Consider the following 56788-nt stretch of genomic DNA (forward strand, 5'->3'; position numbering starts at 1 on the left):
ACCGCACGCCCTCGGGCGGCGGGGTCACGGCGACCCCGGGCACCACCGCCACGGCCAACCCGGCCCGGACCAGTGCGAGCTGGGTGGCGAAGTCCGCGAACAGGTACCGGATCTCGGGTTCGACGTCGTTCGCCCGCAGCAGCTGGACCAACGCCTCGTAGGGCTCGGTCCCGGCCGGGCTGGAGGCCCACACCTCACCGGCCAGCTCTCCCAGCGGCGCCGGGTCCCGGTCGGCGACCCGGTGCCCCTGCGGCACCGCGAGCAGCACCGGTTCGGTGACCAGGGTCGTCACCCGCACCCCCGGGGGGAGCCGGGCGGGGCGGTGCGTCCAGCTCTCCAGCAGCACCGCGTCGAGGTCGCGCGCGCGCAGTGCGGGCAGCAGGTCGACGACCTCGCCGTCGTGCACGGTCGGGACCAGCCGCGGATGCTCGACCGCCAGCGCACCCAGCACCTCGGGGAACAACGCCCGCAGCGCCGAGGCCACGGAGCCGATCCGCAGCGGGCCGGCCACCTCGTCGTGCAGCGCGGCCAGGTCGCGCTCGGCGTCGGCCACCGCTGCGGCGATCGTGGCGGCGTACCCGGCGAGGACGTGTCCGGCAGCGGTCAGCCGGATGCCCCGGCCGTCCGGCTCGACCAGACGGACACCCGCCTCGCGTTCGAGCCGGCGAAGCTGCTGCGTGACGGCCGGGCCGGTGACGTGCAGCGCCGCCGCGGCCCCACCGACCGAACCGTGTTCGGCGACCACGGCGAACACCCGCAGCCGGTCCCACTCGATCACATGGCGATTCTAATCAGTTCATCTCAAGAACAGTCATTAGATCTTTGTGAATGTGCTGGGGACGCTGGACGGGTGACCGCTCCCGCCGCTCCCCGCCCCGTCTCACCCCGGCTCACCGACCCGCGTGCGGCGGCATCGCTGCTCGCCGGGGCGTCGGTGCTCGCATGGACCGGGATCCTGGTCTCGCTGACCGGCACCGACCCGGCGACCGCGTCGTTCTGGCGGTGCGTGCTCGCGCTGGCCGTGCTGGTGCCGTGGGCGCTCGCCGAGTACCGCCGTCACGGCCCGGTGTCCGCGGCCGCGGCCGGCTGGGCGCTGCTGTCCGGGGTGCTCCTCGGCGCCGACTTCCTGCTCTGGACCCGCTCCGTGCTCGACGCCGGATCCGGCATCGCCAACGTCGTGCTGAACATCCAGGTGCTGGCGCTGCCGCTGATCGCCTTCCTGGTCGCGGGGGAGCGGATGTCGCGCACCCAGCTGCTCGCCGCGCCGGTGCTGCTTCTCGGGATCCTGCTCGCCGGCGGTGTGCTCGGTGCAGGCGTCGGCGGCCCGGCCCCGGTCCGTGGCGCCGTGCTCGGCACGCTCGCCGGTATCGCCTACGCCGGGTTCCTCCACCTGAACCGCCAGGTGTCCCGTCGCAGTCCTCGGCACCTGGTCACCCCGGTCGCGCTGGCGACCGGGGGCGCGGCGGTGACCTGCGGGCTCGTCGGCGTCGGCGGTGGCGGGATCGCGTTCGACCTGCCCGCCGCGAGCTGGGCCTGGCTGATCCTGCTGGCCCTGGCCGGGCAGGTGGTGGCCTGGGTGCTCATCGGGCGCGGGACCGCCGGGATGGCGCCGGGCACGGCCGGCGCGCTGCTCCTGGTGCACCCGATCCTGTCGGTGCTGCTGGGCATGCTGGTGCTCGACGAGCGGCCGACGGCCTGGCAGCTCGCGGGCTGCGCGCTGGTCGTCGTGACGGTCGCGGCGGTGGCCCGCCGGGCCGGGGACCCGGTGCTCCGGCGACCGGACGCGCCGATCACAACACGATGCGCTCGGCCCCGGTGTAGACGTTGCCCGTCTGCCCCCGCAGGAACCCGACCAGGGTGATACCGGCCTCGTCCGCCAGCTCGACGGCCAGCGAGGACGGCGCGGACACCGCGGCCAGCGCGGGCACCCCGGCCATCACCGCCTTCTGCACCAACTCGAACGACGCCCGTCCGGACACCATCAGGACCGTGCCGGCGGCGGGCACCCGGCCGTCCATCAGCATCCGGCCGAGCACCTTGTCGACGGCGTTGTGCCTGCCGACGTCCTCCCGGGCCACCAGGAGCTCACCGGTGGCGTCGAACAGTGCGGCGGCGTGCAGTCCGCCGGTGGAGCCGAACACCTTCTGCCGCTCGCGCAGCCGGTCCGGCAGCTCCAGGAGCACCGTGCGGGGCAGCCGCAGCGGGTCACCGGCGGGGGAGTAGCGGGTCTTGAGCTTCACCGCGTCCAGCGACGCCTTCCCGCACACCCCGCACGACGACGTCGTGTAGAAGTTCCGTTCGAGCGAGACGTCCGGGGGCTCGACGCCGGCGGCGAGGCCGACGTCGAGCACGTTGTAGGTGTTGCGGCCCTGCTCGTCGAGGGAGTCGCAGTAGCGCGCGGTCGACAGGTCGTCGCCGGACCCGATCACACCCTCGGTGAGCAGGAAGCCGTGCGCGAGCTCGACGTCGTGGCCGGGGGTCCGCATGGTGACGGTCAGCGGCGCACCGTCCACCCGGATCTCCAGCGGTTCCTCGGCCACGAGCGTGTCCGGACGCTGCCGGGTGCTGCCGTCGGCGTTGAGCCGCAGTACCGGGCGGCGGACCGTCAACCGTCCCATCTCGTCCTCTCCCTCCGGCGGCGACGGTCGGTCGGTCGGGTCGCAGCCGGACCTCCAGGGTAGGAGCCCGCTCGTAGGATCGCCCGCGTGCGTGGCTACGGAGTACGCCGCAGGGCGGCCGGAATCGTCCTGGCCGGCGGCCGGTCGTCCCGGATGGGCGTGCCGAAGGCCGATCTCGACTGGCACGGCGCCGCGCTGCTGACCCGGACCGTCGCGGCGCTCGCCCGGGCGGTCGACGGCCCGCTGATGGTGGTCCGCGCGGCGGGCCAGCCGCTGCCCGAGCTGCCCGCAGGCACCGAGGTGCTCGACGACCCGGTCCCCGGCCTGGGCCCGCTCCCGGCGATCGGGGTCGGGCTGGCCGCGGTGGCGGACCGGACGCCCGTCGCGTTCGTCGCCTCGACCGACCTGCCGCTGCTGCATCCGGCGTTCGCCGCACGCGTGGTGGATCTGCTGGGCAGCCACGACGTCGCGCTGCCGGTGGCGCACGGCCACCACCAGCCCCTGGCGGCCGCCTACCGGGCCGCACTGTCCCCGGTGATCGCGGAGCTGACCGCCGCCGGGGAGGGACGGCCGCCCTCGCTGTTCGACCGGGTCGACGTGCGACGCATCGACGAGCAGGCGCTGCGCTCCGATCCGCTGCTCGCCCGGCTCGATCCGGCCCTGGACTCCCTGGTCAACGTGAACACGCCCGAGGAGTACGCGGCCGCGCTGCGCCGTCCGCACCCGGCGGTGAAGCTGCATCGTGACGGTCGCACGACGACGGCACGGGCCTCGACGGTGGGCATGCTGGCCGGGCCCCTCGTCGCGGCGGGGGAGACGGTCGCCCCCGACGGACCGCTCCCGGCCTGGTTCCCGCTGGTCACCGGGGACGAGCTCCGGGCGGGGTGAGAGACACGGGCGACGCGGAGTCCCGATCCGGGCCCGCCGGTCGGGCTGGATCCACCGGTGCCGGGTCGGTGGTGGCCGCAGGCAGCTCCAACACGGCCGTCAGGAACCCGGTGAGCGCCCGCCCGACGTGGTCGACCACCGCCTCCTGCGGATCGAAGCCCCACCACAGGAGCGTCCCCTGCCAGTAGGTCGCCACGATCTCCCCGATGCCCGGGGGAGCCCCCGGGGCCCCGGCCAGGCAGCGGTCCAGCTCCGTGGTGAGCAGGCCGCGCCACGCCGCGCCCCGCTTGCGGACCTCGGGATCGAGCAGGTCCTCGCGCAGCACCAGCAGGGCCTCGGCGTAGCTGTCGATCCCGCCGTACTGCTCGGAGAGCCCGGACAGGAAGGCGACCGCGCCCGCGGGGGTCGGCTCGGCCGCGGCGCCGAGCTCGCGGGTGCGTCGCTCGAGCCGGTCCCAGGCGTGCAGCAACGCGCTGCGCAGCAGGTCCGCCTTGGTGCCGAAACGTTGCACCAGGGTCGCCGGGGCGAGCCCGCTCGCCGCCGCCAGTGCGGCGAAGGTGAGTGCTTGCGGTCCGCGCGCATGCATCAGGGCCAGCGCGTGGTCCAGCACCTCGGAATCGGGCAACAGCTTGTGGCGGGGCACCGCGGTACCGTATATAAACGAGCATTCAGTTATCAAGGTGGGCGCCGAGGAGGACCGATGACACTCACCGGGCGGATCGCGCTGGTCGCCGGGGCCACCCGCGGAGCGGGCCGTGGCATCGCCGTCGAGCTGGGTGCGCTGGGGGCGACCGTGTACTGCACCGGCCGGACCACCAGTGACCACCGCTCCGAGTACGGCCGCCCGGAGACGATCGAGGACACCGCCGATCGCGTCACCGCGGCCGGCGGCACCGGCATCGCGGCCCCCACCGACCATCTGGACCCGGACGCGGTCGCCGCGCTGGTGGGCCGGATCGAAGCCGAACACGGTCGGCTCGACATCCTGGTCAACGACATCTGGGGCGGCGAGCTGATGGTCGAGTGGGACGTCCCGGTCTGGCAGCACGACCTGGCGAACGGGCTGCACACCCTGCGGCTGGCGATCGACACCCACCTGATCACCGCACACCATGCGCTGCGGCTCCTCTCGCGCACCCCGGGCGGGCTGGTCGTCGAGGTGACCGACGGCACGGCGGACTACAACGCCGCGAACTACCGGCTCAACGTGTACTACGACCTGGCCAAGGTCACCCCGATCCGGCTCGCCCGCTCCTGGGCGCACGAGCTGCGCGACTACGGCGGCACCGCCGTCGCCGTCACCCCGGGCTGGCTACGGTCGGAGATCATGCTGGAGCACTTCGGCGTCACCGAGGAGACCTGGCGGGACGCCCTGGACCGGATCCCGCACTTCGCGATCTCGGAGACGCCGCGGTTCGTTGGCCGGGGCATCGCCGCGCTGGCCGCCGATCCCGACCGGCACCGGTGGAACGCTCGCTCCACCTCCTCCGGCGAGCTGGGGCGCGAGTACCGGGTGGACGACCTCGACGGGTCCCGCCCGGACGCATGGCGTTACGTGGTGGAGGTGCAGGACGCGGGCCGGCCTGCCGACACGACCGGGTACCGCTGACATCTCCGACTGATACCTCCGGCCGGCACCCGAGGTTGCCGGCCCCGCTGCGCGCGGGCCCCGCTGCACGCAGGCCGCGGGGCCGGGGTGCGGCCGCATGGTGCCGTGCTGCTCAGAACGGCGCCTCCGCGGTGTTCGTCGCGAGCCGGGTGGCGAGCCCCGGATCACGCATCAACTCCAGCACGCCCGGCCCCCGGCGGCCCTGTGCGTTCGTCGGGCGGACCGGACCGACCGGGGACGGCCCGGCGACGTGGACGTGCCCGGACGGGGTGCTCCACTCGACGCCCCCGTCCGCTCGCAGGACGACCTTCCACCCCGGCGAGTGTTTGAGCCGGTGATGGCTCCGGCACAGCGGTCGCAGGTTCCCGGCGCTGGTCGGCCCGGTCCCGGACGTGGCGTCGAACGGGACGACGTGGTCGAGGTCGCAGCGGTGGGCAGGCATCCGGCATCCGGGGTGTACACACGTTCCGTGCTCGGAGCGGACGAGCTCGGTCAGGGCGGCCCCCGGGCGGTATGCGGTGGTGCTGCGCTCGACGACCCGCCCGGTCGCCGGATCGGTCAGCAGCCGGAACCACACGCTGCCCGGCAGGAACGCGAGTGCCCGCGCGTCCGCGATCGGGATCGGACCGTGTCCGGCCAGCTCGGCGGTGGCACCGGCCTCGCCGCCGGCCCCGGTGTCCCCGACGCCGAGCAGGGAGTCCGCCGGGACCGTCACGTTGATCCGCACCGAGACCGAGTTGCGGGTGAAGGGGCTGCCGCCGGGAGGGGCGGGAGCCACACCGGGGACGGCCGGCCGGTCGGTGCGGGCGGCCCCGGCATCACCGTTGCCGGCCGCGCCGGACTCGGTCGCCACCACGGTGCCCTCGCTCGCCAGGCAGGTGCCGTGCAGGACCAGGTCGGTGAGCGCGTCGCCCGCCGCTGGTCCATCGTGCGGACGTCGCTGCGCGGGCACTGACGGGCATGCTCGTCGACGACCGCGAGGATCCCGGTGGCAGCCGCAGCCGGTAGGAACGCCCGCAGGGTCGCCATACCGTCCGGTTCCGCCTGGACCACCACCGCTCGGGTGCGGGCCGCCCGGCCCCGGCGCCGGACGGGCACCTCCCGGTCCTCGAGCCCCACGAGGAACCGCTGGATCGCGGCACCGAGCTGAGCGGTGGTCTGGGTGGGCGCCTGCGGCAGCACCGCCCGCTGCAGGCCGCTCACCTGCTCCGGGGTCAGCCCGGACGTGCCGTCCAGAATTTTCCTGATCTTGGGGACGGTGAGCTGCCCGGTACGGGCGAGTGTGGCGGTCGGGACCATCTGCGGATCGTCGTGCAGCAGTCGGGCCCGTTCGAGCCTGGTGAGCATTCCGGCACCGGTCAGGTGCAGCATGAGCTGGATCTCGGCCGCCGCGGCCCGGCCGGCGTGACCGACGGTGTCGAAGACCCCGGGCGGGCCCGACCGCGGGTCGTGATCGGCCAGCCGGGCCGCCATCGCGGCCTCGGCACCGGTCACGAAGGCGGCGATCTCGGCCTCCTGCAGGACCTGCAGCCGGTTGATGATCCGCTCGAACGCGCCGATCCGCTCGACCCGACCGGCGCCGCCCGCACCGGGGTCGGGAGGCTGCTCCAGGGCCGCCATCAGCGAGCTGTCGGGTTCGTGCTCGGACCACCGTATCGATACCGGACCACCGGTCACCCCCGCAGCAGGATCTGCGTCGGGCCCGGTCACCGCATCACGTTCGAACATGTGGTCGATGATGACGGAGGGGGCCGACAGTTCGGGGAGCGATCTGGCCCCCTGTGGACAACTCTCCGGAGGACCACCCGGTCGGACCAGCCGCGGGTGGTGGCGCGGTGGCCTGGCCGGGTCGGTGACCGAGGTACCCGGGCCGGTGGGAGAGCACGGCACCGTCCCCGGACAGTGCCGTGGGGCGACGGTGTGTTCACGGACGGCGGTGTGCCCCTGGGCCGGCGGTGTCCACGGGCTGTGCTGGTCAGGGCCGGCGCCGGTCGAGGTGGTGCCGATCGGGGGTGGCACCGGTCAGGGCGGTGCCGGTCGGGGTGGTGCTGATCAGGGACAGTGCCGATCAGGGGCGGTGCCGATCAGGGGCGGCGGCGGAGCACGTGCAGATCCACCCCGTCCGGCAGCGGCCGGGTCCGCACGGTCCACCGGTCCCTGTTCCCGGCCAGCCAGCGTGGTGTCTCCGGGCGACCCGGATCGGTCAGCCACACCGCGGCCCGCCTGCTGGTCACCCGGGGCAGCAACGCGGTGAGGGCGTCGGCCGCGGCCACGCCGTAGAGCACGTCCGAGGCGAGCACCAGGTCCCAGCGCGCTGCGTCGAGCAGCGGGTCCCGCCCGTCGAACGAGGCCGCGATCGCCTCGACCCGCAATCCGCAGCGTCGCGCGTTCGCCGCGGCCCACGCGACCGCGGACGGGGACCGGTCGGTCGCGACCACCGGCGCCGCCCCGGCCCGGGCGGCGGTCAGCGACGGCAGCCCCAGCCCGCAGCCCAGCTCCAACACCCGGCGTCCGGCCAGCCGGGCCGGGCCGGCCCGGTCGACGACGGCGGCAAGGGCCCGGCCGGAGGGCCACAGCCGGGCCCAGTGCGGCGGGCACAGCTCCTCGACGCCCTCGGCGAGGGTGAGCGACTCGAAGGCGACCGCGTCCGGGTCGGCGGGGCGCAGGATCGTCAGCGGACCCCGCGGCAGCTCGATCCGTTCCAGCACCGCGGGGCCGGTCGGCCCACGCGGACCGTCGTGGGAGCGGGACACTCCCTCGGCACCCGGCCCGTCCTCCGAGTCCGGCCCGTTGTCCGAGTCCGGCCCGCTGGCGGAATCCGGCACGGTCAGATCCCCGACCGGTGCGTCCACCGGCCCCCTACGAGCGTGCCGGCGACTGGCATCGCACGAAGCGTCGACGGGTCGCACGACGTCGGGTCCGCGTCGGCGAGCACCAGGTCACCGCGGGCGCCCTCGGCGACGGCCGCGACCGAACCGGGCACCACACCGAACGACGCGCCCAGTGCGGTCGCCCGGCCGATCTCCTGCTCGGGATGCCAGCGCTCCCGCTCGTCGGCCGACCGGTGCACCGCCGCAGCCAGCGCGACCCACGGGTCGAGCGGGGCGACCGGGGCGTCCGATCCGAGGGCGAGCCGGGCACCGGCCCGGTGCAGCGAGGCGAACGCGAACGCCCGCCCGGTACGGCCGGCCCACAACCGGTCGGCGACGTCCCGGTCGTCCAGCGCGTGCTCGGGCTGCACGCTCGCGACCAGGCCGAGCGCGGCGAAGCGGGGCACGTCGTCACCGGTGAGCAGCTGCGCGTGCTCGACCCGGCCGCGGGCGCCGGTGCCGGCGAACGCATCCAGCACCAGCGTGTTCGCGTGGTCGCCGATGGCGTGCAGGGCCGCGGTGAGACCCGCCGCGTGCGCCCTGCTGAGCAGCGGGTGCAACTGTTCGGGCGGCACCACCAGCAGGCCGCAGGGATGGTCGGGGACGACGCCCGACGGCGCGGGATAGGGGTCGTAGCAGTAGGCGGTGCGGGTGTTCAGCGAGCCGTCGGTGATCACCTTCAGCGGGCCGGCGGTCAGCAACCCACCCGAGCCGTCGACCACGTCACCGGAGCGCAGCCCGGTCGCGATCATCTCCTCCAGCCGGTCCGGCCACACCGACGCCTCGATACGCAGCCCGGTCGTCCCGGCGTCGATCCGGCGCCGCCAGTCCGGCAGCGACCACGGGGCCTCGAAGTCGACGATCCCGACCACCCCGCGGGCGGACGCGGCCCGTGCGGCCTCGGCGACGAACCCGTCGAGCACGTCGGCCGGGACGTCCTGCAGGGCGACCGCGACCGCGAAGAACTCCGACTCCCGGATCCGCCCGGTCGGGTGCCCCGGGTGCCCGAACCGGGCCGCCGCGGCCCCGTTGAGCCATCCCTGGTGCAGGTCGCCGGAGATCAGCACCACCGGGACGTCACCGGTCGCGGACACCGACACCGCATCGAGCAGCGAGCGGTGTGCCTGGTCGGGCCACAGGGCGTCCCGGAACCCGAAACCGACCAGCACCTCGCCGGGTGCCGGCGGCGCCTCGGCGATCCGCTGCGCGACGAGCGCGGCGCAGCCCGCCGCCGACCGGGCCGCGGACAGGTCGAGCCTGCGCCGGGCGAGCGACCACTGGGCCATGTGCACGTGGTGGTCCCACAGCCCGGGCAGCAGCGCGCGGCCGGCGCACTCGACGACCTCCGCCGGGGCCCCGTCACCGGACGGGTCGAGTCCGTGGCCGATCGCGGCGATCCGGTGCCCGGACAGCAGCACGTCCACCGGTTCGCCGAGCGCGTCGCAGCACGGCCGCAGCGGGCGGACCGAGCGCAGCAGCACCTCCGTCACCCCTGGTAGGGCCGGACGCGACCGGTCCAGCGGTCCTCGTCGCGCCGGTAGACCGGGATCGGCCGCTCGGCGACCCGGAAGGTGTAGCGGCCGGCCTCCTCGACCACCTCGCCGTCGGTCGCCAGCATGCTCGGCTCCAGCAGCTCCACGTCGAGCCGCGGCACCTCACGCTGGTGGTACACGCGGCTGTGCCCGAGCGCGCCGAGGATCAGCGCCAGCACCACCCGCAGCCGGGAGAACCGCACGTCGGCCCGCAACCAGCGGATGTCCAGCAGACCCGAGTCGAGCGTCGGCCGCCAGGCCGGCACCGCTCCGCGCGGGTGGTAGGGGCCGTTGCCGACGAACAGGAACCACACCTTGTACCAGCGGTCCTCGATCTTGACACTGATCTTCTCGGAGCGCCGCAGCACCGTGATCAGCGCGGCCGCGAACGCCGGCCACTTCCCGTAGCGCGGCTGCCACTGCTCGCGCAGCCGCACCAGCTCCGGGTACGAGCCGATCGACGCGGTGTTGATGAAGTACCGGGTACGGGTGACCGAGATGTCCTCCGGGTCGTCGAGGCGGCCCGGGTGCGCCTCCACCAGCGCCAGGTCGACGGCGACGGCCTCACCGGCCTGGGTCGCGTCCACCGCCTCCTGGGTGTCGTAGACACCGACGTCGCGGGCGAAGTGGTTCAGCGTGCCGCCGGGCACCACGACCAGCGGCAGCCCGTGCCGGTCGGCGACGGCTGCCGCGGTCGCCACGGTGCCGTCGCCGCCGGCCACACCGACCGCGCGCACCCACTGCCCGCGCTGGGCGATCGCGTCCTCCAGCATGTCCTCGACCTTGATCCCGTCGCCGACGACGAGATGGTGTGCGGCCGGCAGCCGCTCCCGCACCTCGTCGGAGACGTCGTGGTCGGGCGGCCCGGAGAACGGGTTCGACACGATGACCAGACCGTCGCCGTTGGGCAGCACCGGCACCGAGTCGATCGGGCGGGCCCTGGCCTCGTCGCTCGGCCGGACCGGCCACCAGCGCCGGGTCAGGTGCGCGAGGCCCGTCCCGACCGCGGCGCCGACGAGCACGTCCGAGGTCCAGTGCACGCCCACATGCACCCGCGACCAGCCCACCAGCACGGCCAGCGGCACCACCACCGGTGCGGCCCGGCGGTGCTCCAGCACGACGGCGGTGGCGAACGCGGCGGCCGACGCCGCGTGCCCGGAGGGGAACGACGACGACGACGGCGGGTCGCTCACCGTCCGGAACGCCGGGAGCTCGGCGGCCGCCGGGCGACGCCGGGGCAGCAGCGGTTTGAGGATCGCGTTCGCCGTCAGGCTGGTGAGCGCGATCGAGGCGACCCCGCGCATGGCGGCCTTGCGGCTCGCGCCCCGCCGCGCGGCGAGGAGTCCGGCGACCGCGAACCAGAGCAGGCTGTGGTCGGCCGAGCGGGTGAGTCCGCGCAGTGTCGCGTCCACCCGGCTCGGCGGTCGGGTCGAGATGAAATCGGTGATGGCCCGGTCGACCTGCGAGACGGTCGTGACGCCGTCGTCCACCCGACGGGACCGGCGTGCGACGCGCTCGAACCATCCGCTCACAGCACTGACAGTAGAGGGGGTCCGGCGCATACCCTGAAGGGCATGCAGCGTCGGATCTTCGGGATCGAGACGGAGTTCGGTGTCACGTGCACCTTCCACGGGCAGCGTCGCCTGTCCCCGGACGAGGTGGCCCGCTACCTGTTCCGGCGGGTGGTGTCGTGGGGCCGTTCCTCCAACGTCTTCCTCCGCAACGGTGCCCGTCTCTACCTCGACGTCGGTTCCCATCCCGAGTACGCCACCGCCGAGTGCGACTCGCTGACCCAGCTCGTCGCGCACGACAAGGCCGGCGAACGCATCCTCGAGGACCTCCTGGTCGACGCCGAGCGGCGGCTGGTCGACGAGGGCATCGGCGGTGACATCTACCTGTTCAAGAACAACACCGACTCCGCGGGCAACTCCTACGGCTGCCACGAGAACTACCTGGTCGCCCGGCAGGGCGAGTTCTCCCGGATCGCCGACGTGCTGCTGCCGTTCCTGGTCACCCGCCAGCTGATCTGCGGCGCCGGCAAGGTGCTGCAGACCCCGCGCGGTGCGGTGTACTGCCTGTCGCAGCGGGCCGAGCACATCTGGGAGGGCGTCTCCTCGGCGACCACCCGGTCCCGGCCGATCATCAACACCCGCGACGAGCCGCACGCCGACGCCGAGCGCTACCGCAGGCTGCACGTCATCGTCGGCGACTCGAACATGTCCGAGGTGACGACCCTGCTCAAGGTGGGATCGGCGACCCTGGTACTGGAGATGATCGAGGCGGGCGTCCAGTTCCGGGACTTCACGCTGGACAACCCGATCCGCGCCATCCGGGAGATCAGCCACGACCTCACCGGCCGGCGCCCGGTCCGGATGGCGGGCGGGCGGGAGGCCAGCGCGCTGGACATCCAGCGCGAGTACCACGCCCGCGCCGTCGAGTACCTGCAGACCCGCGGGCACGAGGACGCGGTGATGGACCGGGTCGTCGAGCTGTGGGGCCGCACGCTCGACGCCGTCGAGCGGCAGGACCTCACGCTGATCGACCGGGAGATCGACTGGGCGATCAAGCACCGGCTCGTCGAGCGGTACCGGGACAAGCACGGCCTGGAGCTGTCCAGCGCCCGGATCGCCCAGCTCGACCTGGCCTACCACGACGTCCGGCGGGGGCGCGGGATCTTCGACATGCTCCAGCGCAAGGACCTGGTGGACCGGGTGACCGACGACGGTGAGATCGAGGCCGCCAAGGACACCCCGCCGGAGTCCACGCGGGCCAAGCTGCGCGGTGACTTCATCGCCGCCGCCCAGGCCGCCGGCCGCGACTTCACCGTCGACTGGGTGCACCTGAAGCTGAACGACCAGGCCCAGCGGACCGTGCTGTGCAAGGACCCGTTCCGCGCCGTCGACGAGCGGGTGGACCGGCTGATCGCCTCGTTGTAGCCCGCGGTGGGTCGGGACCGCACGGGGCCCGACCCACCGGCGCTCAGGACTGCAGTGCGTCCGGCTGCGCGACCCGCCCGAAGCGGGACTCCGAGGGGTCGGCGAACACGTGCAGGCCGAACCTGCGGGACAGCTCCCGGCAGACGGCGACCCCGCGCACCGAGTTGCCGTGCCGGTCCAGGCCGGGGGAGTACACGCCGAGGCCGAAGTACTTGGGCAGTACCCCCATGATGCCGCCGGACACCCCGCTCTTCGCCGGGATCCCCACGTCGTGCGCCCATTCACCGGCGGCGTCGTACATGCCGCACATGCTCATCACGCTGATCACCGTGCGCAGGTGCTCGCGGGGCAGCGCCGTCTCCCCGGTCAGCGGGTTGACACCGCCGTTGGCCAGGGTCGCCGCCATCACCGACAGTTCCGGCGTGGTGACCGTGATGGAGCAGGCGGAGAGGTAGACGAACAGGTTGTCGTCGATGTCGCCGTGCAGCATCCCCAGGCTGCGCATGAGGTAGGACAGGCCGAGGTTGCGGTCGTTGGAGACCAGCTGCTGGTCGAGGATCTCCTGGTCGACGACCAGATCCGGGTTGCCCGTGTAGGCGCGGTAGCGCTGCAGGAGCCGGTCGACCCGCTCCTCCTTGGACGAGCCGTGCACGAGATTCGCCGCGACCAGCGCGCCTGCGTTGATCATGGGGTTGAACGGGCGGTTGTGCACGTCGTCGAAGGTGATCGAGTTGAACGGGTCACCGGAGGGCTCCACCCCGACCGCCTCCAGGGTGGCGTCCAGCCCGTTGTCCTCCAGGGCCAGGCCGTAGGTGAACACCTTCGAGATCGAGTGCAGCGGGAACCGGACGTCGCAGTCGCCGACCTGCCACTGGGTGCCGTCGATGTTGGTCCCGGCGAGCCCGAACTCGTCCGCTCGCGCCTCCATCTCCGCGGGGTAGTAGCTGACCACCTCCTCACCGGGCAGCAGGATCCCCCGGCCCGCGGTGCAGGTGTTGCGCAGGTCCTCGAGCTGTTCCTGGACGAGCTCGCGTTCCTTCTGGGCGACCATGTCGTCCCTCCCCGTCGACGATGTGGACCATCGCAACGTAGAGGTGCGCCCGCCGGCGCGCCCTACAGACCCTCCGGCAGCCAGCCGTCCCCGGAGGGGTACATCTCGGTGGCGTCCTCGCGCCGGGCGGGGCGCACGATCCGCCCCAGCCGGGACTCCGACGGATCGGCGAACACGTGCAGCCCGAAGCGGTCCGACAGCGCCCGGCAGACCGCGACCCCGCGGGCGGAGTTGCCGTGCCGGTCCAGGCCGGGGGAGTGCACACCGACCCCGATCGCGTCCGGGATGACGGCCAGGATCGCGCCGGACACGCTGGACTTGGCCGGGATGCCGACGTCGTAGTGCCACTGCCCGGCGGCGTCGTACATTCCGCACATGCTCATCACGCTGAGCACGTCGCGGGTGTAGGTCCTGGGCAGGGCCGGGACGCCGGTGAACGGGTTCGCGCCGCCGCGGGCGATCGTGGCGGCCATCGTCGAGAGCTCGACGCTGGTGACGCACACCGAGCAGGCCGCCAGGTAGACGAAGAGGTTGTCCTCGATGTTGCCGTGCAGCATGCCGAGGCTGCGCATCAGGTAGGACAGCGCGACGTTGCGGTCGTTGGACACGAGCTGCTCGGCGAGGACGTCCTCGTCGACGGTCAGGTCGGGGTTGCCGGCGTAGATCCGCAACCGGGTGAGCAGCCGCTCGACCTTCTCCTCCTTGGACGAGCCGTGCACGAGGTTCACCGCGACCAGCGCTCCCGCGTTGATCATGGGGTTGAACGGCCGGTTGTTGACCTCGTCGAAGCTGATCGAGTTGAACGGGTCCCCGGAGGGCTCCACCCCGACCCGGAGCAGGACCTCCTCGCGCCCGTTGTCCTCCAGCGCGAGACCGTAGGTGAACACCTTCGAGATCGAGTGCAGCGGGAACCGGAAGTCCGCGTCACCGACCTGCCACTGCATGCCGTCGATGTCCGTGGCGGCCAGGCCGAACACGTCGGCGTGCGCCGCCATCGACGGCGGGTAGTAGGCGACGACCCGGCCGTCCGGGATGCCACCCGGACGGCCGACGACCTGGTGCAGCTCCTCGAGCTGCTGCTGGACGATCTCGCGCTCGGTCTGCTCCATCCCGCACCCTCCGCCGTACTCGGTGCGGGGGGCTCGTCCCACCGCGACCGGTGCGCAGCGGAACCTAGATCACGCGGACGGCTCACTCGATCCCGGGCATGATCTTCCGCCGGAGCTCGGCCAGCTCGTCCTGCACCTCCGGGTCCGCCGGGCCCGCCTTCTCCGGCGCGGGCGCGATCCCCATCGAGCGCAGCAGCCCGGTGGCCGCGGCCGCCGGGTCCCCGGTCTCCCCCAGGACCGGATGCAGGCCCTGCTCGGCGAGGTGGTGGAACACCAGGTTCACCACGGTCCACGGGTTGTAGGTCTCCTGGTCCGGGGTCATGCGGCCACCTCCACGTCCGGCGTCGTCGCCGCCTGCGAGCCTTTCCCCAACGGACGGGGCCGTCAACAGCCCTGTCGCAGGATGAGACACCTGCTCACCGGTCGTCCGGGGACGCGGTGCGGTCGGCGGCGAGCCGGTGCCCGCGGATACCATGCCGTCGTGTCCTCCGCCCGCGCCGAGCGACTGGTCAACCTGGTGCTCTGCCTGATGTCGACGCGGCAGTTCCTGTCCGCGGAACGGATCCGGGCGACCGTGCCGGGCTACGCCGAGGCGGCGAGCGACGAGGCGTTCTTCCGGATGTTCGAGCGGGACAAGGCGGAGTTGCGTGAGCTGGGCGTTCCGCTGGAGACCGGGCACACCTCCGCGTTCGACACCGTGGACGGGTACCGGATCGCCCGCGCCGACTACGAGCTGGGCGAGATCGAGCTGACGCCCGACGAGGCGACCGTGGTGGCGCTCGCCGGGAACCTCTGGGACTCCCCGGAGCTGGCCGGCGCCGCCCACGGTGCCCTGGTGAAGCTGCGCGCGGCCGGGGTCGAGGTCGCCGAGACCCCGGCCGCGACGATCCGGACCGGCCTGCACGCCGGGGAGCCCGCGCTCGCGCCGCTGCTGGCGGCGACCCGGGCCGGTCGCGCCGTGGTCTTCGCCCACCGCCGGGGCGGCCCGGCCGGCGAACCGGTCCGGCGTGAGGTGGAGCCGTGGGGCGTGGTGTCGTTCCGCGGCCGCTGGTACCTGGTGGGCCACGACCGCGACCGGGACGACGTGCGCTGCTTCCGGCTCTCCCGGATCCACGGCGAGGTCCGGCCGACCGGGCCGGACGGCGCGGTGCGGGTCCCGGACGGTGTCGACCTGCGGGCGATCGTGCGCGCGTCCGCCGGGCCGCCGCCGGTCTCGGGTACGGCCCGGGTGTGGGTGGCCGCGGGCCGCGCGGCCGGGCTGCGCAGGCTGGGCCGGGAGCGGGGCCCGGCCGAGCACGCCGGCCGGGCCGGCGTCGAGATCGAGCTGGACGTGCGGGACCGGGACACGGTCGCCCGCTGGCTGGCCGGGCACGGCCCGGACGTCGCGGTGCTGGATCCGCCCGAGCTGGCGGCCGCGGTCCGCACGTTGTGGGCGGGTGCGGCCGCACTCGCGGCCGGGGCCGCCCGGTGACCCGGCACGGCGTGGCGCAGCGGTTGCCCCGGTTGCTCTCCCTGGTGCCCTACCTGCGGGCCCGGCCCGGTGTGCCGGTGGCGGAGGCGGCCGCCGACTTCGGGGTCGACGAGAAGCAGCTGCGCCGCGACCTGGAGCTGCTGTGGATGTGCGGGCTCCCCGGGTACGGCCCCGGTGACCTGGTGGACCTGTCGTTCGCCGGGGACACCGTCGACGTCGTGTTCGACGCCGGCCTCACCCGCCCGCTGCGGCTCACCACCACCGAGGCGACGGCACTGCTGGTCGCGCTGCGGATGCTGCACCAGAGCCCCGGTGTCGTCGACTCCGACGCGGTCGCCCGGGCGATCGGCAAGATCGAGGCCGCGGTCGGGACGGCGGGGGAGCGGGCGGGTGTGGTCAGCGTCGAGTCCGGGACCGACGAGCGGGAGACCACCGCGGTCGTGCGGGGCGCGCTGGACCGGGGGCACGCGCTGCGCATCGTCTACTTCACGGCGGGCCGGGACGCGGTCTCGCGGCGTGACGTCGACCCGATGCGGCTGGTCGTCGCCGAGGGCCGCGGTTACCTGGAGGCGTGGTGCCGGCGGGCGGAAGGCGTCCGGATGTTCCGGTTGGACCGGGTCGAGCAGGCCGAGGAGCTCCCGGAGCGGGCCCGCCCGCACCCGGAGGCCGAACCGACCGACGTCACGCACGGGCTGTTCAGCCCGCGCTCCGGGCACCGGCTCGCGGTGCTGGAGCTCGATCCGCAGGCGCACTGGGTGGCCGAGTACTACCCGGTGGACGACGTCCGGGCCCCGGAGGAGGGCGTCGAGGCCCCGCTCCCCGGCCCGGACGGCGCGTTGCGGGTGCTGATCCGGTTCGCCGACCCGGACTGGCTGGTCCGGCTGGTACTGGGGTTGGGCGGGCGGGCCCGGATCGTCGAGCCCGACGAGCTGGCCGTGGCGGTGCGCGAGCGCGCTCGGCAGGCACTCTCCCTCACCGACGGAGCGTGACGGTACGATCACATTCTGCATTGTCGCGAGCACGTGAACTCGCGGTGACGATCGCCCGGTTCCTGCCGGGCACCCGAGGACGGCACGGACGCCGTGCGTAGACTCGGCCAGGTCGAGATCGACGGAGGTTGACACCATGCCCGGTGGCTACGAGTGGCTCATCATCATCGCCGTCCTGCTGCTGCTGTTCGGCGCGAAGAAGCTCCCCGAGATGGCGCGCTCGGTTGGCCAGTCCGCCCGCGTGTTCAAGGGTGAGATGAAGGGCCTCAAGGACGACGACGCCCGCGCCAAGGGGACGGACACGACGGTCGGCACCGAGCAGGCCGTGAAGCCCGCCCCGCAGGAGCTGCCGGCGGCCGCGTCGGCCCCGCAGAACCAGGGCGAGCCCGCCCCGCAGCCGCAGGAGCGCGGCGCGGGTTCCGCGAACTGAGGCGTCCAGCGCCGTGAAGTCGCCGTTCCGTCGGAAGCGCACCGTCAACCCCGACGGGACCATGACGCTGATCGAGCACCTCTACGAGCTGCGCAACCGGCTCGGGATCTCGCTCGCCGCGATCGCGGTGACCACGGTGTTCGGCTACATCTGGTTCGAGGTGTCGTTCTTCGGCTGGCCCAGCCTGGGCGAGCTGCTCAAGGATCCGTACTGCTCGCTGCCGGCGACGTCGCGGGCGTCGTTCAACGCCGATCCGAACTCCTGCACGCTGCTCGGCACGACGCCGTTCGACCAGTTCATGCTCCGGCTCAAGGTCGGCGCGACGGCCGGGGTGATCCTGGCCTGCCCGATCTGGCTCTATCAGTTCTGGGGTTTCATCACACCCGGTCTGCTGAAGAAGGAGCGGCGCTACGCGCTGAGCTTCGTCTCGGTCGCGGCGGTGCTGTTCGTGACCGGCGCCGTGCTCGCCTACCTGATCATCCCGCAGGCGCTCGGCTTCCTGCTCACGATCGGTAGCGAGATCCAGACGACGGCGCTGACCGGTGCGTCGTACTTCTCGCTGGTCGTCAACCTGATCGTGATCTTCGGGGTCAGCTTCCTGATCCCGCTGGTCGTGGTGGCGCTCAACGGGGCCGGGGTGGTCACCTACGCGGCGCTGGCGAAGGCCCGGCGCGGCCTGATCTTCGGCCTGTTCGTCTTCGCCGCGATCGCGACGCCGGGCCAGGACCCGATCTCGATGCTGGCGCTGGCGTTCGCACTCACGCTGCTGTTCGAGGCCGCGATCCAGATCTGCCGGTTCAACGACCGCCGCCGGGCCCGCAAGCGGGCCGAGGAGGGCTGGGACGGGCTCGACCCGGACACCCCCTCGCAGATCGACACCACTCCGTCCCGGATCGAGGGCCCGTCCCGCATCGACGAGCCGTCCCGGATCGACGAGCCCGCCCGGCACGAGGGCGGCACGCGCACCGCGGCGCCGCCGACGGTGACCCGTCCCGCCGATCCCGTTCCGCCGCCGGGTCGCGACGACCCGGCGCCGGGATACGACGACGTCACCTGATCCCGGGTCCGCAGGGGGCCGCGCGGCGTGTCGCGGCCCGCCGTGCCCACCCGGCGTGCCCCCGCACAACGGGGGCCCGCGGCCACGTCCGTAGGCTCTGCCCGGACCGGGACGGCGGGCAGGACAGGCGAGGAGTGGGTCGGGGCGCATGAAGTACAACCGCGTGGTCATCAAGCTCAGCGGGCAGGCGATGGCCGGGGACGACGGCTTCGGGTTCTCGGCGCCCGCACTGACCCACCTGGCCTCGCAGATCCAGCAGGTCCGTCGGCTGGGCGTGCAGATCGCGGTGGTCGTCGGCGGCGGCAACGTCTTCCGCGGCAACCGCTCCGACTCCTGGGGCATCGACCGGGTCGAGGCCGACAACATCGGGATGCTCGGCACCGTGATCAACAGCCTGCTGCTGCGCGGCAAGCTGGCCGCGGGCGGCGAGGAGAACGTCCGGGTGATGACCGCGATCCCGATCAACGCGGTCGCCGAGCCGTTCCTGCGGCTGCGGGCCAAGCGGCACCTGGAGAAGGACTCGATCCTGATCTTCTCCGGTGGGAACGGGCAGCCCTTCATCACCACCGACTACCCGAGCGTGCAGCGAGCACTGGAGATCGGCGCGGACGCCCTGCTGGTGGCCAAGCACGGCGTCGACGGCGTCTACGACACCGACCCCCGCAAGGACGCCGCCGCCCGCCGCTACGAGCGGTTGCCCTACGACGAGGTGCTGTCCCGCCGGCTCGCCGTGATGGACCAGACCGCGTTCATCCTGGCCCGCGACCACGGCCTCCCGCTGCACGTGTTCGACATCGAGCAGGACGGCCTGATGGCCGCGATCTGCCGCGGCGAGCACCACGGGACGGAGATCAACGCCGACATCGTGGAGCCGGAGTTCGCCCGGGACGCGTGAGCCCCGACCCCTGGCCGCCCGCCCGCACAGTGCGTCACACCCGTCGCGACGGCGGACCGTCGGGGGTGTGTGACAGCCTGGAGCGGTGAGTACCCGTTCAGGGAGCAGTGCAGGCAGCCGCGCCACCGGCAGCATCGACCCGGCCGCCGCCTACGCGGCGGCGAAGGCCAGGGCCGCACATCCACGGCTCGCCGAGTTCACCGGGCTGCTGCCGTTCGAGCTGGACGGCTTCCAGCGGGAGGCGTGCGAGGCCCTGGAGGACGGGCACGGTGTGCTCCTGTGCGCGCCCACCGGCGCCGGCAAGACGGTCGCCGGGGAGTTCGCGGTGCACCTGGCGCTCTCCGAGGGCCGCAAGTGCTTCTACACCACCCCGATCAAGGCGCTGTCGAACCAGAAGTACGCCGATCTGGTCGACCGCTACGGCGCCGACGCGGTCGGCCTGCTGACCGGGGACACGGCCGTGAACGGCGATGCCCAGGTGGTCGTGATGACCACCGAGGTCCTCCGGAACATGATCTACGCCGACAGCACCGACTCGGGCCTCGGCGGCACGGCGAACCGCAGGCTCGACCATCTCGGCTACGTCGTGATGGACGAGGTGCACTACCTCGCCGACCGCTTCCGGGGCGCGGTCTGGGAGGAGGTCATCCTCCAGCTGCCCGAACACGTCGCCGTGGTCGGGCTGTCGGCGACGGTGAGCAACGCCGAGGAGTTCGGCGACTGGCTGGTCGAGGTCCGCGGCGACACCGCCGTCGTCGTCGACGAGCACCGGCCGGTCCCGTTGTCGCAGCACATGATGGTCGGCAACCGGCTGTTCGACCTGTTCGGCGAGCGCAGGCCGGGTGACGGCCCGGCCGAGCTCGTCGTCGATCCGGACCTGGTCCGCTACACCCGGGAGATGCAGCGGCGGGACTTCGCCGGGTCGCGGGCCGCGGACCGGGCGGGTGACCGGGGCCCGCGGGCCGGTGGCCGCGGCGCCCCGCGGGACCGCCACCGCACCCGCGGAGGGCGCGACGCGCGCAACGACTCGACCGCCGTCGTCGGTCGCGGGCCGCGGCCGGGCGGACCCGGCAGGCCCGGCGGGTTCCGCCCGCCGTCGCGGGTCCAGGTGATCGACCGGCTGGACCGGGAGGGGCTGCTCCCGGCGATCACCTTCGTGTTCTCCCGGGCCGGGTGCGACGCCGCCGTCGCACAGTGCGTGCGCGCAGGCGTCCGGCTCACCGGTCCCGACGAGATCGACGAGATCCGCCGGGTCGTCGAGAAGCACACCGGTGACCTCCCGCAGGCCGACCTGGGGGTGCTGGGGTACTGGGAGTGGCGCGAGGCGCTCGAACGCGGTGTCGCCGCACACCACGCCGGGCTGCTCCCCGCGTTCAAGGAGACCGTCGAGGAGCTGTTCGTGGCCGGCCTCGTGCGGTGTGTCTTCGCGACCGAGACCCTGGCCCTGGGCATCAACATGCCGGCCCGCACGGTGGTGCTGGAGCGGCTCGTCAAGTTCAACGGCGAGGCGCACGTGGACCTGACGCCGGGCGAGTACACCCAGCTCACCGGCCGGGCCGGGCGGCGCGGGATCGACGTCGAGGGGCACGCGGTCGTGCTGTGGACCCCCGGCATGGACCCGGAGCAGGTCGCGGGGCTGGCGTCCACCCGGACCTATCCGCTGCACAGCTCGTTCCGCCCGGTCTACAACATGTCGGTGAACCTGGTCGGCAGGCTCGGCACCGACGCGGCCCGCGAGCTGTTGGAGCGCTCGTTCGGGCAGTTCCAGGCCGACCGGTCGGTGGTCGGCCTGGCCCGCCGGATCGACCGCAACACCGAGGCCCTCGCGGGCTACCGGGAGTCGATGACCTGCCATCTCGGCGACTTCGCCGAGTACGCGGAGCTGCGCAGGCGGATCAGCGAGCGGGAGAAGGCGCTGCGCAGGCAGAACACGGCCGTCGCACGGGAGGAGACCGCCGAGTCGTTGCGCGAGCTGCGTCCCGGGGACGTCATCGCCGTCCCGTCCGGCAGGCGGGCCGGCATCGCCGTCGTCCTCGACCCGGGGGTGGGTGCGATCTCGGCGAACGGCCACGACGATCCCGAGCCGCGGCCGCTGGTCTGCACCGAGGACCGCTGGGCGGGCCGGTTGTCCGCCGCGGACTTCCCGGCCGCGGTCGAGGTGCTGGGCCGGATCAAGCTGCCCCGCCGGGTGGAGCACCGTTCCCCGCAGGTCCGCCGGGACATCGCCTCGTCGCTGCGCAACTCCCGTATCCGCCCGCCCGACGGCGGCGGCCGCCGCGGCCGCCACGGTGTGCAGGACGATCCCGAACTCGTCACCCTGCGCCGCGCACTGCGCGTCCACCCCTGCCACGGGTGCGACGACCGGGAGGCGCACGCCCGGTGGAGCGAGCGGTACCAGCGGCTCGAACGCGAGACCGAGTCGCTCCGGCAGAAGGTCCGCGCGACGACGAACTCGCTGGCCCGGGCGTTCGACCGGATCCGGGCGCTGCTCTCCGAGCGGGGCTACCTGGTGCCGGCGGGGGAGGCCGCACCCGGCCAGGACGAGGTGACCGAGCACGGCCGGGTGCTGGCCCGGCTGTGGGGCGAGTCCGACCTGCTCGCCGCGGAGTGTCTGCGGCACGGCGCCTGGGAGGGTCTCGGCCCCGAGGAGCTGGCCGCCGTGGTGTCGGCGCTGGTGTACGAGTCGCGCCGGGACGACGCGCCGATGCCGCGCCTGCCCGCAGGCCCGGTGGCCGACGCGCTGGAGCGGACCGTCGCGCTGTGGGACGAGCTGGACGCCGACCAGCGCAGGCACAAGGCCGAACGCACCAGGGCCCCCGATCTGGCGTTCGCCTGGCCGATGCACCGCTGGGCGCGCGGGGAGTCCCTCGCACAGGTTCTCGAGGCCGCCGAACGCAACGGGCACGAGCTGTCCGCGGGCGACTTCGTACGCTGGGCGCGACAGGTGCTCGACCTGCTCGACCAGATCGCCGGGGTCGCCGGCCGGTCGAGCGGCGTCGGGCGGGCCGCGCACCGGGCGTCCGGTGCGGTGCGCCGCGGCGTGGTCGCGGCGGGCATGGAATGAGGCGCCCGGTGCCACACCCCCGGGCGGACGACGGACGGGCGAGAGGTCGGCGATGAGCAACCCGCAGGGACCGGACCGGCACACCGGGCGCGACACGGACGCCACCGAGCAGACGGGGGAGATCCCCGCATGGGGCACCCCGCCGCCGGGTGGTTGGGGTGCCGAACCCGAGTCGACCGGGGCCTGGGCACCCGAGCGGGACGACACCGGGGCGTGGGCGCCGCCGGACCCGGCGACCGGGGGCCTGCCCGGTGCCCGGCAGGACGGCGCCGACCCCGGCTGGAACACGGCGGATCCGGCCGCCGGGGGCACCGGGGGATGGGGCGCGGCCCCGCACGACCCGGCCGCCGGGAGCGCCGGAGGGTGGGGCCCGGTCGAGCAGGAGCCCGCCGCGGGCGGGTGGGGTGCGGCCCAGCAGGACGGCCCGGCGGGCGCGTCCCCGCAGCAGGCCGGTGCGCTGTGGGGCGACGAAGCCCAGGCGCAGGGTGACACCTGGGCGGTGCCGACCGGGCGCCGGCGCAGGCGACGCACGGCCGAGGAGCCGACCGACGCGGTACCGGCGTCGTCCCCGGCGTCGGCCTGGGCCGGGGACACCACCACCGCACAGCCCGCCGACGGCGGCGGCTGGGGCTCCGACCAGCCGTGGGCGCCACCGGAGAAGGTGCAGCGCCCGTCCACGACCCGGATGTGGATCCTGGCCGGGGGCGCGGCGCTGCTGGTCACCGTGCTGGCGTTGTCCGCGTTCGTGTGGCCCGCCTGGGCGGTGTCCCGGCATCTGGACCAGACCGCGCTGCAGGCCGGGGTCAACCAGGTCCTCACCGAGTCCTACGGGCACGAGGTCGGTGCCGTGCAGTGCCCGGACGACGTCGTCGTGGCGCAGGGCACGGCGTTCTCCTGCCAGGCGGTGGTCGACGGCGAGCAGGTCGAGGTACCGGGCCTGGTCACCTCGGACGAGGGGGACTACCAGGTCAACCGGGTGTGACCGGGAATCGGGTGGCGGCCCGACGCCGCACCGGGAAGGCTCGGCGGACGTGAACGCAGAGCACGACGTCCACGTCCTGACCGACCCCGCCGACCGCCGTGCCGCCTACGAGGCCTTCGTCCGGACGCTGCACCGCGGCCCGGTCCAGGACGCCGCCTGGGAGGCGCACGGCCAGTCCCCGGACGAGCACTGGCTGGGGGTGCGGGGCACCGACGGTGAGCTCGTCGGCAGCGCGTTCTCCTTCCCGACCAGGTTGACCCTGCCCGGCGCAGGCCGGGTGGACGCGGCTGCGGTCAGCGCCGTCGGGGTCCGTGCCGACCACACCCGGGCCGGCCGGTTGACCGCGCTGATGCGCGCCCAGCTCACTGCCGCCCGCCTGCGCGGCGACGCGGTGGCGGTACTGCGGGCCAGCGAGGCCACGATCTACGGCCGGTTCGGCTACGGGATCGCCTCCCGCGGCGACCACGTCCGGGTCGCCGCGCGCCCGCAGTGGCGCCCGGAGGCCCCCGGACCGGGCCGGGTCCGGATGCTCGGCGCGGCCGAGGCGACGAAGCTCCTGCCCGACCTGCAGGACCGGTTGGCCGCGGCCCGCCCCGGAGCGATCACCCGCAACGCGCGGTGGTGGCGGCGGGCGATCGACCCGGCCGGCACGTCCGCGTCGGAGTACCGGGGCATCGCCGTGCACACCGGCCCGGACGGCGACGACGGGTTCGCCGTCTGGGGCGTGCGAGAGGGCGAGCGGTTCGGCACCGACGAGATCGTCGTGCACGACCTGTGGTCGGGTTCGCCGTCGGCGACCTCCGGTCTGTGGCGGTTCCTCACCGCGATCGACCTGTCCACCGGGGTCGTCGCCTGGGCCCGCCCGTGCGACGAGGACCTCGACCTGATGCTCGCCGATCCGCGGGTGCACCGGATCACCGGTCGCGCCGACGACCTGTGGCTGCGGATCGTCGACGTGCCGACGGCGCTCGGGGCCCGCGCCTGGGGCACCGGTGACCCGGTGGTGCTCCGGCTGCACGATCCGCTGTTCGACGACGCGGGCACCTGGCGGCTCGGCCCCGACGGTGCCGTGCCCGCCGGTGGCGCCCTGCCCGACCTGGAGTGCGGGCTGGAGTCGTTCGCCGCCGCGTTCCTGGGGGACCGGGCGCCGTCGGCGCTGGCCACGGCGGGTCGCTGGACCGAGCACGTCGCCGGTGCGGCGGCCCGGGCGGACACGCTGTTCGCGGTGCCCGGCCCGGCACCGTGGTCCGGTACGTTCTTCTGAGGCCGGGCCTGCTCAGACGGCTCGGCGGCGCGCCCGGACCACCGCGTCGTGGGCGGTGACCTCGTGCCTGTCCTGGTCGGTCACCGGGTGCGGGCGGGCCTGTGCGACCTGCACCTCCCATTCGGCGTCGTCGAGATCGGCGATCAGCTCGATCTCGTCGGCGAACAGGTCCGGGTCGTGCGGGCGCCGCAGCGACCCCTCCAGATCCTTCGGGTGGTGCGCGACCAGCAGCAGTGTCCCGCCGGGAGCGACCGCGTCGGCGAGCCGGGCGTACACGGGCCGGCGCAGCTCCGAGGGCAGGTGCAGGTACTGCGCCGTGACCAGGTCGAACGCTCGCTCCGGCAATGCCCGGGTGCGCAGGTCGGCGACCTCGGTGGTGATCCGGTCGGCGACCCCGGCCGCCGTCGCCGCCTCCCGGGCACGTTCCACCGCCACCGTGGAGACGTCGACGGCCCGGACCTGCCAGCCGCGCCCGGCCAGCCAGATCGCGTCACCCCCTTCGCCGCAGCCGGCGTCCAGCGCGCGACCCGGTGCGAGATCGGCGGCCTCGGCGCGGAGCCAACGGTTCGGGTTCCCGCTCCACATCTGCTCCCGGGTCGCGTAGTGCGCGTCCCAGAACCCGGCCGACCACCGGTCGGCGACCGAGGCGGCGACGTCGGCCGCCAGCAGGTCCCGGGTGATCGCCGCGCCGGCGGTGGCTCCGGCCGCCACCGCCACCGGGACGGTCGCGGTCGGATCGGTGACGTTCCCGGCGGCGTACACCCCGGGCACGGCGGTCGCCCCCATCGGGTCGACCGGAAGGTGGTCGCCGAGCCCTGACGGGTGCTCGGCGGTGCCGAGCCCCAGTTCCTCCAGGAACCCGGCCCGGGCCCGGGCCGGTGGGGAGACGGCCAGCGCATCGCAGGCCACGACGCCCCCGTCGGCGAGCCGGACCCCGCTCAGCCGGCCGTCGTCGGACTCGACGCCGGCCACCCGCCCCTCGACGACGGTGATGCCGCGGGCGGCGAACCCGGCCCGCTGCTCGTCGTCGGGTTCCGGCCCGGTGTGCAGGAACAGTGTGACGGCGTCGGTCCAGCGGGTCACCAGCTGCGCCTTCATCAGGTCGTGCGGGCCGGTGCAGAGCACCCCGATCCGGGTGTCGCGGTGCTCCCAGGCGTGGCAGAACGGGCAAGCGAAGACGGTGCCGCCCCAGTGCCCGGCCAACCCGTCGAGCTCGGGCAGCTCGTCGGTCAGCCCGGTCGTGACGAGCAGTCGTCGCCCGGTGTACCGGTTCCCGTCGGCGGTGCCGACGGCGAACCCACCGGACGGGTCGGCCGCGGCGGAGACCACGCGCCCCTCCCGCACGACGCCGCCGTAACCGGTCACCTCCGCCCGGCCGAGCCGGGCGATCTCGGCCGGCGGCAGGCCGTCCCGGGTGAGCCAGTTGTGCACGCCGTCGGCGGGCGCGTTGCGGGGGGTTCCGTCGTCGAGCACGAGCACCCGCCAACGGGCCCGGGACAGGGTGAGGGCGGCGGACAGGCCGGCGGCGCCACCACCGACAACGATCACGTCGTACGAGGTCATGCCGTTCAGCCTGCAGACCCGCAGAGCCATCTGGCAAATCGCGTTGCCGCGATGGCAAAGTTGTGCCCATGGACGACGCCATCTCCACCACCCTCGCCGGTGTCGGTCCGCGACTCGCCGGACTGCGCACCGCCCGTGGGATGACCCTCGCCGACCTGTCGGCGGTCACCGGGATCTCGGTCAGCACGCTGTCCCGTCTGGAGTCGGGCGGCCGCAGGCCCACCCTGGAGCTGTTGTTGCCGATCGCCGCGGCGCACCAGGTCCCGCTCGACGAGCTGGTCGCCGCACCACCGGTCGGGGACCCCCGGGTCCGCCTGCGCCCCCGGCAGGCCCACGGTGCGACCGTCGTCCCCCTGACCGAGCGGCCCGGCGGGCTGCAGGCCTACAAGATGCTCATCCCGTGGCGCGGCGACCGGCCCGACCCGCGGGTGCACGAGGGCTACGAGTGGCTCTACGTGCTCGACGGGCGGCTGCGACTGGTGCTGGGTGAGCACGACGTGGAGCTCACCGCCGGCGAGGCGGCCGAGTTCGACACGCACGTCCCGCACTGGTTCGGCCCCGCCGCCCCCGGCCGGGCGGTCGAGGTGCTGAGCCTGTTCGGGCCGCAGGGCGAACGGATCCACACCCGCGCGGCACCCCGCGCCCGCTCGGCCACCGGCGCCCCCGGGATCGAACCTCCCTCGCGCGACCGGTGAAGCGGGCCGGTTCACCGGTCGAAGAACGACGGCACGTCGAGCGGCCCACCGGCCTCGGCGAACTCGGCGGCGACGGCCTCGCGCAACCCGGCGTCGTACAGCAGGTCGGCGGCCACGAGCGCCAACCCGCCGGCCCCGTCGACGACGCCCCGGTCCCCACCCGGCCCGCCCGCCGCCTCCGCGAACTCGAGGGTGTGCAGTGCGGTGCCGGGCTCGGCGATCGCCAGCATCGGATGGATCGCCGGGACCCGCAGTGACACGTTGCCCAGGTCGGTCGAGCCGGTCTCGGACTCCGGGACGACACCGCGCGGCCACACCGTGCGGCCGCGCTGCGCCTGGTGCACCGCCCAGCGCGCCGCCAGCGTCCGGTTGTGCCGGATCGGCAGGTAGGGCGGCTTCGGGTCCCAGGCAAGGGTGTAGCCGCACCCGGTCATCGTGGCCGCGCCGACCGCGATCGCCTGCACCCGTGTCGTCAGGTCGAGCAGTGTCTCCGGATCCCGGGAACGCAGGTAGTAGCGGGCCGCCGCACGCTCCGGGACGACGTTCGGGACCTGCCCGCCGTCGGTGACGATCCCGTGCACCCGGTCCCCGTCCGGCAGGTGCTGGCGCAGCATTGCCACCCCCTGGTACCCGAGGACGACGGCGTCCAGCGCGTTGCGCCCTCGGTGCGGCTGGGCCGAGGCGTGCGCGGCGACGCCGTGATAGGTGACCTCGAGCTGGCGCCGCCCCAGGAACGGGTGGTCGGCGATGTCGTGCGCGAACGGGTGGACCATCACGGCCGCGTCGACGCCGTCGAACGCGCCGGCCCGGGCCATCGTCTCCTTGCCCCCACCGCCCTCCTCGGCCGGCGTGCCGAGCAGCCGCACGGTCCCCGGTGGAGCGTCGTCGCGGGCGAACAGCCGGGCCAGCGCCAGGAACGCGCCGACCGCGGCCGCGCAGATCACGTTGTGCCCGCACCCGTGCCCGATCCCGGGCAGCGCGTCGTACTCGGCGAGCACCGCCACCGTCGGTCTGTCGCCGCTGCCCGCCTCGGCCCGCAGCGCGGTCTCCAGCCCGTGTCCACCGACCTCCGCGGCGACCCCGTGCCGGCCCAGCAGCGCCGCCACCGCGGCGACCGAGCGGTGCTCGGTGAACGCGGTCTCCGGGTCGGCGTGCAACCCGTGCGAGAGCTCCAGCAGCTCGCCGGACAGCTCGTCCACCGCGGTGTCGAGCAGCTCCCGCGCGGCCGCGGGCGCCCCGTCGTGCGGCGAGGTGATCGGCTCGGCGGCCGTGGCGCGGACCGCCGTCTCGCGGGCGACGGCGTCGTCGTGGGCCCGGCTCGGCTGCAGCGGGGACCCGTGCTCGGGGCAGGTCACCATCCGATCATTGCAGGATCAGCCGGCCGCCGAGTCGAGCGCGGTGAGCAACCGCCGCACCGACGACTCCAGGCCCCAGCGGGCGGCCAGCTCGGCGAGCCGGTCCGGGTCGGCCGGGGTACGGGGGAGCGCGGTGTCGCGGTCCAGCCGGACCTGCGCGTCGGTCACCACCCGCACCACCGGTTCGACGACGCCCAGGTAGTCGCTCGCCGCGGCGAGCTTGGCCCGGACGCCTGCGGCCATCCGCGCGTCGTCCGGCCGGGCCACGGCGGCGAGCAGCTCACCCCAGGAGTCGAACCGCCCGACCAGGGTCGCGGCCGTCTTGGCGCCGACGCCGGGCACCCCGGGCAGGCCGTCCGAGGGGTCACCGCGCAACATCGCCATCTCCGCGTAGGCCGATCCCGCCCGCTGCGCGGGCAGCCCGTACTTCGCGGCGACCTCCGCCGGGCCCAGCAGTTCGGCCCGGTTCAGCCCGCGCCCGATGTAGAGCAGCCGCACCTGCGGCTCGTCCCGGACGATCTGCATCAGGTCCCGGTCGCCGGAGACGGCCAGCACCGGCCCGGTCTCAGCACGGTGGGCGAGGGTACCGATGACGTCGTCGGCCTCGTGGCCCTCCGCCCCACCGGTACAGATCCCGGCCGCCGCCAGTACCTCCATGATCACCGGGACCTGCGGGGCGAGGGTGTCGGGCACCTCCTCGGGCACGCCGGCCTGCACACCGGTGACCCCCGCACCGGCCGGGCTCCCGACGACCCGGTGCGCCTTGTACGTCGGCAGCGCCGCCACCCGGAACGCGGGCCGCCAGTCCAGGTCGAGGCAGGCCACGAGCTCGCGCGGCCGGTGCTCGGTGACCAGCCGGGCGATCATGTCGGTGAACCCGCGCACCGCGTTGACCGGTGTGCCGTCGGGTGCGGTGATGCTCTCCGGAACCCCGAAGTAGGCACGGAAGTACATGCTCGCGGAGTCCAGCAGCATCAGCGGGCGGTCGCTCATGGCAGGTGAGTCTGGCATTCGTGCCCCTGGGGGAGCGCCCGGCCACCGGCCGTTGGGCATGATGGGGCGGTGGGAGCGCAGCGGGACAGCCCGGTGAGCCGGGGTGAGCAGGAGTGGATCGTGGACCGCGACGGATTCGTACTCGCCCAGGAGCGGACCGGTCACGCGGAGGACGGGCTGGCCGAGGCGGGCCCGCTGGCCCGGCAGTTCACCGCCCTCACCGGCGAGCTCCTGGCCTCCGGCACGGTCGGTGACGTCCTCGCCAGGGTGGTGGCGGCCGCGCGCCGCGTCATCCCGGCCGCGGACCTGGTCAGCGTGACCCTGCGCGACGGCGACGGGAGGTTCCACACGCCCGTCCAGACCGGGCCCGCCGCCTCCGACATCGACGCCGAGCAGTACCGCAGCGGCCGCGGACCGTGCGTGGAGGCCGCCAGGCCCGACGGTCCCGCCCTCGCCCACTCCGACGACCTGCGGTCGGAGGAGCGCTGGCCGGAGTTCGCCCGGGCCGCCGTCCGGCACGGTTACCTCTCGGTGCTCGCGAGCTCGCTGGTCCCCGACGCCGCCCCGCCGCGGCTCCCCGGAGCGCTGAACGTGTACGGCCGAGGCACCGACGCGTTCGCTCCCGCCGACCGGGACCGGTTGCTGTTGCTGTCCACCCACGCCTCGCTGGCGCTCGCGACCTGCACCGCGGTGTCCGCCGCCGAGCTGCAGGAGGCCCAGCTGCGCCAGGCCATCGCCTCCCGGGACGTGATCGGACAGGCCAAGGGCATCCTGATGGCACGGCGCGGTCTCACCGCCGAGGCCGCGTTCGACGTGCTCCGCCGCACCTCGCAGGACCTCAACGTGAAGCTCGTCGAGCTGGCCGGGACCCTCGCCGCGCGGCCCTCGGCACTCGACGGGGAGTGACCGGCCGGGGGGTGATGCTTCTCCCACCCCGCAGGTCCGCACCGGTACCCGGGCGGCGGTCGCACACCCCGCGTGCCCGCATACGCTGCGAACCATGACCGACGCCGTCGCCACCGAGCTGCTCGCCGACCGGCTCCGCCGGGCCGGCGAGCACGCCGCCGAGCAGGGCACCGACGTGCTCTTCCTGACCCCGGGAACCGACCTGCGGTACCTCACCGGGTTCGAGGGGTCCTCACACGAGCGGCTGACCTGCCTGATCGTCCCGGCCGCCGGGCACCGGGCTCCGCCCGCCCTGGTCGTGCCGTCCCTGGAAGCACCCGGCCTGGCCGGTCTCCCGCTGGAGGCCCTCGGCATCGACGTGGTGACCTGGACCGACGGCGAGGACCCCTACCTGCTGGTCAGCGACCTCGCCGGGGGGCCGACCCGGGTCGCGGTGGACGACGACATGGCGGCCCGGCACGTGCTCGGCCTGCGGAACGCCTTCCCCGACGTCCCGCAGACCCTCGGCGGCAGCGTGCTGCGCGAGCTGCGGATGCGCAAGGACCCGGCCGAGATCGCCCGGTTGCGCGCCGCTGGCGAGGCGATCGACCGGGTGCACGCGCGGATCGGCGAGTGGCTCAAGCCCGGGCGGACCGAGGCCGCGGTCGCGGCCGACCTGGCCGAGGCGATCGTCGCCGAAGGACACACCGAGGCGGCGTTCATCATCGTCGGGTCCGGGCCGAACGGCGCCAGCCCGCACCACGACGTGTCGGACCGGGTGATCGAGTCCGGCGACGTCGTCGTCATCGACATCGGCGGGCCGCTTCCCGACGGCTACAACTCCGACTGCACCCGGACCTACGCGGTGGGCGCCGATCCCGGTGCCGAGGTGCGCGAGACGTACGCCGTGCTGCAGGAGGCCCAGGAACGCGCCGTCGCCGCGGTGCGGCCCGGCGTCACCGCCGCATCGATCGACCGGGCCGCCCGCGAGCACATCGCCGCCGCCGGGCACGGTGAGCACTTCATCCACCGCACCGGTCACGGCATCGGCCTGGACGTGCACGAGGAGCCCTACATCGTCGACGGCAACGACCTGCTCCTCGAGGAGGGCATGGCGTTCTCCGTGGAGCCGGGCATCTACCAGGCCGGCCGGTGGGGCGCGCGGATCGAGGACATCGTGGTGGTCACCGCGGACGGCGCGGAGCGGCTCAACCGCAACTCCCGGGACCTCACCGTCCTCTAGGCGAGCAGCCCCGTGGGTGAGCGGTCCGCTCGGCGAGCCGGGCGGGTAGGGGTGTTGTCCGGGGAACGTTCGGGGTAACCCCTGAGTGGACTCCCGCCCGGCCCTGCCAGGGTGGGATGTGTACCCGCCGCCCGTCCGAAGGAGATCCCGGTGAACGTCCCGCAGTCCCGCAGTCTGGTCCGCCCGCGCAACGGGACGGTGATCGCCGGGGTCTGCGCCGGGCTCGCCGACCGGTTCGGCCTGGGCCGCAACATGGTCCGGCTGCTGTTCGTGCTGTCCTGCCTGCTGCCCGGCCCGCAGTTCGTGATCTACCTGGTGCTGTGGTTCATCATGCCGAAGGCCGACTACTGAGCGACCTTCCTGACCGATCCACCTGATCCCTGCCGTGACCTCCGGCGACGACGGCGTCCGTGTCGTGACCGTCGTCGCCGGGGGGCGGTGTGGCCCGGCCGGGCCGGTGCTGCCATGATGTGCCGCGTGATCGACCCGACGACCGCCGCCGCGCACCGCGCCGCGTGTCGCTGTCGCCCGGGTCCGTGCCCCATCGGCTGACGGTTCTGCATCCGTCGATCCGATCTCCGCTCCGGCGGACCGGGCACCGACCCTCTCCGGTCCCGAATCCCGACGGCCCGTTCCGGGCCCCGCACGCGAAGCGATCACACAGGTGCACACGCCCGATCTGTCCGGCGAGACCGTCCTCGCCCTGCACGCCCACCCCGACGACGAGTCCATCTTCACCGGGCTGACCCTGCGTCGGCTCGCCGACGCCGGCGCGCGCGTCGTCCTCGTGATGGCCACCGGTGGTGATCTCGGCGGCTCCCGGCTGCCGCTCGGGCCCGGTGAGGCCGTCACCGACCGGCGTCGCCGCGAGCTCGAGCAGGCTGCGGCACTGCTCGGTGTCTCCCGCCTGGTCCTTCTCGGGTACCGCGACTCCGGCTTGCCCGGTGGGCCCGACACGTCCCACCCGCTGGCCCTGGCCGGCGCCGACCCGGTCGTGCTCGGCCGCACCGTCGCCGAGCTGGTCGACGCCGAGGGCGCCGCGACCGTCGTGCACGACGACGACTCCGGGATCTACGGCCACCCCGATCACCGCGCGGCGCACGCGGCCGGTGCCATCGCCTGCTCGCTGACCGGCGCCACCGGATACCGGATGACGGTCGATCGGGAGCACCTCGCCCTCTCCGCGCGCGACCGGCACCTGATCCACGGTGCGGCCCGCGCCGCGGGCGTCGGTTTCGGCCGGGTGACCGCGGAGATCGCGGTCGCCGTGACCGGCACCGAGGCCGACCTGGGCGTCAAGCGGGACGCGATGCTCGCGCACGGCAGCCAGATCGATCCTGCCGCCGTCCCGGCCGCGACCTTCGCCGACGCCTACGGCTACGAGTGGTTCCTGCGCGGCGAGCGCGACGGCGCCACCCCGGAACCCGGCGTGCTCGACGCGCTGGGCAACGCCCACCTGCTCACCGGCACCCGCTGAGCGGCGCCCGGCCCGCCGCACCGGTCGATCACACCGGGCTCCGGACGAGGACTAGGCTGTCCGTAACTGCACTCCGGCGCCCGGCGGGTGCGCACCGTGATCGGCACGTCCACCGCTGCCGTTCGGCCGGTGTGTCACCCCCGGACCCGCAGGCGGTGAGACAGTAGGGTCGCCCGGTGCGGCGGGCACGGGCAGGGAAGGACAGGGCGAGAATGGCTGAACCACCGGGCCCGGTCCTGGTCGTGGTGCCGACCTATGAGGAGCGGGAGAACCTGGGGTCCGCGATCTCGCGGCTGCACGCCTGCCTACCCGACGTGGACGTCCTGGTGGTCGACGACGCCAGCCCCGACGGCACCGGCGAGCTCGCCGACGAGATGGCCGCCGCCGACGACCGGATCACGGTGCTGCACCGGGCCGGCAAGGACGGCCTCGGTGCCGCCTACCTGGACGGTTTCCGGCACGCACTCACCGGTGAGCACCAGGTCGTCGTGGAGATGGACGCGGACGGCTCGCACGCCCCCGAGGATCTACCGGCGCTGCTCGCCGCGTTGGAGGACGCCGACGTCGTGCTCGGTTCCCGCTACGTCCCCGGCGGGCGGGTGGTGAACTGGCCGTGGCACCGCGAGGCACTCTCACGTGGCGGCAACCTCTACTCCCGGCTCGCGCTGGGTGTACCGATCCGCGACATCACCGGGGGCTACCGGGTGTTCCGGCGCTCGGTGCTCGAACAACTGCATCTCGAGTCGGTCGCCTCGCAGGGCTACTGCTTCCAGGTCGACGTGGCGTGGCGCGCCGTGCGCGCCGGGTTCCGGGTGCGCGAGGTGCCGATCACCTTCACCGAGCGGGAACACGGATCGTCGAAGATGAGCGGCGCGATCGTGGCCGAGGCGCTGTGGCGGGTCACCTGTTGGGGGCTGTCCTACCGGCTCGGCCGCGACGCCCCCCAGTACCCGGCCGGACCGGTGGCCGAGGGCGCCCGCTCCTGACCGCGCGGAGCCCCCGCACGCGACGGAGCCCGGACCCTGGCGGGGTCCGGGCTCCGTACGCGTACGTGTCCGAGTTCAGGCGATCTCGGCCCGCCGCTCGCGCAGAACCTCGAGGCGCTCGTTGAGCAGCTCCTCCAGCTCGGCGATCGACCGGCGCTCGAGCAGCATGTCCCAGTGGGTACGCGGGGGCTTCTGCTTCTTCTGATCCGGCTGGGTCCCGTCGACCCGGCGTCCGATACCGCCCTGCGGCGACTCCCAGGTCGCCGGAGCCTCGGCGTCGTTCGCGAACGGCACCTCGAACTCGTAGCCGGACTCGGACACATAACGGACCATCTGCCGCGGCGCCAGGTCGTGATTGCGATCGGTCTCGTAGCTGACAGCCCCGAGCCGGCTGCCACGCAGAACGCGGTCGGCCATGCGTCGTCACCCTCCTTGCGTCTGTCGAGGCGGCGGCACCTCGACGGTTACGTCGCCGCCACCGGGTGTAACGTTCGTGGGGCTACGCTATTCCGGCGGCGGGGCAGCGAACGACCACTGGTTTCTACCCAGTGGTAACTATCCCTGCGCCCGATTGGCCAGTGTTCCCTATCAGGCCCCGTTACACACGCTGATGTGACGTGTCAGCCATGTGTGACGCTACTCACTGGCGTTCGACGAGAGTTCACGTACCGGACGGGGCGGGTGCACGCAAAGGGGGGCGCACCGGGAGCAGCGCGAGCAGTCCCAACGCCAGGACCAGCACGATCCCGGCCGTTCCCGCCCGATCGGAGCCGAACGCATAGGTGAACAGACCGATCAGCGCGGGGGCCAGGAACGACACGGCCCGGCCGGTCGTGGCGTAGAGGCCGAACAACTGGCCCTCCCGGCCCTCCGGGCACACCCGCAGCAGATACGAGCGCGATGACGCCTGCGCCGGGCCGACGAACAGCCCCAGCACCAACCCGAAGATCCAGAACATGGTCGGCCCGGACACCAGCAGCAGCACGATTCCGACCACGACCAGGCCCACCAGCGAACCGACCACGACCGCCTTCGGCCCGTACCGGTCGTCGAACCGGCCACCGACGAGCGCCCCGGCCGCGGACACCACGTTGATCGCCACCCCGAACAACAGCACCTGACCCGGATCGAGCCCGTACACCGTCACCGCGAGCACCCCGCCGAAGGCGAAGATGGCGTTCAGACCGTCCCGGTAGAGCGCGCTGGCACCGAGGAAGTACACGGTGTGCGGGCTCGCGCGGTAGAGCTCCCGCAGGTCGGCGATCAGCTTGCGGTAGGAGCCCGTGACGCCGAGCTTCGGCGCCCCGGGCGCGGCCGGTGGCGTCTCCGGCAGCACGACGAACATCGGCGCGGCGAACACGGCGAACCAGATCGCGGCGACCAGCACCGAGATCCGCACGTCGAACCCGTCGGAGGTGGAGACCCCGAACAACCCGCCGTCGCCGGACAGGAAGCCCAGGTAGACGCCGAGCAGGAGCACGATCCCGCCGAGGTAGCCCAGGGCCCATCCGAAACCGGACACCCGGCCGACCGTGGCCGGCGTCGACACCTGGGCCATCAGCGCGTAGTACGAGACCGCCGCGAGCTCGACGAAGATCGAAGCGAGGCCGAGCAGCACCAGCCCCAGCCACAGGTAGGTCCAGTCGTCCCGGACCCAGAACATCCCGATCATGCTCAGTACGACGAGGGCGGTCCAGATCCCGGTGGCCCGCAGCCTGCGCCCCTTGCGGTCCGCGCTCTGGCCGATCACCGGTGCCATCAGCGCGATCAGCACGCCGGCCGCGGCGGTGGACCAGGCGAGCCAGCTGTTCGCGCTGATCGTGCCGGGCAGGTCGGCACCGACCGCGTCGGTCAGGTAGACGGAGAACACGAAGGTCAGGGCGATGTGCTGGAAGCCCGAGGAGCCCCAGTCCCAGAAGGCCCACGCCCACACCCGGGAACGCCGGGGTTCGGCCCCGGACAGTGTTGCTGCGGTCACCGGGGGAGACTATCCACGCAGCCGGGCACCGGACTCGGTGTGATCACCGGGATCGGTCCTCCCGGGTCCGCCCGCCCAGCACCGCGAGCAGCCGGTCCGGCCGGTCGGACAGCAGGCCGTCGACGCCCAGGCCCAGCAGCCGCTCCATCTCGGCCGCGTCGTCGACCGTCCAGACGTGCACCTCCCGGCCGGAGGCGTGGGCGGCGTCGACGAACCGCCGGTCGGTCGCCACCGGGATCGGCCCGAACCACGGCGGGACCTGCGCGAGCGTCCCGGACAAGGGTGGCAGCACGCGCTCGGGCACCCGGTAGGCACGCGCCCGCAGTCCGGTCACCGCGGCCTGCCCCATCGACGTGCACAGCCGCGGCCCGGCCAGGGTCCTGGCCGCGGCCAGCCGCCGGTCGGAGAACGAACCCAGGCAGATCCGGTCCCAGGCGTCGGCCTCGTCGAGCACCGCGAGGGTCGGCCCCACCACGGCGTCGGACTTCAGCTCGACCGTGATCCGGGTGCCGGGCAGCGCAACCAGCACATCGGCCAACCGGGGCAGCCGCTCCGCGCGGCAGGCGCCACGGACCAGGACGCCGTCGAGCTCCGCGGCCGGACGGACGTCGATCCGCCCGGTCGCGTCGGTGGTGCGGTCCAGCGTCGGGTCGTGGTGCACGAACGGGACACCGTCGGCGCTGGCGTGCACGTCCAGCTCGACGTAACGCAACCCGTGATCGGCGGCGGCCACGAACGCCGCGAGGGTGTTCTCGCAACCCGCCAGCTCGCCGAGGTGCCAGCCGCGGTGCGCGTACGCACGCGGGTACGGGCCCGCGAGGTAGGGGTGTCGATCGTCCGGGCCGCTCACCCGCTCAGCCTGGCACCTCGGCGATCGAGCCACCACGGGGCAGCCGGAAACCGTCGGTGTCGATCAGGGGACGCATCAGGTCCCCGTGGGTGTCCAGTCGTGCCGGTAGGTCGTCGACGGTGAACAGCAGGTCACCGGGCTCGCGGCAGGCCGCCACCTCGTCCCAGGTCACGGGGGTCGCGACGGTCGGCAGCTCGCGGCCGCGCAGCGAGTAGGTCGCGATCGTCGTCTTCGCGGTGTTGTTCTGGCTCCAGTCCACGAACACCTTCCCGCGGCGCCGCGCACGGGTCATCACCGCGACCGTCTCCCGCGGGTGTTCGGCGGCGAGCCGCTCGGCGACCTCGCGTGCGAACTCCGAGGTGCGCTCCGGCCGGGTGACCCGCACCGGCAGGTAGAGCTGCATGCCCTTGCCACCGGACGTCGACGGGTACACGGGCAGGCCGTGGTCGTCGAGCAACGCGCGCAGCCGCAGCGCGACCCGGGCGCAGTCCACGACCGTCGTCCCCTCGCCCGGGTCTAGATCGAACACCACCCGGTCCGGTGGGTGGCGGGCGTCCCGGGCGCCGAGGCGCCACTGCGGCACGTGCAGCTCCAGCGCCGCCAGGTTCGCCGCCCAGGCCAGCCCCTCGGCGTCGGCGATCACCGCGAAGTCGGCCGACTCCGACCGGCCGCCGGGCGTCCCCACCCGGGCCGTGCGCAACCACGACGGGGCGTGCCGGGCCACGTTCTTCTCGAAGAACGACGACGCCTCCACCCCGTCCGGCCAGCGCTTCAGGGTGGCCGGACGGCCGTCGAGGTGCGGCAGCATCGCCTCGGCGACCGCGAGATAGTGACCGAGCACGTCGGCCTTCGTCGTGCCGGTCGCCGGGTAGAGCACCTTGGACGGGTTGGACAGCGCTGCGCGCCCGTACCCGTCGGTTCGCCTGCCACCGGTTCTCGATCCGCTCACCGGCACCTCCAGCCAGTCCTGCGACGGCGCACCGGGCGCCGGGTAGGGGGAGCCCGCGCGGAGAGCGACGACGCCGGGCAGTCCCTGCTCCCGTACCGCGTCCAGCAGCTGCGCCCCCGCGTTCGGGTAGAGCGGAGCCGGCCGGCGGTGCGGGCCGTCCAGCGGGAGGGCCTCCAGCAGCGCGCGACGCTCGTCGAGGGGGAGTGCACGGACGTCGCGTCCGCCGGTGTGCAGCACGTCGACCACCCACAGCTCCCCGCGCGCGGTGAGCTCGGCGTCGAGCAGGTGGCCGCCGGCGCCGAGCGCCGGGCCCAGCTCGCGCAACCGCCCGGGCGGGTCGATCGGGTCACCGGGTACACCGTCGTCCCCGACCGGGCGCAGCGTCAGCCGGCCGCCGTCGCTGCGGACCAGCACCCGACGCCCGCCGAACACCGGGCGGACCTGCCAGTCGTCACCGCCCGGGAGTCGCTGCGCCCGGCCGGGCACGGCGAGCGGGAGGTCGTGGGGGAGCGGCGCGCCCGGCGGACCGGCGTCGGCCGGCTGCTCCCTGGTGCGCCGCAGCAACCAGCGGTCCCGACGCTCACCGGGCCGGTGCAGCAGCACGAACCGGCCGGCCGCGCGCTGCCCGTGCAGGACGACGGCCACCTCGCGGCCGGTCCACTTCTCGGTCTCGTAGTGCCCGGAGTCCCAGACCGACATCCGTCCGCCGCCGTACTCACCACGCGGGATCTCGCCCTCGAAGTCCAGGTACTCCAGCGGATGGTCCTCGGTGCGGACGGCCATCCGCACCGTCTCCGAGTCCTCGGGAAGCCCCTTGGGCACCGCCCAGGAGACCAGGACACCGTCCCGTTCCAGTCGCAGGTCCCAGTGCAGGGCGGTGGCGTGGTGCTCCTGGACCACGAACCGCGCCCCGCCGGGGCCGGCCCGGTCGGGGTCGCCCTCGGGGACCGGTTCCGGGGTGCGCCGCGGATCGCGCCTGCGGCGGTACTCCTCCAGCGGCACCCGGAAAGCGTAGCGATCCGGAGCCGTCCGGGCCTTGTGGGAAGGGGCGACCGGCTGTCAGCATAGGGTTGCCTATCCACAGGTTAGGGACCGCACAGGAGGGGGAGCCATGTTCGCGTGCATCTGCGCCGCTGTCACCGAGGCGGAAGTGCGTGGCAGCGTCCGCGACGGCGCCCGCTGTGTGGACACGATCGGCGACGCGTGCGGCGCGGGTACCGGCTGCGGCAGCTGCCACGACCGGCTCCGTACCCTGCTTCTCTCGATGTCCGCGGGTGACGAGGTCGATCGTCTGCCCGCCTCCGCCTGATCCCGGGCTCGCCACACCAGAGGTGAGCCTTTGCGACCATGAGTCGGTCCTGACGGGCGGGCCCCGTTGTGCACTGGCTTACATTCGCCGTCCCAGCAGTAGCGGACGAGGGGACGGCAGTCATCATGCGTGGCGACGACGAGATCATCGGCCTGCTCAACGAGCAGCTCACCAGCGAGCTCACGGCGATCAACCAGTACTTCCTGCACGCCAAGATGCAGCAGAACTGGGGCCTGACCAAGATGGCGGCCTACACCCGTGCCGAGTCGATCGACGAGATGCGGCACGCGGAGGAGATCACCGACCGGATCCTGTTCCTGGAGGGGCTCCCGAACTACCAGCGTCTCGGCACCCTGAACATCGGTCAGACCGTGCGTGAGCAGCTGCAGGCGGACCTGGCGATCGAGCTGGCCGTCGTGGAGCGGCTGCGCCCGGGCATCGGGCTGTGCCGCGATAAGGGTGACATCACGACGGCCACGCTGTTCGAGAAGATCCTCGCCGACGAGGAGCACCACATCGACTACATCGAGACCAATCTCGAGCTGATGGACCGGCTCGGCGAGCAGCTGTACCTCGCACAGCTCGTGGACCAGCCGCCGACGGCGGGCTGACCGTGCGCACGCAGGAGTTATGACAGTTCCTGCGGGGCGAGGCAGGCTCGGAGTGCGAGACCGCAGGATCGAAGATATGTTCGATCCATGACGAATCGACACGACCCGAGCCGGCAGGGTGCGACGGACCGGCGTGCGGCCGGTGCCGTCGACCCCGAGGCGTCGTCCGGGACGCCGGATCCGGCGGCGAAGGATCCGGCGGACTGGACGACCGGTGGCGAACCGATGACCGGGCCGCAGCGCTCGTACCTGGAGACGCTGCTGCAGCAGGCCGGGCGCGAGGCGCCGGGCGATCTGGACGGGCTCAGCAAGGCCGAGGCGTCCCGGCGCATCGACGACCTGTAGGAAGCTGCAGGTCGCAGCTGAAGCGGCCGGGCGCCGGCAAGGCACGGCCGCCGAACGACCGACGAGACACCGGCGGACTCGGTAGGTGTGGGTGCGGCGATCCACCGCACCCACACCTCGTCACCGCCCCGGTCTCCATCAAGCCGATAATGCGCGTTATGACAGATGCGGGGTTGTTCACCGGTAGTTCGGAGCCCTGCGCCGGAGGTGTTGTGCCGAGCCCGATCGACGAGGCCGGTCACTCCTCCGACCGGCCTGCCGGGTCACCGACTGCCTGCCGGGACACCTAGGTTGGACGCGTGAAGGCTCTGCTGCTCGAAAACATCCACCCCGGTGCCGCCGAGGCGTTCCGCCGGGCCGGCATCGACGTCGAGACCCGCCCCGGTTCGCTCGCCGAGGACGAGCTCCTCGACGCCGTGTCCGGGGTGCAGCTGCTCGGCATCCGCTCGAACACGACGGTGACGAAGGAGATCCTGGAGGCGGCCGACGACCTGCTCGCCGTCGGATGCTTCTGCATCGGCACCAACCAGATCGACCTCGCCGCGGCCGCCGGGCGCGGCATCGCGGTCTTCAACGCGCCGTACTCGAACACCCGCAGTGTCGTGGAGCTGGTGCTCGGTGAGATCGTGGTGCTGGCTCGGCGACTGACCGAGAAGACCCAGCGGATGCACGAGGGCATCTGGGACAAGTCCGCACGCGGGAGCCACGAGTTCCGTGGCCGGACCCTGGGGATCGTCGGTTACGGCAACATCGGGACCCAGCTGTCCACCATGGCCGAGGCCGTCGGCCTACGAGTGATCTTCTACGACACCGCCGACCGGCTCGCGCACGGCAACGCGCGCCGCGTCCCCACCCTGGACGCCCTGCTGGAGCAGGCCGACATCGTCTCCATCCACGTCGACGGGCGCCCCGGCAACGCGGGCCTGTTCGGGGCCGAGCAGTTCGCCCGGATGAAGCCCCGGTCGATGTTCATCAACGCCTCGCGCGGCATGGTCATCGACGAGCTGGCCCTGCGCGAGCACATCCTCTCCGGGCACATCGCGGGCGCCGCCGTCGACGTCTTCCCGATCGAGCCGAAGGCGCAGGGTGACAAGTTCGACTCGCCGCTGCGCGGCCTCGACAACGTCATCCTGACCCCGCACATCGGCGGGTCGACCCAGGAGGCACAGGAGGAGATCGGCCATTTCGTGTCGACGAAGCTCCTCGACTTCGTCTCCGGCGGCGCCACCGCGCTGTCGGTGAACCTGCCGAACGTGGCCGCACCGCACCCGCCCGGCGTGTTCCGCACCAGTTACCTGCACACCAGCTCACCGGGCGTGCTGGCCGAGATCAACCGACTGCTCGCCGACGCCGGGGTGAACATCATCGGGCAGTCGCTGTCCACCCACGGCGACCTCGGGTACGTGCTGACCGACACCGACCGGGTGCTTCCCGACGAGGTGCTGTCGGCGCTGCGGGCGACCCCGCAGGCGGTGTGGCTGCGCTCCTACGAGCTGTAGATCAGGCGCAGGCCGTGTGCCCCTCGACGTCCGAGGGGTGCACCGGGCCGTGCTCACCGTGGTACACGACGAAGTCGATCTCGGAGGGGCGGCACAGCCAGGATCCGCCCGCCGAGCGCCGGTAGACCAGCGGCGCGCAGCGGTAGCCGAACAGCGCCCGCGCCCAGCCCTCGGCCTCCCCCTTCGGCAGCGCTCCCCCGTCACGCACGACGACGGCCAGCTCCCAGATCCCGACTCCGGGGGCAGGTGCGGCGGCGTCCGGTGCGGTCGAGGCCCGCAGGGTCAGATCGAGCGCGGCGCGCACCGCGGTGATCGCCACCTCGATCTCGTGCCGGTCGAGCAGCGGTTGCGGATAGGGGTAGGTCAGCAGCCCCCGCCGGAGTGTGGTGACGGCGTCGCCGTACCGCTCGTGGATCAGCTGGGCGAGGTCCACCGATCGTTTGCGGCGCAGGTCGGCATTGACCAGGCGGTGCTCGGCCGTCATTCGCGTGGGCTCCGTTTCCGTCTCCCGACCCGGGACGGACGGCGAACCCCGCACGGGCGGGACGCAGACGCCTGCGTCGGCCCGCCGTGCGGGTGCCCGGCGCCCAGGTGCGGGGACCGTCGACCGGTCTGACGTCGGCACCGCAGTTTCTACGGCTCGTAGAGAATTCTAGGGCACTCTGCGCGGGTCGGCGAGAGCGGGATCACACCGACGGTGCACGCGAGGTGAACGCTCGGGGATAACTCTGCGAGAGGGTATCGAATCTACTCGTTGCACTCCGTAATGTCCACTTCGACCGGTTCATGATGGAGGGACGTTCCGTGATCAGAACGACGAGTGGTCGCCGGGCCCGACGTGCGGCCGTGGTGCTGGCGGGTGTGGCCGTGCTGGCCCTGCCGGCGGGATTCGCCTCGGCCTCGGCCGCGGCCGGCACCGCGGGGCCCGCGAAGAACGTGATCCTGGTGATCGGCGACGGCATGTCCGACACCCAGATCCTCGCCTCCCGCTACCTGGATCGCGGCCGCGACGAGCCGCTGGCCCTGGAGACCGTCCCGCACCGGGCCAGGGCTGCCACGTTCTCGGCCGACGACCTGGTGACCGACTCGGCCGCGGCGGCGTCGTCGATGGGCTCGGGCACGCTCGTCGACAACGGGTCGCTCAACGTGACCCCGGAAGGGGTGAATACGCTCGACCAGACACTGGGTGTGCTCGCCCGCGACGCGGGCAAGAGCGTCGGCCTGATCAGCACCCGGGACATCGCCAACGCGACCCCGGCCGGGTTCGGCTCCGCCGTCCCCGACCGCGACCTGCAGAGCGACATCGCCGCGCAGTACCTGGACAACGAGATTGACGTGCTGCTCGGCGGCGGTGAGTCCTTCTTCCTCCCTGCGGGCACCCCCGGTGCGCACTGCGAGTCCGACGAGACCGACCGTTCCGACGGCCGCGACCTGTTCGCCGACTACGCCGCGGCCGGGTGGACCGTCACCCGTGACCGCGACCAGCTGCTCGCCGCGGACGGTGACCGGCTGCTGGGCGTGTTCGAGTGCACCGACATGAACTACGACCGGGAGCGCACCCCGGTGGAGCCGACCCTGGCCGAGATGACCGACGCCGCGCTGAACACCCTGAGCAGGAACGACGACGGCTTCTTCCTGATGGTGGAGGGCGGCATGATCGACCCGGCCGCCGAGGACAACGACGGCGCCAACGCGATGGGCGACACGATCGCGCTCGACCGCGCTGTCGAACGTGTCCTGGCCTTCACCGAGGGCCGGGACGACACCCTGGTCGTCATCACCGCCGACCACGAGGCCGGCGGGATGGCGCTGGTCTTCGAGGAGCGCGCCGAGGAGACGTTCACGACCGCGGACGGCCGCCCGATGCGGATCGCGTGGGCGACCAACCCCGGGCACACCGGCGGCCCGGTGCCGGTGCGCGCCACCGGGCCCGGTTCGGAGCGGTTCGACGAGTTCGTCGGCACCGAGCATCTGCGGGACCTGTACCGGGTCGTGCGCGAGGCACAGCACGGCGGCTGACCAGCCGTTCCCCGTGCCCGGCGTCCACCTCCCGTCTCAGAGGTCGAGGCGCAGGTGGACGCTGTTCGGGTCCTCCGGGTAGTCCGCGAACGGCGGGCAGGGGACGAATCCGTGCCGCTGGTAGAGGCGACGGGCGGGGGCGAAGTACTCCGCCGACCCGGTCTCCAGGTGCAGCGTCCGGTACCCGCGCTCCCGTGCCGCACCGATCATGTGGGTGAGCAGGGCACCGCCGATCCCGCGGCCGGTCGCCGAGGGCGCGGTGCGCATCGACTTGATCTCGCCGCCGTCCGGCGTGAGCTGTTTCAGCGCCCCGCAGCCGAGGATCGTCCCGTTGTCGTCGCGGGCGGTCCAGACGGTCACGTCCGGGTGTCGCAGGGCGTCCACCTCGAGCGCATGGGTGCTCTCCGGCGGGGACTGCGCCTGCATGTCGGCGAGATGCCCCGCCAGGAACTGCAGGGTCTGCGTGTCGGCGAGCGGGTCGACCGCGATGTGCATGATCGTCATCCTGCCGCAGCTCGCCGGAACCCTCCGGTGAACGCGCGGCAGCGTCGTCGCAGCCGGGAACAGGGAGGGATCCATGACGAGCAGCGTCGTGGTGGTCGTGGTCGTGGTCGTGGTGGTCGTGCTGGTCGGTATCGGGATCGGGTTGTTCGCCGTGAGCCGGTCCCGCCGTCCCGCGGCGCGCCACCGGCGGGCCGGCCGCGGGAGATCCGGGGACGGCACCGGGTACGTCAGCCCGTCGTCCTGTGACGCGGGCGGTGGCGGCGGGGACAACGGTCCCGGCGACGGCGGGAGCGGTGGTGGGGACGGCGGTGGCGGTGGTGGCGGGGGCGACTGACGCCACGTCTTATGCTCGTGGCGGCGGCCGGGGACACCCGGATCGGCGACACGGGAGGACCGCAGTGGCGAAGGTCGAGACGATCCGGCTCGTCGACGACATCACGGGCGACGAGGCCGACGAGACACTCACCTTCGAACTGGACGGCCACCGTTTCGAGGTCGACCTGAGCAGCTCCAACGCGCGCAGGCTCCGGGAGGAACTGGCGCCGTTCGTCGCAGCCGCCAGGTCCACCGACACCCCGGGCGGCAGCCGCGCCCGGAACCGGGCCCGCGCCGCCCGCGCCCCGGGTGCGGACCGGCCGGGCACCGCCGCGGGTGCTCCCGGCACGGTCGCCGAAGCCCGGCCGGCCGAGTCCCCGGCCGACGGGGCCCGGAGCACCGCGGCCCGGAGCACCGCGGGCGACCGGGAGTACAACCGTGCCGTCCGGGCGTGGGCCCGTGAGCACGGTTTCGCCGTGTCCGAGCGCGGGCGGCTCCCGTCCGAGGTGATCGAGGCCTACCGTCGTGGTGAACCCGCCGCGACGCCGCAGCCGCCGCGCACACCCGTCCAGGAGCAGGAGCAGGTGGAGCCGGTCCGTGCGCCGGCCGTCGAGTTCAGTGGCTGACCCGCCCGGCGCGCCGCGGCACTCCCAGGGCGAACCGGACCGCGCCCCCACCCGGGACGGTCGCACGCTGTTCCTCCAGCGCACCCCCGGCCCGCCGGACACGCCGGTGGTGGTCATGGAAGCCGGGATGGGGGCCACCCGGTCGTCCTGGGCGGCCGTGCAGTGCGCGGTCGCCGGCCGTGCCCCGGTCGTCGTCTACGACCGGTCCGGGCTCGGGCGCAGCGCACCCGATCCGGGTCCGCGCACTCTGCACCGGCTCGCCGCCGACCTGAACGACCTGCTCGACCACGTCGGCGCCGAACGTTACGTGCTCGCCGGGCACAGCTGGGGCGGGCCGATCGTGCGGGTCGCTGCTGCCGCGCGCCCGGAACGGGTGGCGGGCATCGTGCTGGTCGACCCCAGCGATGAGGGGTGCGACCTGTATTTCACCGCGTCTTTCGCGATCCGCGAGCGGATCGCGGGCGTGCTGCTCCCGCTCGTCGCGCGCACCGGGCTCGTCCGCGCGGCACTGCGCCCGGTCGCTCGGGCGCTGCCCGCCGACGCCGCCGCCGACCTGCGTGCCGAGTGGCTCTCCCCCGCCGGCGTCGCCGGTTACCTGGCCGAGTCGGCGTCCACCGTGGAGGACCTGCGCGGGCTGCGCGCCGATCCGCCCGACACCGGCGCCGTGCCCGTCACCGTCGTGTCCGGGGCCCGCCCCGACGGGACGGGACGCCGGGTCCGCGCGGCCATGAACGCTGCGCACGCCGCGCGGGCCGCGGCCGGTCCGGAGCGCAGGCACGTCCTCGCGCTCCGCTCCGGGCACCTGGTCCCGCTCAGCGAACCGGAGCTGGTCGCCGGTGAGACCCTGCGGCTGGTGCGCCCGTGAGTGTGGTGGTGGCGGCGACCTGGGTCTGGGTCGGCATGGTGCTGGCGATCTCGTTCCTGGAGGCGCCGCTGAAGTTCCGGGCACCCGGGATCACGGTCCCGCTGGGGCTGGGCATCGGACGGCTGGTGTTCCGCGCGCTCAACCTCGCCGAGCTGGTGCTGCTGGTCGTCGTGGTCGCGGCACTGGTCGTGTCCGGTACCGGCGGCACGGTCGCGGTGCTCACCGCCTGTGCCGGCGGGGTGCTCGCGGTGCAGCTGTTCGCGGTCCGCCCGGTGTTGTCCCGGCGTACCGATGCGGTGCTGCGCGGCGGGGCAGCCCCCCGCTCCCGCGCTCACCTGTACTACGTGGCGCTGGAGGTCGGAAAGGTCGTCCTGCTGGTCGCGCTCGGGATCACCGCGGCGGGCTGATCCCGGCCGCGGACCTCCGGGTACCTATCATCACGATCCGTGCCGGCCGTCCTCGACGCTCAACCCGACGTCGGCCGCCGCCCGGCAACTCCCGCTCGGGACGTGCTGGTGGCCCTCGCCGTGGTGGTCGGGCTCTGGTGGACGGTCGAGCCGGCGACGGGCCGGGTGGTCCAGGGCGGCCTGGCCCTGGTCGCGGTCGCGGCGGTGGCGATGCGTCACCGGTTCCCGCTGACGGCGACCGTGGCGGCGGTGGTCGCCACCGCGGTCGCGTGGGTACTGGGGGTGAGCGCGGACCCGTGCCTGCTCGTCGGGATGTGCCTGTTCACCGTCGCCGAGCGCCGGGGCGGAGCGCAGTTCCCCCGGTGGTCGGTGGCCGCCGCGGTGGTCACCGCGGCATCGCTGCTGACCGTCGCTCCGCAGGGCCTCGCCGAGAACATCCGCTGGCTGGTCGTCGCGGTGGTGGTCGTCACCGCCTCGTGGGCGTTGGGTGTCCGGACCCGGCAGGTGCGGATCGAAGCCGCGGCGCGTTCCGCGGCCCAGGAGCGGCTTCGGCTGGCCCGCGACGTGCACGACGTCCTGTCCCACTCGCTCGGTGTGATCGGGGTGCGCGCCGGGGTGACGGCTCATGTCGGGGGCCTGCCGTCCGAGGAGCTGCGCGGCACGCTGCGCGAGATCGAGACCGAGGCCCGCAGCGCGCTCGGAGAGCTGGGCGGTCTGCTGGACCGGGCCCGGCGCGGCGGCTGGTCCGGCCGGTGCGACGATCTCGCCGGGGCCCTGGCCACGATGGCCGGCGAGCTGCGGTCGTGCGGGATCGTGGTCGACGCCGACATCTGCGGGACCACCGGGGCGTGGCCACCGGCGCTGCGCACCGCGGTCGAGCAGATCGCGCGCGAGGCGACCACGAACGTGATCCGGCACTCCGGTGCCCGGCGGTGCCGGATCACGCTCCGGGAGGCCGGACAGCAGGTCGTGCTCGGGATCGTCGACGACGGCCGGGGCATCGGTGGCCGCGTGGCCGGGCACGGGATCACCGGGATGCGCGAACGGGCCGCCCTGGCCGGTGGCACCGTGGATGTCGGCGAGGGACCCGGGTGCGCCGTCACCGCACGCCTGCCGATGGTGCCGGGCCGGCCGTGAGCACGATCCGGGTGGTGGTCGCCGACGACGACCCGCGGCTGCGGGAGTCGCTGCACACGCTGGTCGACCACGAACCGGGGATGACGGTGGTCGGCGTCGCCGGTGACGGTGCGCAGGCTCTGGCCGTGGTCGCCGAACAGCGGCCCGACGTCGTCCTGATGGACGTGCGGATGCCGGTGCTGGACGGGCTGGACGCCACCCGGCGGCTCTGTTCCGTGCCGGACGGCCCGCGGGTCATCGTGCTGACGATGTTCGACGTCGACGGTTACGTCTACGAGGCACTGCGGGCCGGCGCCTCGGGGTTCCTGTTGAAGAACGCCCCGCCGGGTGCGTTGCTGCACGCGATCCGGGTCGTCGACGACGGGAACGCGCTCCTGGCGCCCGAGGTGACCCGGCGGCTCGTCGAGCGTCTGGTGCCCGCGCGCCGCTCGCCCGACCCGCGCCTGGCCGTGCTGACCGCCCGTGAGCGAGAGACACTGACCCTGATCGGGCGTGGACTGTCCAACGCCGAGATTGCCGCCGAGCTGGTCCTCACCCCGGCGACCGTCCGGACCTACGTGAGCCGCATCCTGTCCGGCCTCGGTGCCCGTGATCGCGCACAGCTGGTCGTGATCGCCTACGAGACGGGTCTGGTCACCGCGGGCACTGGCTGATCCGGCCGGGATTGTCGACTCCTGCAGACTGTGCGCTCCCCCGCGGACCGCTTGGCTCGACGGTGTGAACGACAACGACCTGCAGACCGAGTCGCCCGGCAACCGTCCCCGGAGGGGCCCGGACGCCGCCCCGTACGGGGTGAGCCGGTGAGCGCCGTCGTCGGGTTCTCGGAGATCGTGCTGCCGCTGGCCGCCGGCCTGGCCGTCGTGGTCTCGTCGGCCCGCTGCGAGAACACGGGGCCCGCAGCCTGGCGTGGTGGGCCCGCGCGGTTGCTGGCCGGTCTGGTGACCGGTTCGTTCGTGCTGGTCTGCGTGCTGTGGGCGACCGTGTCGGGGCGCAGCGGCACCGAGTGGATCCAGATGCAGGTGCTGTGGCTCGCCCCGACGGTGTTCTGGGTGGGGGTGGCGCTGGTGGTGGCCCACCGGGGAGCGAGGTCTCGCCGGAACCGGGTGCGCAGCAGGCGGTCGCGGGTCACCCGCGGGATCGTCCGGTTCGGTCTGCTGTTCGCCGGCGGGGTCGGGCTGAGCTGGTTCAGCGCGCTGGCCCCGGTGCAGATGCTGCTGCTCGCACCGCGGGAGCTCACCTGGCCCGTCCCGGTCATGGTTCCGGTGGCCGAGTGGGTCGAGCTGGTGCTTCCGGCGACGACCACGTTCCACGGCCGGATGGCGGGCTGGGGTGGGAACCGCGCGCTGCTGCTGGTGCTCGGTGCTCTCGCCTGCTGGTTGGTGTGCCGGTCCGGCGCCGGACCGGTGGCGCGCCGCGGCGCCGCAGGTCCCCGGTCGTGGACGCTCACCGGGCGACTCGCGGTCTCCTCGGCTGCGGTGCTCGCCGTGTCCGGCACCGCGGTGTCGCTGCTGTGGCCCGGCGACCCGGCTGACTGGCGGCTCGGCTGGAGCGAGGGCCGCCTCGAGGTACCGGTCGACACCGGTGATCCCGCTGCGGGGACGATCGAGATCAGCTACCTCGTGCACCCCGCCACCGACACCACCCGGCCCGAAGGGGTGGTCGTCGCCGCGGTCGGCGGCCCGGCCGCCGCCAGCCAGTCCCGTTCCGCGCTGCTCGACGCGCTGGACGGGGTCGCCGGGACCCACGACATCGTGGTCAGCGACTACCGCGGTTTCGGGCGCTCCACTCCCCTGCAGTGCCCGGGGGTCGACATCGGCGCCGCCGAACCCGCCCCGGTGGCCGCCTGCGAGGCGGAGCTGGGGCCGCTCGCCGGTGCCCTGAGCGCCCGGCACGCCGCCGACGACCTGGAGACGGTCCGCCGGGCCATGGGTGTCGACCGGTGGAGCGTCTACGGCCAGTCCTACGGTGCCTTCTTCGCCCAGGCCTACGCGCGGGCCCACCCCGGTGCGGTCGATTCGGTGGTGCTGGACAGCGCGCTGCCGCTCGTCGCCGGACCCGACTACACCTACATGGCCTCGCAGGTCAGCGGGGACGGTCTTCCCCCGGCCTGGCACGAGGAGGTCGAGCGGGCGAGGAACGGGGCCGGCGACGGTCCGGACGTCACCGACCTGGCCGCGATCCACCTGTTCTCCACCTGGTCGGAGATCGCTGCCGGCCGGGACGCCGCACTCGCGCTCCCCGCGCCGCAGCGCGGGCCGGCGCTGGCCGCGCTCGGTGACGACCTGGACGCGCAGCTCGCGGCCATGCGCGCCGATCCGCTGGCGGCACTGGCGCCGTCCCAGGTGACAGCGCCGTACGCCTGCAACGACTACGCCATGCCGTTCGCCGGCAGTGCCACCGCACACGAGCGTGACTCGGCCACCCGCCGCCACGCCCGGGAGCGGCTCACCCCGAACATCGCGCCGCTGCGCTGGAGCGAGATCGACGACGCGCTCCGCGCCGCCAACGGGTTGTCGACGCACTCCTTCCGCTACGAGGCGTGCCTGTACTGGAGCCACGTGCCCGACCCGGCACCGTCCGGGCTGCCGTCCGTCCCGATGCTCGTGATCAGCGGCTCGCGTGACTTCACGACCCCACCGGCGATGGCGGACGACATCGCGGCGCGCTGGGGAGCCGAGGTGCTCCACGTCGCCGGAGCCGATCACTTCGTGCTCGGGGACGACTCGGCGAGCTGTCCCAGGACGGTCGCGGCCGAGTTCCTGCGCGACCCCGCAGCACACCGGCCGGGCCCGGTGTGCCCACCGGTGGGCTGAGCGCGGCCGTCACCGGCTGGGTGAAGGGATGCCCGGTGGCGGCGCGGGCAGCGGGCCCGAGCTGTAGGTCCCGGAGCGCAGCCGGTCGTCGCGTTCCAGGGTGGGCCCCACGGCGTTGGGCCGGTACGGCTGGATCGACTGCACCTTGCCCCAGTCCCGGGCAGGGTCGCCCTCCAGGTAGGTCGGCAGCTCGTTCTGCTTGCCGATCACCGTGATCCAGCCGAGCGGGCCGCCCGCCTGCGGGGTGGACCAGCCCTCGCCGTCCGCACGCATCCGGCTCCCGTCGGCCTGCAGGCGGTACGCCGGGATCTCGGCGATCCCACCGGACGTCGCGAACGGGCGCAGGCAGGGGCTGGCCAGCGACACCGGGTACTCCAGGAACATCGGCTGGTCGGCGACGACGGTCGACAGCGGTGCCAGCTGGGGGGCGCGCAGCGGGGCGACCGCCAGCCAACCGTCGACACCCACCGAGTTGTCCTGGACCACCATCCGCACCTCGGTCGCGCTACGGGCCGGTTCCGGCAGGTCGAAGCGCAGCTCCCGCCACGGCATCTCCTCGCCGCGGCCGTCGTCCAGTGTGGTCTGTTCCACGATCCGTACCCGGCCGTCGTCGAGCCGGGTCGCGTACTGGACGGTCAGCCGGTTCCCGCCGCCCAGCCGGCCGGCCGCCGTCACCACCAGGGGGGTCGTGCCGGCCCGCTGGTCGGCGGTCAGCTCCGCCCACCGCGTGCGCAGGGTCCCGGTGTTCTGGCCGGACGGGTCGAAACTGCCGAACGCCGGTGCCGCGTCGCTGCCCAGGCCACCGGAGAGCACGTACTCGAACCCGGAGACGCCGGTGCCGCCCCCGGTCGGCGGGACGCCGTCGCGGCGGAACCCGGATCCGCCGCTGATCGGGTTGAGCAGTTCCGCGTCCGGGCTGTTCGGTGGGACGACACCGGGCGGCAGCGGCGCCGGGGGCGCGGTCGCCTCCCCCGGTGGGGGCGGCGGGGCGACGGTCGGGAGCAGATCGGGGTTGGCCGGCGGGGCCATCCCGGTCGGTTCCGGGGTGGCGGGGAGCACGCCGTCGGCCGGCCTGCGTTCGGCGTAGACCTGGCTGGCCAGCCCGCACGAGCCACCGAAGGGGTGCGACAGCGCGTCGGCACCCATCGACCAGGAACCGGACTGGTTCTGCATGGCGGTCGTCATCGACCACAGGTTGAAGGTGACGAGCATGCCGCACAGCAGGGCCAGCGGCGCGGACGTGAGCCGCAGCGCGCGAGTGGCCCGCAGCGCCGCGGACGCGTCGCGGCGCCAGTCCCGGGCCCGCCACCACCGGCCGAGCAGCGGCAGTCGGCCGATCATGTGTCCGAGATCGGCGAGCTGGTCGGGCCGGCGCTCCTCGCGGATCCCGCGCAGGTGTTCCACCCCGGCACCCGCGGCGAGCAGCAGGGCCAGCCCGAGCAACAGGGTCGACACCTCGTACCCGCCGAACGTCAGCTGTTCGTCGGCCCAGGGGACCCCCCAGTTGTTGGTGTACCACCAGGTGTTCGGTCCGGCGGCGCTCAACGCGGCCACCAGGAACACCGCGGAGAGGAACGCGAGCCGGTTGCGCAACGACCGCAACGCGTCGGATCCGGTGGCGATCGCGGCCAGCGCGACCATCCCGGCGCCGAGGCCGACCAGGTCGCCGAAGTGGTGGGTCCACTTCGTCGGGGTCATCGCGAAGATCAGGAACGAGATGATGGTGCTGCCGATCAGTCGCTGCGCGGGACCGAGCGCGGCGCCCGGGATCCGGGAGCGGCGGATCAGCACGACGACGCAGGCCAGCGTGCACAGCATGACCAGCAGGATCGGGAAGCGGCGGGCGATCGAACCGTCCGCGGTACCGGAGAACAACGGCGCGTAGCGGTTCTCGATCTCGGTGTACCAGGGCCAGTCCGGGCCGATGTCGGAGCGGATCCGGGTGGACTCGATCACCGCCGCCCAGCTCTGGTCGGCCCAGGCGATCATCAGGATGGCGGTGCCCGCGGCGAGCAGCGGAGCGAGCACCGGGATCGGGCCGAACGCCCTGACCCGGCTGCTGAGCAGCCGCCACAGCGGGCGGACCGCGGCCAGGAACGGGGCGACGGCGATCAACCCGGCCGGGTTCGCGCCGACCGCCATGGACGCGGCGAACAGGCCGAGGGCGAAGGGCAGCAGCCGCTGCAGCGCGATCGCCCGTTCGACGCACACCAGCGCGAGCAGCGAGCACACGACGACGACCGGTTCCGGGCGCAGACCGGAGTTGTACGCCATCCAGAACGCCAGGAACACCGCGGCCGCGGCCCAGGTCGCCGCGTGCGAGCGGCGGGCCTGCCTGCCCAGGCGTGGCAGCAGGCCGCGTGAGACCAGCCACCATGCGGTGATCCCCATCAGCACCGAGGGCAACCGCAGCCACAGCAGCGAGTCCGATGCCTGCACCCAGAGCGCGTAGAGGTCGTAGAACCAGCCGAACGGCGCTTCGGCGGCGTTGTACCAGCGGTAGTAGTTGCCGACGTAACCCGAGCTCGGGACGTCCCGGACGATGCCGAGGGTGAAGCCGTCGTCGGAGGTCTGACCGCCGATCGCCATCCAGACGAACAGCACCGCGGTGACGACCAGATCGACCGGACGCGGGCGGGCCCGGGACCACCAGCGGCGCAACCGTGGCGGCCAGCGCCCGGCCAGCCCGCCGACGACCTCCCGTCCGGCCCGGTGCGGGCTGCGGCCGAGGCGGCGGTCCACACCGGCGAGCGCGAGCAGCGAACCGATCAGTGCGACGCTCGCCACGGCGGTCGTCGCCGTCTTCCACACCGACGGGCTGGTGTCGAAGCGCGTGTCCGGGGTGATCCGGACGGCGGTGCCGGCGAGCGGGTCGAGGGCGCCGTCCAGATCGGAGTAGACGCCGACCGACTGCGGCCGCAGGTCGCCTTCGAAGGTCTGTGCCCCGGACCCGAGGTCGACCGTGCTGGAACGGGCGTCGGAGGTGATCCGGACCTGTGTCGGGCCGTCCCGCAGCGGCCCCGCCGCCAGCTCCTGCCCCCGGTTGACCAGCACCAGCCTGCCGTCGGACACCGACAGCGACATCCCGGAGCGGGCACCCTCCGGCGACTCGGGCGGCACCGTGGACACGACCGTCGCCGGGCCGGGGACGCGCGCGTCGAGTGTGCGGATCGCCTCGGCCGGGACGGTGACCGACATCGACTCGGGTCGCAGCGCGACCAGCGGGGCGTTGACGTCGGCGGTGCCGGTCGCCGGCGAGGGCCAGACGATCGTGTTCTCGTGCTGGATCACCGGGAGGAACGGCACGGCGACGGCCAGCACGAAGGCGAGCAGGCCGAGCCCGCCCGCCCAGCGCAGACGCAGCCGGTCGCGAGCGGTGTCGACCGGCTCCCGCTCCGCGACCGTCGGTTCCGAGGTGAGCACCGAACGACGGTAGCGATCGCGCAACGGACGGTCCGGGGGCCCCCTCGACGATCAAGCCGGGAGCCCGTCCCCGGTCAGCCGGCGAGGTTCCGGTGCCGGTCGCGGAACCGGCGACCCTGCAGCCACCAGCCGAGCAGCCGGGTGATCCGCGGCAGGATCAGGTACACCATGAGCGGGGTCAGCACGAGCGTCAGCACCGCCGTCCGCGGCACCACCGGCCAGTCCGCGACGAGCGCACCCAAGGTGACGGTGGCGAGCAGGTTCAGCGGGAAGAAGGCCAGCCAGATCGTGGTCGCCTGCTTCCAGCGTGGCGGGGTGGCCTGCGGTGGGCCGAGGGCCTCGATCTTCTCCGGGGTGTCGAACCAGCCTTCGATCCCGGTGCGGCGCTCGGCGCGGGTCATCTCGGCGAGCCCCTGGGCGGAGTCGAGCCACCAGCGGCGCTGCGGGCTGGCCTCCCAGGCGGCCAGCGAGTCCGGGGAGTCGAACCGGGCGAGCATGTGCCACTCGTCGGCCCCGGCGCGGGGGCGGACCCAGCCGCCGCCGAGGAAACCGGGGAAACCCTCGGCCATCAGCAGGCCCGAGCGGATCCAGGCGGTCATCTCGGCGGTGTGCGCGGGATCGGCGCGGCGGGTGAAGGAGACGGTGACCGGGGCGGTGGTCGCGTCGGCGGGGGTGGTGCCGGGCGACCGGACGCCGGTGGGGGTGTCAACGGCCATGCCGGAATGGTGGGTCCCCCGACCCGCTTCCGCACCCTCGCCGCACGACGTCACAGCGACCGCCGCACGACATCACAACGACCGGGCCCGGATCGCACGGCCTCGTCCCTCTCGTGGGTGCCGTGAGCCGGTGCCGGCACGCGGTCCGGTCCTGCGTCCGGTCACCGTCGGGTGGCCCGGATGAGCCGCTGCTCGCCGTCGGCGCCGGGGCCGACCTCGGGGAAGCGGGTCAGGAAGTACAGGCCGGCCAGCCACCAGCCGCCGATGATCGTCCACTCGGCCGACCCGAGCGCGGCGGGCATGCCCGGCAGGTACAGCGACAGCAGCACCAGGCTCGCGACGGCGGCGGTCACCCCGATCACCGGGCCGCCGCGCACCCGGAACGGGCGGGCGAGCCCCGGCTCGCGGCGGCGCAGCACCAGGAAGGTGACCGCGACCATCGTGAAACCCATCGTGATCGTGAGACCGCCTGCGTTCACCAGCCAGGTGAGCATGTTGTCGCCGAACAGCGGGGCGAGCACCGACAGGCCGCCGATGAACACGATCGCGTGCGTCGGTGTGCGGTACCGCGGGTGCACGTGGGCGAACCAGCGCGGCAGCATGCCGGACGCCGCCATCGCGTAGACCAGCCTGCTCGCCCCGATCAGGAAGGCGTTCCAGCTGGTCAGGATGCCCGCTATGCCACCGAGGACGAGCAGCGTGCCGAACGCGGGATGCCCCCACAGGCTGGTCATGGCGTCGGCGGCGGCGAGCTGGGAGTTCGCCAGGGCGACGTCGTCCAACGCGAAACCGGTCCCGACGACGATGACCACGTAGAACGCGATCGCCATCAGCACCGACACCACCAGCAGTCGTCCGATGTGCCGTTCGGGGAGCTTGATCTCCTCGGCGGACTGCGGGATGACGTCGAAGCCGACGAACAGGAACGGCACCGCGACCAGCACGCCGAGGATCCCGGCGAACCCGCCGGTGAACCAGGGCTCGGCGAGCTGGGCACTCCCGCCTGCGACGGTGCCGGTGAGCATGACGAACCCGACCGCCACCAGGAACGCGACCGCCACCGTCTGGGCCACGGCGGCCGGGCGGATCCCGACGTAGTTCAGCCAGGTGACGACGACGGCGCCGACGATCCCGACCAGTGCCCAGGTGGCGTACACGTCGTAGCCAGCGACCGTCCACAGCAGGCCTGCCGGGAGATCGGGGAACAGGTAGAGCGCGGTCTCGGGCAGCGCGACGGCCTCGAACGCGACGACGGACAGGTACCCCAGCACCATCGCCCACGACGCGACGAACGCCCATCGCGAGCCCAGCGCCCGCAGGACGTAGTGGTGCTCGCCGCCGGCCTTCGGCAGGGCCGACACCAGCTCGGCGTAGGTGAGCCCGACGACGGCCATCACCGACCCGCCGAGCACGAAGGCCAGCGCGGCGCCGGCGGTCCCGGCGCCGGACACCCACTCGCCGGCCAGCACCACCCAGCCGAAGCCGATCATCGCCCCGAAGCCGACGGCCAGCACGTCCGCCCGGCCCAGCGCCTTCACGAAGGTCTGGTCGTTGCCCATCGCGACAGGGTCGGGGACGGACGTTTCGTTCCGATAGTGTCCAGACCGTCGCGTCCGGGTGACCGGACGCTCCACTGCGTCAGGGGGCGTCACCGATGTCCGGCGTGCACACCCAGGCCGGGTACCGCATCCGGTTCGACTGGGGGCCGGTCGGTGCGGCCGCGACCGCGGGCGACGTGCTGGTGGTGGTCGACGTGCTGTCGTTCACCACGACCCTGTCGGTCGCCGCCGACCGGGGTGTCCCGGTCGTCCCGTGCCGGTGGCGCGACGAGCGCGCCGCGGATCTCGCGCGCGAGCACGGGGCGACCCTGGCCGTCCCGCGCTCGGCCGCCGGTCCGGGTGAGGTCAGCCTGTCCCCCGGCTCCGTCCGGGCAGCGTCCGGCCTGGAACGGCTGGTGCTGCCCTCCCCGAACGGTTCCGCGATCGCCGCCACGGCCCGGGTCCCGGTGCTCGGGGTGTCGCTGCGCAACCGGGCGGCCGCCGCCGACCGGATCCGCACGCTGCTCGGCACCGGTCTGCGGGTCACCGTGGTCGCCGCGGGTGAGCGGTGGCCCGACGGCACGCTGCGCCCTGCCGTGGAGGACCTGTGGGGTGCCGGTGCGCTGATCGCGGCACTGCCCGCCGCGGGCCGCTCCCCGGAGGCGCATGCCGCGGCCGCCGCGGCCGGGCCGGTGCTGGCCGATCCGGCCGGTGTGCTGCACGGTTGCGCGAGCGGGCGGGAACTGGTGGCGATCGGGTTCGGTGACGACGTCGAGGTGGCTGCGGAGCTGGATGCCGGCACCGCCGTGCCGGTGCTGGAGGCCGGCGTGTTCGTACCGGCGTGCGGATCGTGACCTCAGGGCGCGAGGGCGTGATCGATCACGGCGCGCAACGGTGCCCGGTCACCGTTCGCGGCGGCCCG

Annotated in this window: 53 protein-coding genes and 2 pseudogenes (2 of these 55 cut by a window edge); 31 read left to right on the forward strand and 24 right to left on the reverse strand. The window is 73.7% G+C overall.

Going from position 1 to position 56788, the window contains the following annotated elements; all coding sequences use genetic code 11:
• A protein-coding gene (locus tag AB0J24_RS01295; protein WP_358673584.1) for a LysR family transcriptional regulator crosses the window boundary here: on the reverse strand, positions 1-778 show its 5' portion. It extends 188 nt beyond the left edge of the window; the window shows 778 of its 966 coding nt (coding positions 1-778); it begins with the start codon at positions 776-778; its stop codon lies off the left edge, out of view.
• A gap of 72 nt (positions 779-850) precedes the next feature.
• On the opposite strand from AB0J24_RS01295, the gene AB0J24_RS01300 reads away from it, so the two are divergent.
• Entirely contained in the window at positions 851-1861 is a 1011-nt protein-coding gene (locus tag AB0J24_RS01300) for a DMT family transporter (RefSeq protein WP_358673587.1), read from the forward strand.
• Here AB0J24_RS01300 and fdhD read toward each other — a convergent pair.
• On the reverse strand, positions 1791-2618 hold the full coding sequence (gene fdhD, locus AB0J24_RS01305) for a formate dehydrogenase accessory sulfurtransferase FdhD (RefSeq protein WP_358673590.1): 828 nt from the start codon (positions 2616-2618) through the stop codon (positions 1791-1793). The genes AB0J24_RS01300 and fdhD overlap by 71 nt on opposite strands.
• Positions 2619-2705: 87 nt before the next feature.
• Here fdhD and AB0J24_RS01310 point away from each other — a divergent pair, with 87 nt between their 5' ends.
• The gene (locus AB0J24_RS01310) at positions 2706-3506 is read left to right on the forward strand and encodes a molybdenum cofactor guanylyltransferase (RefSeq protein ID WP_358673593.1); all 801 of its coding nucleotides are present in this window, start codon (positions 2706-2708) and stop codon (positions 3504-3506) included.
• On the opposite strand, the gene AB0J24_RS01315 is transcribed toward AB0J24_RS01310, so the two are convergent.
• Entirely contained in the window at positions 3478-4149 is a 672-nt protein-coding gene (locus AB0J24_RS01315) for a TetR family transcriptional regulator (RefSeq protein ID WP_358673596.1), read from the reverse strand. The genes AB0J24_RS01310 and AB0J24_RS01315 overlap by 29 nt on opposite strands.
• A gap of 57 nt (positions 4150-4206) precedes the next feature.
• Here AB0J24_RS01315 and AB0J24_RS01320 point away from each other — a divergent pair, with 57 nt between their 5' ends.
• The gene (locus AB0J24_RS01320; protein ID WP_358673599.1) at positions 4207-5115 is read left to right on the forward strand and encodes an SDR family oxidoreductase; all 909 of its coding nucleotides are present in this window, start codon (positions 4207-4209) and stop codon (positions 5113-5115) included.
• 112 nt (positions 5116-5227) lie between these two features.
• Here the strand turns inward: AB0J24_RS01320 and AB0J24_RS01325 are convergent, their stop codons facing one another.
• The 5 genes from AB0J24_RS01325 to AB0J24_RS01345 all read right to left on the reverse strand — a co-directional run bounded on the left by AB0J24_RS01325 (position 5228) and on the right by AB0J24_RS01345 (position 11049).
• A complete protein-coding gene (locus tag AB0J24_RS01325) occupies positions 5228-5830 on the reverse strand; it encodes an HNH endonuclease signature motif containing protein (protein ID WP_358673602.1) in 603 nt (200 codons plus the stop codon).
• Positions 5827-6735, reverse strand: coding sequence for a DUF222 domain-containing protein (locus tag AB0J24_RS01330; protein WP_358673605.1), 909 nt, complete (start codon positions 6733-6735; stop codon positions 5827-5829). The genes AB0J24_RS01325 and AB0J24_RS01330 overlap by 4 nt, the downstream gene beginning before the upstream one ends.
• 464 nt (positions 6736-7199) lie before the next feature.
• Entirely contained in the window at positions 7200-7940 is a 741-nt protein-coding gene (locus AB0J24_RS01335) for a methyltransferase domain-containing protein (protein WP_358673608.1), read from the reverse strand.
• 2 nt (positions 7941-7942) lie between these two features.
• The gene (locus AB0J24_RS01340; protein ID WP_358673611.1) at positions 7943-9475 is read right to left on the reverse strand and encodes an amidohydrolase family protein; all 1533 of its coding nucleotides are present in this window, start codon (positions 9473-9475) and stop codon (positions 7943-7945) included.
• Entirely contained in the window at positions 9472-11049 is a 1578-nt protein-coding gene (locus tag AB0J24_RS01345) for a phosphatase PAP2 family protein (protein WP_358673614.1), read from the reverse strand. The genes AB0J24_RS01340 and AB0J24_RS01345 overlap by 4 nt, the downstream gene beginning before the upstream one ends.
• A 42-nt stretch (positions 11050-11091) precedes the next feature.
• Between AB0J24_RS01345 and pafA the strand changes: the two genes are divergently transcribed.
• Positions 11092-12453, forward strand: coding sequence for a Pup--protein ligase (gene pafA / locus AB0J24_RS01350; RefSeq protein ID WP_358673617.1), 1362 nt, complete (start codon positions 11092-11094; stop codon positions 12451-12453).
• A gap of 43 nt (positions 12454-12496) precedes the next feature.
• Here pafA and glsA (AB0J24_RS01355) read toward each other — a convergent pair whose 3' ends face one another.
• From glsA (AB0J24_RS01355) to AB0J24_RS01365, 3 genes are all read right to left on the reverse strand, one after another.
• Positions 12497-13504, reverse strand: a complete 1008-nt coding sequence (gene glsA / locus AB0J24_RS01355; RefSeq protein ID WP_358673620.1) for a glutaminase A — start codon at positions 13502-13504, stop codon at positions 12497-12499.
• 62 nt (positions 13505-13566) lie between these two features.
• On the reverse strand, positions 13567-14613 hold the full coding sequence (glsA, locus tag AB0J24_RS01360; protein WP_358673623.1) for a glutaminase A: 1047 nt from the start codon (positions 14611-14613) through the stop codon (positions 13567-13569).
• 82 nt (positions 14614-14695) lie between these two features.
• Positions 14696-14935, reverse strand: a complete 240-nt coding sequence (locus AB0J24_RS01365; protein WP_358673626.1) for a hypothetical protein — start codon at positions 14933-14935, stop codon at positions 14696-14698.
• A gap of 159 nt (positions 14936-15094) precedes the next feature.
• Between AB0J24_RS01365 and AB0J24_RS01370 the strand changes: the two genes are divergently transcribed.
• The 8 genes from AB0J24_RS01370 (at position 15095) to AB0J24_RS01405 (ending at position 24765) form a co-directional block, all read left to right on the forward strand.
• Positions 15095-16084: a WYL domain-containing protein gene (locus AB0J24_RS01370; protein ID WP_358673629.1), complete on the forward strand. Its 990-nt coding sequence runs from the start codon at positions 15095-15097 to the stop codon at positions 16082-16084.
• Positions 16081-17073, forward strand: coding sequence for a YafY family protein (locus AB0J24_RS01375; RefSeq protein WP_358673632.1), 993 nt, complete (start codon positions 16081-16083; stop codon positions 17071-17073). Before AB0J24_RS01370 ends, AB0J24_RS01375 begins: the two co-directional genes overlap by 4 nt.
• A gap of 136 nt (positions 17074-17209) precedes the next feature.
• On the forward strand, positions 17210-17503 hold the full coding sequence (gene tatA, locus AB0J24_RS01380; RefSeq protein WP_358673635.1) for a Sec-independent protein translocase subunit TatA: 294 nt from the start codon (positions 17210-17212) through the stop codon (positions 17501-17503).
• A gap of 13 nt (positions 17504-17516) precedes the next feature.
• On the forward strand, positions 17517-18560 hold the full coding sequence (gene tatC / locus AB0J24_RS01385) for a twin-arginine translocase subunit TatC (protein WP_358673638.1): 1044 nt from the start codon (positions 17517-17519) through the stop codon (positions 18558-18560).
• Positions 18561-18708: 148 nt separating this feature from the next.
• On the forward strand, positions 18709-19455 hold the full coding sequence (gene pyrH / locus AB0J24_RS01390; RefSeq protein ID WP_358673641.1) for a UMP kinase: 747 nt from the start codon (positions 18709-18711) through the stop codon (positions 19453-19455).
• Positions 19456-19540: 85 nt separating this feature from the next.
• Positions 19541-22519, forward strand: coding sequence for a DEAD/DEAH box helicase (locus AB0J24_RS01395; protein ID WP_358673643.1), 2979 nt, complete (start codon positions 19541-19543; stop codon positions 22517-22519).
• A gap of 52 nt (positions 22520-22571) precedes the next feature.
• Positions 22572-23501: a DUF4333 domain-containing protein gene (locus AB0J24_RS01400; RefSeq protein ID WP_358673646.1), complete on the forward strand. Its 930-nt coding sequence runs from the start codon at positions 22572-22574 to the stop codon at positions 23499-23501.
• Positions 23502-23550: 49 nt separating this feature from the next.
• Positions 23551-24765 (forward strand): GNAT family N-acetyltransferase, encoded by a 1215-nt coding sequence (locus AB0J24_RS01405; RefSeq protein WP_358673649.1) that lies wholly within the window; start codon positions 23551-23553, stop codon positions 24763-24765.
• Between the two features lie 12 nt (positions 24766-24777).
• Here AB0J24_RS01405 and AB0J24_RS01410 read toward each other — a convergent pair whose 3' ends face one another.
• Positions 24778-26328, reverse strand: a complete 1551-nt coding sequence (locus AB0J24_RS01410; RefSeq protein WP_358673652.1) for an FAD-dependent oxidoreductase — start codon at positions 26326-26328, stop codon at positions 24778-24780.
• 68 nt (positions 26329-26396) lie between these two features.
• Here AB0J24_RS01410 and AB0J24_RS01415 point away from each other — a divergent pair, with 68 nt between their 5' ends.
• Positions 26397-27023, forward strand: coding sequence for an XRE family transcriptional regulator (locus tag AB0J24_RS01415; protein ID WP_358673655.1), 627 nt, complete (start codon positions 26397-26399; stop codon positions 27021-27023).
• 11 nt (positions 27024-27034) lie between these two features.
• Here the strand turns inward: AB0J24_RS01415 and AB0J24_RS01420 are convergent, their stop codons facing one another.
• Both AB0J24_RS01420 and AB0J24_RS01425 read right to left on the reverse strand, forming a co-directional pair.
• Positions 27035-28378, reverse strand: a complete 1344-nt coding sequence (locus AB0J24_RS01420) for a M20 family metallopeptidase (protein ID WP_358674350.1) — start codon at positions 28376-28378, stop codon at positions 27035-27037.
• An 18-nt stretch (positions 28379-28396) separates the two neighbouring features.
• Positions 28397-29371, reverse strand: coding sequence for a 5'-3' exonuclease (locus AB0J24_RS01425; RefSeq protein ID WP_358673658.1), 975 nt, complete (start codon positions 29369-29371; stop codon positions 28397-28399).
• A gap of 69 nt (positions 29372-29440) precedes the next feature.
• Between AB0J24_RS01425 and AB0J24_RS01430 the strand changes: the two genes are divergently transcribed.
• The 5 genes from AB0J24_RS01430 to AB0J24_RS01450 all read left to right on the forward strand — a co-directional run bounded on the left by AB0J24_RS01430 (position 29441) and on the right by AB0J24_RS01450 (position 33962).
• Positions 29441-30277, forward strand: a complete 837-nt coding sequence (locus tag AB0J24_RS01430) for a GAF and ANTAR domain-containing protein (RefSeq protein WP_358673661.1) — start codon at positions 29441-29443, stop codon at positions 30275-30277.
• Between the two features lie 94 nt (positions 30278-30371).
• Positions 30372-31499 carry a Xaa-Pro peptidase family protein gene (locus tag AB0J24_RS01435; protein ID WP_358673664.1) on the forward strand — a complete coding sequence of 376 codons (1128 nt, stop codon included), beginning with the start codon at positions 30372-30374 and terminating at the stop codon, positions 31497-31499.
• A gap of 150 nt (positions 31500-31649) precedes the next feature.
• The gene (locus tag AB0J24_RS01440) at positions 31650-31850 is read left to right on the forward strand and encodes a PspC domain-containing protein (RefSeq protein ID WP_358673667.1); all 201 of its coding nucleotides are present in this window, start codon (positions 31650-31652) and stop codon (positions 31848-31850) included.
• Positions 31851-32163: 313 nt separating this feature from the next.
• The gene (locus AB0J24_RS01445) at positions 32164-32976 is read left to right on the forward strand and encodes a PIG-L deacetylase family protein (RefSeq protein ID WP_358673670.1); all 813 of its coding nucleotides are present in this window, start codon (positions 32164-32166) and stop codon (positions 32974-32976) included.
• 212 nt (positions 32977-33188) lie between these two features.
• Positions 33189-33962, forward strand: a complete 774-nt coding sequence (locus AB0J24_RS01450; RefSeq protein WP_358673673.1) for a polyprenol monophosphomannose synthase — start codon at positions 33189-33191, stop codon at positions 33960-33962.
• Between the two features lie 75 nt (positions 33963-34037).
• On the opposite strand, the gene AB0J24_RS01455 is transcribed toward AB0J24_RS01450, so the two are convergent.
• The 4 genes from AB0J24_RS01455 to ligD form a co-directional block, all read right to left on the reverse strand.
• Positions 34038-34379 (reverse strand): RNA polymerase-binding protein RbpA, encoded by a 342-nt coding sequence (locus AB0J24_RS01455; protein WP_358673676.1) that lies wholly within the window; start codon positions 34377-34379, stop codon positions 34038-34040.
• Between the two features lie 244 nt (positions 34380-34623).
• On the reverse strand, positions 34624-35940 hold the full coding sequence (locus AB0J24_RS01460) for an MFS transporter (protein ID WP_358673679.1): 1317 nt from the start codon (positions 35938-35940) through the stop codon (positions 34624-34626).
• Between the two features lie 43 nt (positions 35941-35983).
• Complete coding sequence (locus AB0J24_RS01465) at positions 35984-36790, reverse strand: glycerophosphodiester phosphodiesterase family protein (RefSeq protein ID WP_358673682.1); 807 nt, start codon at positions 36788-36790, stop codon at positions 35984-35986.
• Positions 36791-36794: 4 nt separating this feature from the next.
• Positions 36795-38741 (reverse strand): non-homologous end-joining DNA ligase, encoded by a 1947-nt coding sequence (gene ligD / locus AB0J24_RS01470; RefSeq protein ID WP_358673685.1) that lies wholly within the window; start codon positions 38739-38741, stop codon positions 36795-36797.
• Positions 38742-38850: 109 nt separating this feature from the next.
• Between ligD and AB0J24_RS01475 the strand changes: the two genes are divergently transcribed.
• The 4 genes and pseudogenes from AB0J24_RS01475 (at position 38851) to serA (ending at position 41503) form a co-directional block, all read left to right on the forward strand.
• On the forward strand, positions 38851-39048 hold the full coding sequence (locus tag AB0J24_RS01475) for a (2Fe-2S)-binding protein (RefSeq protein ID WP_358673688.1): 198 nt from the start codon (positions 38851-38853) through the stop codon (positions 39046-39048).
• A gap of 125 nt (positions 39049-39173) precedes the next feature.
• Complete coding sequence (gene bfr / locus AB0J24_RS01480) at positions 39174-39659, forward strand: bacterioferritin (RefSeq protein ID WP_358673691.1); 486 nt, start codon at positions 39174-39176, stop codon at positions 39657-39659.
• A 174-nt stretch (positions 39660-39833) separates the two neighbouring features.
• Positions 39834-40004, forward strand: a pseudogene (locus AB0J24_RS01485) (DUF3072 domain-containing protein); the annotation flags it as partial.
• A 299-nt stretch (positions 40005-40303) separates the two neighbouring features.
• The gene (gene serA / locus AB0J24_RS01490; protein ID WP_358673694.1) at positions 40304-41503 is read left to right on the forward strand and encodes a phosphoglycerate dehydrogenase; all 1200 of its coding nucleotides are present in this window, start codon (positions 40304-40306) and stop codon (positions 41501-41503) included.
• A gap of 1 nt (position 41504) precedes the next feature.
• On the opposite strand, the gene AB0J24_RS01495 is transcribed toward serA, so the two are convergent.
• The gene (locus tag AB0J24_RS01495) at positions 41505-41987 is read right to left on the reverse strand and encodes a hypothetical protein (protein WP_358673696.1); all 483 of its coding nucleotides are present in this window, start codon (positions 41985-41987) and stop codon (positions 41505-41507) included.
• Positions 41988-42307: 320 nt separating this feature from the next.
• On the opposite strand from AB0J24_RS01495, the gene AB0J24_RS01500 reads away from it, so the two are divergent.
• Positions 42308-43522 carry an alkaline phosphatase gene (locus AB0J24_RS01500; protein ID WP_358673699.1) on the forward strand — a complete coding sequence of 405 codons (1215 nt, stop codon included), beginning with the start codon at positions 42308-42310 and terminating at the stop codon, positions 43520-43522.
• A gap of 36 nt (positions 43523-43558) precedes the next feature.
• Here the strand turns inward: AB0J24_RS01500 and AB0J24_RS01505 are convergent, their stop codons facing one another.
• Positions 43559-44026 carry a GNAT family N-acetyltransferase gene (locus AB0J24_RS01505; protein ID WP_358673702.1) on the reverse strand — a complete coding sequence of 156 codons (468 nt, stop codon included), beginning with the start codon at positions 44024-44026 and terminating at the stop codon, positions 43559-43561.
• Between the two features lie 73 nt (positions 44027-44099).
• Here AB0J24_RS01505 and AB0J24_RS01510 point away from each other — a divergent pair, with 73 nt between their 5' ends.
• The 7 genes and pseudogenes from AB0J24_RS01510 (at position 44100) to AB0J24_RS01540 (ending at position 50189) form a co-directional block, all read left to right on the forward strand.
• The gene (locus tag AB0J24_RS01510) at positions 44100-44360 is read left to right on the forward strand and encodes a hypothetical protein (protein WP_358673704.1); all 261 of its coding nucleotides are present in this window, start codon (positions 44100-44102) and stop codon (positions 44358-44360) included.
• 64 nt (positions 44361-44424) lie between these two features.
• A pseudogene (locus AB0J24_RS01515) lies at positions 44425-44868 on the forward strand (Lsr2 family protein); the annotation flags it as partial.
• Positions 44869-44959: 91 nt separating this feature from the next.
• Positions 44960-45832 (forward strand): alpha/beta hydrolase, encoded by an 873-nt coding sequence (locus AB0J24_RS01520; protein ID WP_358673707.1) that lies wholly within the window; start codon positions 44960-44962, stop codon positions 45830-45832.
• Between the two features lie 35 nt (positions 45833-45867).
• Positions 45868-46239, forward strand: a complete 372-nt coding sequence (locus AB0J24_RS01525; RefSeq protein WP_358674353.1) for a hypothetical protein — start codon at positions 45868-45870, stop codon at positions 46237-46239.
• Positions 46240-46278: 39 nt separating this feature from the next.
• Positions 46279-47376: a histidine kinase gene (locus tag AB0J24_RS01530; RefSeq protein WP_358673710.1), complete on the forward strand. Its 1098-nt coding sequence runs from the start codon at positions 46279-46281 to the stop codon at positions 47374-47376.
• Entirely contained in the window at positions 47373-48029 is a 657-nt protein-coding gene (locus tag AB0J24_RS01535) for a response regulator transcription factor (protein WP_358673713.1), read from the forward strand. Before AB0J24_RS01530 ends, AB0J24_RS01535 begins: the two co-directional genes overlap by 4 nt.
• A gap of 147 nt (positions 48030-48176) precedes the next feature.
• Positions 48177-50189 (forward strand): alpha/beta fold hydrolase, encoded by a 2013-nt coding sequence (locus AB0J24_RS01540; RefSeq protein WP_358673715.1) that lies wholly within the window; start codon positions 48177-48179, stop codon positions 50187-50189.
• A gap of 9 nt (positions 50190-50198) precedes the next feature.
• Here AB0J24_RS01540 and AB0J24_RS01545 read toward each other — a convergent pair whose 3' ends face one another.
• From AB0J24_RS01545 to AB0J24_RS01555, 3 genes are all read right to left on the reverse strand, one after another.
• Positions 50199-53612, reverse strand: coding sequence for an arabinosyltransferase domain-containing protein (locus AB0J24_RS01545; RefSeq protein ID WP_358673718.1), 3414 nt, complete (start codon positions 53610-53612; stop codon positions 50199-50201).
• 74 nt (positions 53613-53686) lie between these two features.
• Positions 53687-54328 carry an antibiotic biosynthesis monooxygenase gene (locus AB0J24_RS01550; RefSeq protein WP_358673721.1) on the reverse strand — a complete coding sequence of 214 codons (642 nt, stop codon included), beginning with the start codon at positions 54326-54328 and terminating at the stop codon, positions 53687-53689.
• Between the two features lie 161 nt (positions 54329-54489).
• Positions 54490-55887, reverse strand: coding sequence for an APC family permease (locus AB0J24_RS01555; protein ID WP_358673724.1), 1398 nt, complete (start codon positions 55885-55887; stop codon positions 54490-54492).
• 95 nt (positions 55888-55982) lie between these two features.
• Between AB0J24_RS01555 and AB0J24_RS01560 the strand changes: the two genes are divergently transcribed.
• Positions 55983-56720, forward strand: a complete 738-nt coding sequence (locus AB0J24_RS01560) for a 2-phosphosulfolactate phosphatase (protein ID WP_358673726.1) — start codon at positions 55983-55985, stop codon at positions 56718-56720.
• A 2-nt stretch (positions 56721-56722) separates the two neighbouring features.
• Here AB0J24_RS01560 and AB0J24_RS01565 read toward each other — a convergent pair whose 3' ends face one another.
• Positions 56723-56788, reverse strand: the final stretch of a protein-coding gene (locus AB0J24_RS01565; RefSeq protein WP_358673729.1) for a Fic family protein. The gene runs 510 nt beyond the window's last position; only the last 66 of its 576 coding nucleotides appear in the window; its start codon lies off the right edge, out of view; the stop codon is at positions 56723-56725.

Origin of the sequence: Pseudonocardia sp. NPDC049635 (assembly GCF_040659795.1) — a bacterium.
GTDB lineage: Bacteria > Actinomycetota > Actinomycetes > Mycobacteriales > Pseudonocardiaceae > Pseudonocardia.

What these genes read in the sequence shown, in the direction of transcription:
- fdhD (WP_358673590.1), bottom strand. Translation starts at nt 2,618, where the DNA reads ATGGGACGGTTGACGGTCCGCCGCCCGGTACTGCGGCTCAACGCCGAC.
- AB0J24_RS01550 (WP_358673721.1), bottom strand. Translation starts at nt 54,328, where the DNA reads ATGGCCGTTGACACCCCCACCGGCGTCCGGTCGCCCGGCACCACCCCC.
- AB0J24_RS01365 (WP_358673626.1), bottom strand. Translation starts at nt 14,935, where the DNA reads ATGACCCCGGACCAGGAGACCTACAACCCGTGGACCGTGGTGAACCTG.
- AB0J24_RS01525 (WP_358674353.1), top strand. Translation starts at nt 45,868, where the DNA reads ATGGTGCTGGCGATCTCGTTCCTGGAGGCGCCGCTGAAGTTCCGGGCA.
- AB0J24_RS01330 (WP_358673605.1), bottom strand. Translation starts at nt 6,735, where the DNA reads ATGGCGGCCCTGGAGCAGCCTCCCGACCCCGGTGCGGGCGGCGCCGGT.
- glsA (WP_358673623.1), bottom strand. Translation starts at nt 14,613, where the DNA reads ATGGAGCAGACCGAGCGCGAGATCGTCCAGCAGCAGCTCGAGGAGCTG.
- AB0J24_RS01415 (WP_358673655.1), top strand. Translation starts at nt 26,397, where the DNA reads ATGGACGACGCCATCTCCACCACCCTCGCCGGTGTCGGTCCGCGACTC.
- tatA (WP_358673635.1), top strand. Translation starts at nt 17,210, where the DNA reads ATGCCCGGTGGCTACGAGTGGCTCATCATCATCGCCGTCCTGCTGCTG.
- AB0J24_RS01450 (WP_358673673.1), top strand. Translation starts at nt 33,189, where the DNA reads ATGGCTGAACCACCGGGCCCGGTCCTGGTCGTGGTGCCGACCTATGAG.
- bfr (WP_358673691.1), top strand. Translation starts at nt 39,174, where the DNA reads ATGCGTGGCGACGACGAGATCATCGGCCTGCTCAACGAGCAGCTCACC.
- glsA (WP_358673620.1), bottom strand. Translation starts at nt 13,504, where the DNA reads ATGGTCGCCCAGAAGGAACGCGAGCTCGTCCAGGAACAGCTCGAGGAC.
- AB0J24_RS01560 (WP_358673726.1), top strand. Translation starts at nt 55,983, where the DNA reads ATGTCCGGCGTGCACACCCAGGCCGGGTACCGCATCCGGTTCGACTGG.
- AB0J24_RS01400 (WP_358673646.1), top strand. Translation starts at nt 22,572, where the DNA reads ATGAGCAACCCGCAGGGACCGGACCGGCACACCGGGCGCGACACGGAC.
- AB0J24_RS01495 (WP_358673696.1), bottom strand. Translation starts at nt 41,987, where the DNA reads ATGACGGCCGAGCACCGCCTGGTCAATGCCGACCTGCGCCGCAAACGA.
- AB0J24_RS01510 (WP_358673704.1), top strand. Translation starts at nt 44,100, where the DNA reads ATGACGAGCAGCGTCGTGGTGGTCGTGGTCGTGGTCGTGGTGGTCGTG.
- AB0J24_RS01425 (WP_358673658.1), bottom strand. Translation starts at nt 29,371, where the DNA reads ATGAGCGACCGCCCGCTGATGCTGCTGGACTCCGCGAGCATGTACTTC.
- AB0J24_RS01505 (WP_358673702.1), bottom strand. Translation starts at nt 44,026, where the DNA reads ATGACGATCATGCACATCGCGGTCGACCCGCTCGCCGACACGCAGACC.
- AB0J24_RS01410 (WP_358673652.1), bottom strand. Translation starts at nt 26,328, where the DNA reads ATGACCTCGTACGACGTGATCGTTGTCGGTGGTGGCGCCGCCGGCCTG.
- AB0J24_RS01455 (WP_358673676.1), bottom strand. Translation starts at nt 34,379, where the DNA reads ATGGCCGACCGCGTTCTGCGTGGCAGCCGGCTCGGGGCTGTCAGCTAC.
- AB0J24_RS01555 (WP_358673724.1), bottom strand. Translation starts at nt 55,887, where the DNA reads ATGGGCAACGACCAGACCTTCGTGAAGGCGCTGGGCCGGGCGGACGTG.
- AB0J24_RS01475 (WP_358673688.1), top strand. Translation starts at nt 38,851, where the DNA reads ATGTTCGCGTGCATCTGCGCCGCTGTCACCGAGGCGGAAGTGCGTGGC.
- AB0J24_RS01320 (WP_358673599.1), top strand. Translation starts at nt 4,207, where the DNA reads ATGACACTCACCGGGCGGATCGCGCTGGTCGCCGGGGCCACCCGCGGA.
- pafA (WP_358673617.1), top strand. Translation starts at nt 11,092, where the DNA reads ATGCAGCGTCGGATCTTCGGGATCGAGACGGAGTTCGGTGTCACGTGC.
- AB0J24_RS01435 (WP_358673664.1), top strand. Translation starts at nt 30,372, where the DNA reads ATGACCGACGCCGTCGCCACCGAGCTGCTCGCCGACCGGCTCCGCCGG.
- pyrH (WP_358673641.1), top strand. Translation starts at nt 18,709, where the DNA reads ATGAAGTACAACCGCGTGGTCATCAAGCTCAGCGGGCAGGCGATGGCC.